Source organism: Acidobacteriota bacterium (assembly GCA_022562055.1).
In the GTDB taxonomy this organism is placed as follows: domain Bacteria; phylum Actinomycetota; class Acidimicrobiia; order Spongiisociales; family UBA5794; genus BMS3BBIN02.
In genome coordinates this window covers 1-57,671 of the sequence record JADFQA010000019.1, presented here as the reverse complement: position 1 = coordinate 57,671, position 57,671 = coordinate 1, and the positions used below count along the sequence as shown (strand labels likewise).

Here is a 57,671-nt window from a genome sequence, read left to right as displayed (position 1 = left end):
GAGCTGCGTCTGGTTATGCTCGACTTGCCGATTCCTTGCGATGATGTCGCGAAACGGGATCACTCCCGACAGTGTTCCGGCGAGGCCGACGACGAGTCCAAAAGCAAGCAGCGGCGAACGCGCCCACCTACGCCGCGGTGCAGGAGCCGGCTCCTCCATATGGTCCTCGACGAGCGTCAGGTCGATAACTTCCATTACCGTCGACCGCCAAACGCATCCCAGCCGGCGTATCTGGCAGAAGCACCGAGTCCTTCCTCAATCCGGAGAAGCTGGTTATATTTTGCTGTGCGTTCGCCGCGCGCTGGGGCGCCGGATTTGATTTGCCCGGCGTTGGTTGCGACGGCGAGGTGCGAAATGAACGTATCCTCGGTCTCTCCTGAACGGTGACTCACCATCAGCGCATACTTGTTCGACTCTGCAAGTTGCATCGTGTGAAGAGTCTCTGAAAGAGTGCCGATCTGGTTCACCTTGATAAGGACCGCATTGGCAACACCGAGATCGAACCCTTTGCGGAGGATTTCCTCGTTGGTGACGAATATATCGTCACCAACCAGCTGGATACGATGGCCGAGGCGCTCAGTGAGTATTTTCCAACCATCCCAGTCATCTTCGGCGAGCCCGTCTTCGATCGAAACCAGCGGGAAGTCGTTCACGAGGACTTCGAGGTAATCCACCATCTCGGTGGATGTCAACTGCTGGCCGTCTAACTCGTAGCGACCGTCGCGGTAGATCTCAGAAGCCGCGACGTCCAACGCAAAAGCAATGTCTTCCCCAACAACGTAGCCGGCAGCGTCGACAGCTTCGGAGAGGAGTTCCAACGCAGCGCGGTCCGCAGGCAAATTCGGAGCGAACCCGCCTTCGTCACCAACGTTCGTCGTAAGACCACGACCACCGAGGACTTTCTTCAACGTCTGGTACACCTCGGTGCCAGCGCGAAGCGCATCGCGGAAGGTTGGGAGGCCCGCAGGCACCAGCATGAACTCCTGAATGTCGACGCTGTTCGCCGCATGGGCACCACCGTTGAGAACATTGAGGCACGGCACCGGTAGCAACCGAGCCGAGGTACCCCCGAGATAGCGATACAGCGGCAGACCAGCGGCAACGGACGCGGCCCGTGCCGCCGCGAGGGATACGGCGAGTATCGCGTTGGCGCCAAGTCGCTCCTTGTTCGGCGTGCCGTCGAGATCGAGCATCGTCTGATCAATGAGTTCTTGGTCGGTCGCATCGAGACCCGTGATGGATTCAGCGATCGTTCCGTTGACAAGATCGACGGCTTTCTGGACGCCCTTCCCGAAATAGCGGTTGTCGCCGTCTCGAAGTTCGCTTGCTTCAAGCGCACCGGTGGACGCACCTGATGGCACGGCGGACCGACCGAACGCTCCTCCGGCGAGCGTGATCTCAGCCTCAACCGTCGGATTGCCGCGAGAATCAAGAATCTCACGTGCCCATACTTTGATGATATTCGTCATGGGGACTGGTTTCCTTGGGTCGCTTCTGTCATGCCGGTTGAAAGCTCTCGCTCGAACGCGGACGCGAGAGTATCAGAGGTCGTGTGTTGTGCTGGTGCATTCCAAAAACGCGGCGAAACCTAACCCACCGCGCCCTTCGCCTGCTGCCAGAGCTCGTCCATCGCATCCAGCGACATGGATTCCAACCCACCACCGGCATCTTGGGCTGCAGACTCCATCCATCGAAAGCGCGCCTCAAACCTGGTGATAGATCCACGAAGCGCCGACTCAGCGTCCACGGACACATGGCGGGCGATATTCGCCACCGCAAAGAGGACGTCGCCTAACTCGGACTCCTGCTGCAACGGTCCAGCTTCAGCAAACTCGTTGAGCTCGCCGCGAAGGGCGTCGAGCGCCGCACCGGCGTCGCCGAAGTCGAAACCGACAGAGCGAGCACGACGCTGCGTTTTGTCAGCTCTCGCCAGACTCGGCAGGGAGAGCGGAATGTCATCCATCAACGACTCTCGTCTTTTTTCGCTCGCCTTGAGAGCCTCCCAGTTTGCAATGACGGCCTCAGCATCGTCGGCTGCGACGTCGCCGAACACGTGGGGGTGGCGGTACACCAATTTGCGACGGATGCCCTCTGCAACCTGGTCAATGGTGAATGCGCCTGCCTCGCTAGCCAGTGTCGCGTGAAACACGACCTGGAGTAACACGTCTCCGAGCTCTTCCTCGACATGGCTGTACGCAACCCAGTCCGGGTCACCTTCCGGCGCTTCAACACTGAGCTGCTCAAGCGCCTCGACCACTTCGTAGGTCTCTTCAATGAGGTGTCGGAGCAGACTTCTGTGAGTCTGCTTTTTGTCCCATGGGCATTGACGACGCAGAATCTCGTTGATCGCGATAAGACCTCGTAGCCCCACCGCTGAAGCGGGGACATACACCGATGTCAGGGGGGTTGTCGTTATGGTCGCAAGATCGCCGAGGGTCACTATTTCGATGCTTGCATCGTCGTTGCCGAGAGCATCGACGATCGTGATCTCAAAGTCGTCCTCCAGAACCTTCGCCAACAATCCCGCGACACGATCGGCAACCTCGCGTCGATCGACCTGCGTGATAACAGTCGGAATCGTGAGATCCGGTGTGGTCTCCAGCGCCCGGCCATCGAGGAGCTGTAGCCCATCGGCAATCGGGTCTAAGCCAACCGTCAGAAAGAGAAGGTCAAGGAAAGACTCTCCCGAAAAGACTTTCACGGAAAGACCTGCCTCGGCAGCAGCGGCCCGCATCATCGGAATCGCCCGTTCGCCCACAGCGACCGACCCTGGAACCGCGTACACGGTCGGCCCACGTTTCGCGGAGTCGATGACCCGCGCAACGATCGCCTGGTAGACATCATCGAAGTCGTCGGCAGCGTCATACAAGTCGTCGCAGACCACAACGTCGCGAGTGGCTGACAGATCCGCAGCACCGGGGTGGTGACCTGTCCTCACAATCACGGTGTTCGCAGTGCAGCGGATGACAGCGAGCGGAGCCGCCGCAAGCCGATCAAGCGGACCGGGACCGAGACCAACGAGGTAGAGGTCGGTCGCCATGTACTACGACTCTGGAGGCGTGATGCCAACGCCAGCAGTGGACCAATTCCCAACTGCGTCGTTGATAGAGATGTCGGCATCGCGAATTTTCCCGTTGTACCAGGGGACGAACACATCTCCGATTTGGCTGGGTGTCACAAAGCTCAACGGGTCGGCTGACCACTCATCAAACGAGGTCGGACCGAAACGGCTGTCGACAAGCAACACGTGCCATCCAGCATCTGTCCTAAAGGGCGCTGTCACTACGCCAACCTCAGCGTTCAATGCCGATTCGGTGAACTCGGGAAGGAATCCAGACAGAGTTCGGGGGCAACGTCCGTTGTCGTCGGGAAGTGGCTGCCCACCAAGATCCACATCGATCGAGACATCCTCGGCAACCGACACGAAATCCTCTCCGGCAACGACTCGGTCGTAGGCAGCCAGTGCCTCGTCTTGCGTCTCAGTACGGAGCTGGCGAACACAGCCAACGTACAACACGGCACGGTTGTTGTTCCAGATGTCATCTAAGAAACTCTGGTCCCCCGCAATCTCAGATTCGGCAACCCGTTGGCGGGCGATGAGCAGCTTGACCTGCCTCTGTACCGCGGCGTCGCTGAATCGAGAATCGGTCTGCACGTTTGCAATTGTGTCGGCGTATGCGAGCGGTGGGTTGTCTATCCATTCGCGAACTTCGTCGTCCACAATCGGTGTGCCCGACAGTGCCTCTGCCTCGGTGATGATCACAGACTGAATGATGAATGTGGCAAGGTCCTGACGGAGCTGCTCTGAGTTGAGAACCGTAGTTTCCTGACCGACGAGCATCGCGTCGAGATCGTCGTAGGTGACGTCGAGGCCGTTCACTGTTGCAAGGACAACGCTGTTGCTGCTGCATGCCGCCGCAGCCAAGGAGAGCGCGGCGGTAAGCATGAACAATCGTCGGAGCATTGTGACGTCCTATGCAGTAGGTGGCAAAGTAGGCCACATTCTACGGACAAACTGGACAACCGTATCAAGAACATCGTCGCGCTTTGGCGGCACCGGCATGAATAGATTCGCGCCTCGCTGCGTGGTCCCGGGAGCGATCCTCTGGAGTCTGATCTGTTGACTCTCTTTGAGGTTGACCGGTCCGATGCGAATTTCGTCGCGCACCTTGACGATTTCGGTTAGCCCTATCCGAATCGCATCGGCCCTCAATGCTGCCAGGTCAACGAGGCGCTGTGCGGCAGGTGGAAGATCGCCAAAACGATCCCTCCACTCCTCAATTACATCGCTGACCCCTTCGGCAGTTACCGCGGCCGCCAACCGCCGATACCCTTCGAGACGGGCATCGGTGTCCACAACGTAAGACGGTGGCAGGCTTGCGTCAACAGGTAAGTCGATCCGTATCTCGGGGAGGGACTCCTCCTCAACGACCGTGCCTTTGAGCTTGTTGACAGCGTGAGACACAAGCTCGACGTACATGTCGAGTCCGACTGCGGAGATGTGGCCGGTCTGGGTCTGTGACAGGATCGATCCTGCCCCTCTGATCTCAAGATCCCTCATTGCCAAACTAAATCCGCTGCCAAGATCCGAGAACTCGCCAATCGCTTCGAGCCTGCGGTACGCCTCCTCGGAAATGATTTTCTCCTCGGGGTGAAAGAGGTAGGCGTAGGCACGTTGACTACCGCGACCGACACGACCTCGAAGCTGATAGAGCTGGGCCAATCCGAGCCGATCGGCACGTTCGACAATGAGCGTATTTACCTGGGGTAGATCGAGGCCGGCCTCGATGATGGTCGTCGCCACGAGAACGTCGTAGTCGCCGTTCCAAAAGTCCAACATCACCTGCTCCAGCTGACCCTCTGACATCTGGCCGTGTGCAACGGCGTAGCGGGCATCGGGAACGAGGTTGCGGAGCCGAGTTACGCAGTGGTCGATCGACTGCACCCGATTGTGAACATAGAACACCTGGCCCTCGCGCAACATCTCACGGCGGATAGCCGCAGATATCGCCTGGTCGTCGAGCGGACCGACATAAGTAAGGATCGGGTGCCGATCAATGGGCGGTGTACGAATGTGGCTTACGTCACGTATACCGACGAGTGCCATCTCGAGGGTGCGAGGAATGGGAGTCGCGGTGAGGGTCATCACATCAACGGATGTCCGAAGCTCCTTCAACCGGTCCTTGGCGCCAACGCCGAACCGTTGCTCCTCGTCGACAATCACCAAGCCAAGATCCTTGAACGCGACGTCCTGGCTCAACACCCGGTGTGTTGCAACAACAATGTCGACATCGCCGCTCGCGAGGTCGCGAATCACAGCTGACTGCTGCTTCGTCGTAAGGAAACGGCTCAGCATCTCGACCCTGACAGGGTACGGTGCCAGGCGTTCCTCCCAGTTGGTGAAATGCTGTTGCGCAAGAAGCGTCGTTGGGACCAGGATGACGACCTGTTTGCCACCCTGCACCGCCTTGAACGCTGCACGCAACGCGACCTCGGTCTTCCCGAAGCCAACATCTCCGAAAATGAGCCGGTCCATGGGGCGCTCGCTTTCCATGTCCGCTTTTACGTCGAGGATTGCTTGGAGCTGGTCCGGGGTTTCCTCATACGGAAATGCGCCCTCGAACTCGGCCTGCCACGGTGTGTCAGCCTCGAATGCGTGTCCGACCGCGGCTTCACGCTTTCGGTGCAGATCGATCACCTCCTCAGCGACTACCGCAACGGCGGTTCGTACCTTCTTGCGGGTCTGCGCCCAGTCAGAGCCACCCATTTTCGAGAGCTTCGGATGCTCGCCCCCCGTGTACCGCCGGATGGCGGCGAGCTGATCGGTAGGCACGTACAGTCGATCCTCACCGCGGAACGCAACGAACAAATAGTCCCTTTCCACGCCCGCAATCTCACGGTGCACAAGACCTTCGAACCGACCGATGCCATGGTGATGGTGGACAACGAAGTCACCAGGTCGCAGGTTCTGGTACGCATCCCCGTCCTCGACAGCTTTACGCTGAGTCGCCTTCCGGTGCGACCGCCGCCGTCCGGCTATCTCCATTTCGCCAACAACGCCAAACCCGAGACCGGGGGCAACGAACCCGCGATGGATGCCGGTCGAGATCACAACCACCCGCTCGCTACCGACCTCATCGACCAACGGGATGTCGAGACCGGCCTCTCCTAGGAGACGTGACACCCTGGTAGCCGCAGCCTCGCCGTCCATTGCCACAACAATCCGCAGACCACGTTCGTTCCACCGCAGTATCGCCGCCGCAATCGATTCGGCATCTCCGGGTACACCATCGAGTCCCCGAAGTTCCAGTTCTTCATCAGCCGGACCCGAGGCGATGCGCGGAGCAATAGTTGGAACGACCGGTGAGAGAACCCGTTCAAGGGACAGGTACAGCGGGGGGTGTTCACCGGCGAGAGGTGCCCCCACTCCCCATGTCGCTGCAAGCGCGGCCGCTAGATCGCCCTCCTCAGCAACAAGCTCGAGCGAGCGAGCCGCAGCTTTTGAGGGATCGAACACGACCACCTCGGTGTCGATAAGGTCGTCGAGAACTCCGCTCTCGTCAGCGAGCCACGGCAACCACGACTCCAGCCCTTGAAAGCTGATCCCATCAGCGATTTTGTCCCACGTTGCCGAAGCCCACGTCTCGGTGCGAAGTAGCTCAGTCGCGCGGTCAAGGACCGTGCCCTCGGGGCGAAGCTCTCGAGCCGGGTAGATGAGGAACTCGTCGACCGCGTCGGTTGAGCGCTGCGAACCGACAGCGAACCTCCTCAAACTCTCAATGTCATCACCGAAAAACTCGACACGCACCGGATAGTCACCCTCAGCCGGAAACACATCGATAATGCCCCCGCGCACCGCAAACTCTCCGCGCCCCTCGACACGGTCAGATCGGGTGTAGCCGATCGCGGCAAGCTCACCAACGAGAGCTTCGAAATCCATCTCATCGCCGGGGCGCAGTACCTGCGGTGCGACAAAGGACGGACTCACGCGCTGAGTTACTGCCCGAACCGACCCGACAACGATGGTTCCTCCAGAGGCCGTAGCGAGCGCATGACGTGCAACGGCCCGCTGCGCCATAGTCAGGACGTTTGGAGAAACATGCTCGAACGGCAACGTCTCCCACGCGGGAAGGTGCACCACCGAAGAGGTAAACAACCTGACGTCGTCAACAAGGTTCTCCGCTTCGCGCTCGCCCGGCAGCACAGCCAACAACGGTGAGTTCGCTTTCTTGGCGGCGATGGCGAGATACACCGCTCGTACCGCGGCCGGCACGACAATGCGGCGGGCGTCATTGGTCGAGATCCCGCGGTGATTAGCAAGAAGAGATTCGAGTGGGGTCGTCACGGCGCACCATCGTACTGCACTGACCCGGTCCCAAACCACCAGTCATGCCGCGATGCGACTCACCGTTTGAGGAGTCCCTCACTCCGGTACCACGCAACGGTCTCGGTCATCGTGTCACGGATGGCGCGGTATTCGAGACCGAGTTCACGAGTGGCTTTCGCACCATCGTAGGCGTGTCCCTTTAGCAGAGTCCTCACCATCTCTGGGCAGAACGATGTGCTGCCAAGCCGGTGCACCAACCAGGCTAAAGGCATCGCGGCGACTTTCACCAATGGTGTCGGTACCACTATCGCTCGCCGCTTCTCCCCGACAACAGACGCCAGCAGGGTCGCGATTTCGCGCGTGTCAATAACAGCGCCACTCAACAGGTATCGCTCCAGATGGAGGCCGCGACTCTCGGCTCGCACGTGTCCTTCGACGCAATCCGCTACGTCGACCAGCGAGATGGTGGTAGCCGGCAACACGGAGCGCCGACTTTTGAGTATCTGCAGCAACAGCTTGGCGCTTCCACCGGTACGCCCAGGTCCTTGAACCGAAACGGGGTTCACCGCAACGACACGCACCGACGATTGACTGGCGGCCGCAAACAGTGCGACCTCCGCCTCGTACTTCGTGCGTTCATAGTGAGACACAAACTGCCTGTCGTGTTCGTCGCGTTCATCGGCGGGACTCCCGTCGGCGCGATGCCCAATCGTTACCGCCGACGACGTGTAGACCATGCACGACACACCGGCGGCGGCCGCAGCTTCGAACACTGCAAGAGTGCCTGTGACGTTTGCGCTCGTCATTGCGTCCGGATTCGTGGCGCACATTTCGTTGACGCCGGCCACGTGGAACACCGTGTCGACACCCTCGACCCCGATCGACAAAACGTCAAGATTTGCGAGGTCGCCAATAACGGTGTCGATGCCTCGGCTTCTTGCGCGCTCAGCGGCCGCGGCCGTCCTGACGAGCGCACGGACCTCGCGCCCGTCGGCGAGGAGCCGACTAATGAGTGCTCCGCCTATGAATCCCGTGGAACCGGTGATAAACACGGTCGAACCTGTATCCATTACGCGGCTCTCAAAACCGAACCTGTGTTGCGGAGGTAGTCCCAACCCGAGATCAGTGTTGCGGCAACCGCGGCGAGCATCACCCATTCATCGAGGAAGAGCGCTCCAAGCTCGGAGCTTCCGCGCACCAACGCAAGCCCAATAGCCCAAAACTGAAGGTTCGTCTTCAGCTTGCCCCAAACGCTTGGCGGCATTTTCGATTGGCTCATCGCAGCCACTCCTCGCAATCCCATGACCATGAACTCACGAGCAATCATGATGAAGGCCGCCCACGACCATGCCCGATCGACTTCGACAAGCACAATCATGATGCCGGTCATCAAGATCTTGTCGGCGACCGTGTCGAGGAACGCCCCGAACGTCGTCGTGATTTGCCAGCGGCGCGCCAAGTAGCCGTCCACGAAATCGGTGAGTGCAGCAATCACGAAGATCGTGGCTGCAATGCCGTATGCATTGTCGAGACGGGACCTGAGCAACACGAACGTCATGACTACTGGTGTCAGACCGATTCGTGTAGTGGCAAGAAGGTTCGGGACGTTCATCGAGAGCGGAGCCTAGTGCGAACCGCGCCGACGCTCAGCCCCCGGCTCTTCTGTCGAACACCGCAAGAAGCAGACTTGAATTACATGGCCCCTGCCGATCGATCCGCGCTGCTCACGCGTCCCGGTACCTACTGATGACGGGGGCGACGTCAACTGTCGGCCAGATCGTCGACCCATGACAGTGATCGGGCGATCGCCTTCTCCCACCCTTGACGCAACTCGGCTCGGCGGCTCGCGGAGATATTTTCCGTGAACCGTTTGGCCTCCACGCTCAGTCCGCGAATCTCATCCGGATTGGCCCAAAAACCAACGGCAAGACCGGCCGCAAACGCGGCTCCCATGGCCGTCGTCTCAAGAGATGCAGGGACAATCACTGGAATGCCCAAGAGGTCGGCTTGGAACTGCATAAGGAGGTTGTTTGCTGCCATCCCCCCATCAACACGCAGCTCCGTCATTTTCGTACCAGTGTCTTGTTCAACGGCATCGAGAACGTCGGCTGTCTGGAACGCGGTCGCCTCAAGAACGGCCCGAGCAAAGTGCGCCCGGGTGGCGTAGTGGGTGAGTCCCGCGATGACACCACGCGCATCGGGCCGCCACCGAGGCGCAAATAGACCAGAGAACGCAGGCACGAAGTAGACGCCGCCGTTGTCTTCGACCTCGTTTGCCAGGCTCTCGATTTCGGATGCCGACTCGATCATCTTCAAGTTGTCACGCATCCACTGCACGGCCGATCCTGCGACCGCAACCGACCCCTCAAGGGCGTAATGGAGCTTGCCGTCGCCGATTTGATACGCAACCGTGGTGAGTAGTCCCGCGTGGGACCGGACCGGACGCAAACCGGTGCTGACGAGCAGGAAGCAGCCGGTCCCGTAGGTATTCTTTGCATCGCCCTGGCCAAGTCCTCCATGTCCGAATAGAGCAGCCTGCTGATCACCGAGTATTCCCGCCACGGGAACTCCCTCGAGATCACCACGGGCATCTGCGACGATGCCAACCGATGGCACTACCTCAGGCAGCATCGACATCGGCACATCAAGCAACGAGCACAACGCGGCGTCCCAGTTGCCGGTTTCGAGGCTGGCAAGCATGGTGCGTGATGCGTTGGTCACGTCGGTCACGTGACGGCCGGTGAGTTTGAACAAGAGCCAGCAGTCCATCGTGCCGAACGCGATCTCACCGGCTTCGGCTCGGACCCGCAGACCCGGCGTGTTGTCGAGCAACCACTGGATCTTTGGGCCTGAGAAATACGTCGCCGGCGGCAAACCGGTGACTGTCTTGAACATGTCTGCATGCTCGGCCAGTGCTGCACAGATTCCCGCGGTTCGCGTGTCCTGCCACACGATTGCGCGGGCAACAGGCTCACCGGTTGATTTGTCCCACAGCACTGTGGTCTCACGCTGGTTGGTTATCCCGATCGCCTTGATGTCTGCCCGGGTAAAGCCTCCGTCCGCAAGCGCTCCCGAAATAACAGCCTCGGTATTCGACCAGATCTCAGCGGCATCGTGCTCAACCCATCCCGGCCGTGGATGATGCTGAGTGTGTTCGACCTGAGAGGATGCAACGATCGCACCGGCATGGTCAACAATGACACAGCGAGTGCTGGTCGTGCCTTGATCAATGGATGCGATATACACCATCGACTGATCCTAGTGAGCCCCTGTGGTCCCCGGCCGACGTGGATCTGCGATGCTCGGAGGATCGCTATTTGTCGGGGCCTAACTCTCCTGCACGTTGGCGGGCGGCATCACCGCCATTTGTAACGAAGAGTTCGGCAAGGTCGGCAGCGTGTTTGATCGTGACCGCGATTGCATCGCGCTCCTTCTTTGCGAAGCGGGCGAGGACATGGTCAGCGGGCCGCACGCCCGGGCGAGGTCGACCGACACCGATCTTCAGACGCCAGAACTCCTTTGTGCCGAGACTTTCGATCATCGACTTGACGCCGTTTTGGCCACCTGCGCTGCCCCCGAAACGGATGCGAAGTTTTGCGAACGGTAGATCGATATCGTCGTAAACAACAAGAACGTTTAACGTCTCGACCTTGTAGTAACGAACAAGTGGACCAATAGCACTGCCCGACTCGTTGACGAAGGTGTTTGGAAGAGCAATTACGGCGCTATGTCCACCGATGGAAGTTTCGACGGTGTCGGCACGCAGACTGCGTCGGCCGCGCCTGAGGTGCAGTCCGTTTTGGAACAGAAGCTGCTCAACGGCGGTGGCGCCGACGTTATGTCGTGTCCTCTCGTACCGTGTTCCAGGATTGCGCAAACCGACGATGAGACATCGGCCAGCGTCCGCCATTACTCGTCGGCCGCGTCTTCGACGGCGAATTCTTCTTCGTCGTCGCCCTCGACCTCGGACTCTTCGGATTCCTCGGCACCACGTTTGGCCAGCACGGTGACCAGGGTGTGGTCGACGGGGTCCGTGTATTCGACACTATCGATCTCTGGCAGTTCCCCAGCCTTGATGGACGAACCCGTCACGAGGTGAGAAATGTCGACTTCGATAACCGTGGGGACATTCCCGGGCAGCGCACGAACGCCGACCGCTGCCATGATCACCTCTACGATCGAGCCGTCCTCCTTGACACCGATCGGAGTCCCGATGTATTCGACGTGGACTTCGGCATCGATCTCGTGATCAAGATCGACCTTGATGAAGTCGAGGTGAGAAATCGTCCCGCGGTAGGGGTGGCGCTGGATTTCACGGGCGACCGCGGTGATTGTGTCACCACCGTCAATGACAAGACTGATTACAGCGTTTCCGCCGGACTCGGTGTGGAGTGTGCGGTACAACTCCCGGCGTTCGACTGCGACAGAAAGTGCTTCGACACCGGCACCGTACACGACCGCGGGCACGAGGCCTTCGCGACGCAGACGGCGCGCAGGGCGACTGCCGCTCTCCTCACGCTTGATGGCGTTCAGCGTGATCAGATCCATGATGATTCTCCTTACAAGTACAAACTTCGCGTTACAAGTACAAACTTCGCGGTTTATGGCGACGCGTAGGCGCTCCGCCTCCATGGCCTTTGGATGGGAGCGAACGGTACGTCACGCAGCGGCCCGTATTATGCGCCAATTCGCCGATGTGGGCAAGGCGAAACTCGTCTGCAGCGTTACGGTGACGACAGAAAGCTCAGTCGCACCTGCCGGTTCGGATTGTCGACGTTCGTATCGACGAGCAACACCGACTGCCAAACGCCGAGGGCGAGTTCACCTCCAATGACCGGAATCGACGCGGTCGGGGCAATGAACGCCGGCAACACATGGTCTGCGCCGTGGCCCTGAGCGCCGTGCTGGTGTCGGTACAGCCCAGCGGTTCGCGGCAACACGCCGTCGATGCGGTCGATGAGATCGTGATCTGATCCGGCACCGCTCTCAATGATCGCAATACCGGCCGTGGCATGGGGCACGAAGACGTTCACAAGTCCGTCACCCTCCCCCGCAACAAACTCGGAAATCTGTGGAGTCAGATCGAAGGTTCCCGCGGCGTGACCGGTGTACACGTCCAGGACAATGGTTTTCATCACGCCATCCTACGAAGAGCGGTGGCCCGAGTGCTCGCACCGAGGCGCGCCGACTTCTCATAGGGGAACACCTCAATGGACTCCCCGGTCGTTGCTCGCTCCTGCGCTCGCCTCCAGAAACGGGGGTCCCAGAGGTCGCCGTGGTGGAACTCGAAGACTTGCCTCAGCTCGCCGCGGACACCAAGGAATCTCTCAAACTCCTCAGGAAACACGTCGTTGTCACCGACCGAGAACCACGGATCCGCCGACATGTCGTCGTCAGCGTTTGTCGACGCGGGTATCTCACGAAACCGGCAGTCCGTGACCTTGCAGAGTTCGTCGTAGTCATAGAGCACCACGCGACCCGTGTGCGTGACGCCAAAGTTCTTGAGCAGCATATCGCCGGGAAAAATATTGGCCGATGCCAGGTTCTTGATAGCCCGGCCGTAGTCGATGATCGCGGCTTCGGCCTTGATGGGGTTAGCTTCGCGGACATAGATATCGAGGGGTACGACCTTGCGCTCGACGTAGACACGTTGCAGCGTGACGAAGTCATCGTCAATGACGACACAGCGCGTCGCATCGGTCCGCAGCTCCTCAAGAAGTTGATCTGAGAACACACCAACCGGTAGCCGCAGATTCGAAAAGTTGTAGGCGTCGATCATCCTCCCGGCTCGGTCGTGGCGATGCACCTGACGATATTTCGCTTCGATGGCACGTCTCGTCGTCCGCTTCGGGTAGGGGAATCGATCGCGTATCACCTTGAACACCACGCCGAGCCCCTCGAGGTCGAACACAATCATCACCAAGCCTCGAACACCGCGCGACTGTGTGAAGCGGTGCTCGGTTGAGTCGACACAACGCATGATGTCCTGAAAGAGTTCTGTTTTGCCGTGTTTGCGGTACCCAATCGCCGAGTACAGCTCGTGCAGGTCTCGATGGGGAAGCAGTTCTCTGAGCCATGAAACCATGGCACCCGGCTTCGTTACGCGAACAAAAAACGCCGCCCGGGTATAGGAGAAGAGCGCGGATAATTGGCTTGATTCGAGGAGGACCGCACCGATGGCGAGACCGGGAACGGTGTGATGGATTGCAAACGCTACCGGGACGCTACCGCGTGTCGTTTGCATCGAGCCGACTATGTACGCTGACCGGCCGCGGTAGAAAACGGGCGCTGCAACAACCAGGGTGAGCAAGTCGCCGAGATCGAGATAGTCCGCTCGCGTGCGAATTTCTTGTGCTGCAAGGGTCACATCCCGCTTTAGGTGACGCCACTTCGGCCCAAGGTCGCGATCAACAAGCATGGCGCGCAACGACGCCTCGAAATCCACAGATATGTCGTATTCAGCAATCGGGACACTCGTATCCACTGCACTGTTGTTGGGTTCTGCAAACTCGATTGTGTCGTCGACACCAACGGTCTGAAAGATACGACGAGTGACTGAATTGAAGAATGTCGTCGCGATATCCAGCGGGGCATCGGTGTGAGCCTCAGCGAAGTTTGCTTTCGCCGAAGTCCATCGTGTGGCAGACGCGGATGACTGGAGCTGTTCAACGAGCGAGGAAACATGGCGCTCGTATAGGTCAAGCCGATCCACGGTGAGGGCGTGGAGTTCGGCCCACTTCCGTTTCTGGAAACAGGCAATACCGCCGTCTGTAAGCGAGGCAAATTCCGCAGAATACTCGCCGAATCCGCGCCAAATTGCACTAGCTATATCTGTTGAGGCCAAGGTTTGCCTGGAGTGGTAGCCGCTCGGAGCCACGATTACATATTCTCGCCCTGGAAGATTTCGCTGACCGACGCGTCGGTGAAGATGGCGTCGATAGCACCTGCCAACAACGGGCCAATGGACAGCACTGTGATCTTGTCAACGTTCCCGATGTATCGTTCGACGGGAAGAGTGTTCGTGAGGACGACCTCGATAATCGATGAAGCCTCAAGACGCTCGATTGCAGGGTCGGAGAGAACACCGTGTGTTGCGACGAGGCGCACCGAAAGAGCTCCACGCTCGATGACCAGCTCTGCAGCTCCGACAGCCGTGCCCGCGGTGTCGATCATGTCGTCCACTATCACACAGTGACGACCATCGACGTCGCCGACGACCTCTAGGGCAGCAACTTCGTTGCGCACGTCCGTCTCGCGACGTTTGTGAACGAACGCAACCGAGGCGTCGAGACGCCTGGCAAACTTCGCGGCAAATTTCACGCGCCCCGTGTCGGGTGAAACAATCGTCGTCGGGCCTTCAACAACTCCCCTGATGTGATCGACGAGCACCGGGAGGGCAGTGAGGTGGTCGAACGGCACGTCGACGAATCCTTGGATTTGGCCGGTATGCAGATCAACAGAGACGATCCGATCGGCCCCTGCCGCAAGAAACAGGTCACCCATGAGCCGCGCCGAGATTGGTTCTCGCGGACGCCCTTTTTTGTCTTGACGCGCATATCCATAGAAAGGCACCACCGCGGTGATCCGCCTCGCAGAAGCACGTTTCAGCGCGTCGATCATGATGAGCTGTTCCATGATGTGAAAGTTGACCGGCGGGCAGTGGCTTTGAATCACAAAACAATCGGCACCACGGACGCTCTGGGTGTAGTGGATGTAGATCTCACCGTTGGCGAACACCGATCGTTCGATGCCTCCAAGACTGGTCCCAAGGAGCTTTGCTAGTTCCTCTGCTAACTCTGGATTCCCAGAACCCGAGAAGACCATGAGCCGCTTGCGGCTCGAGATTTCCATGTTTCGGCTCTCCCTATGCGTAACTTGTCGGTGCAAGCGTAACAAAGCGACCGGCAGACCGACGGATCGGGCCACCTTGTTATCCAGTCGGCGTCTCGGAGGCCTTCCTTAATCGGTGTTGGACTGGCGGCGTCGACTCAGAATCGAGGTCGCGACTTCCAGTTGTCGAACCGAGTTCACCCCAAATCCCTCTTCGGCATCCGTAATGTACGACCGCAGGGTGTGACCCGCCTCGTGCAAAACAGCAATCACGTCAGTGAGGTAGAGCTCGCCCTGGCTGTTCTCGGTATCGAGCCCTTCGAGGGCCTTGAGCAGCGTTTCGCCATGAAAAACGATCACCGAGGTATTGACCTCTTTGATGGTTCGCTGATCTTGAGTGGCGTCTCCCTCTTCGACGATCGCCACCAACTCGCCGTTTGAGTGGATAAGGCGACCGTAGCCGGTGGGATTTTCAGCAAGAACGGACAGCACCGTGGCTGCAGCACCGGACGTGCGATGGGCGTCGAGTAGGGATCGCAGAGTCGCTGGTCGGATGAGGGGCATATCGCCAGGCAGCACAAGGACTGTCTCCGGAACTGCATCGAAAGCCGTCAGACCGACGGACGTAGCGTGTCCGGTGCCGTTTTGATCTCGCTGCAGCGGCGTCTTTACATCATCGGGGAGCACAGCACGGACCTGGTCCGCTTGGTGGCCGACCACGACGGCCACATCGTGAATCTCAGCGTCAGCCAGGGTATTGAGCATCCAGAGAATCAGCGGTCTGCCCGCGGCAAGATGAAGAACTTTTGCAAGATCTGAATTCATGCGGCTGCCTTTGCCTGCGGCAAGCACAATCGCGACTGTTGGCATGATTCCGTTCCGGTGGGTGGACCCAACGAGTTTCCCAGAGGGGTTTGGTACCTAATGGGACTTGGCTTCAGCTCAGGGCTGAGTTTTGCCGGGGCTCGGTTGCTGGGGCTTAGTTGCTGGGGGGACAGGGATCGAACCCGTAATGGCTGGACCAAAACCAGCTGTGTTACCAATTACACCACCCCCCAAAAGGGGCGGTGGAAGTGTACGGGTGTTCTATGGATTCGACAACATCATGCGTCGTCGAGAATCAACCAGCCGATTGCCACCGGTTGTGTAGCTTCGGCGAATCGGGCCCCGACCGGAATTGCGTCGACCATGTCTCGGGCCTCCTCCATATCGAGACAAAAAGCAAACAGCGAGGGACCCGAGCCAGACATCAATACCTCCCTCCCCCACCGCGCCCGCAGCTCTGCTTGCCATTGCCCCACGGCAGGACTCAGCGCTACCGCGGCAGGCACAAGGTCGTTGCGAAATGTCTCATCGCGCATCGCGGTCGGCACCGAACGAACATTGATCGCGGGTCCGAGAGGTTCGCCCAACTCATCCCACTTTTTGTACACCGCGGGTGTCGACAAGTCGACAGGCGGGACGACGACAGCGAGGGCGTAACCCAGTTCCGCTGGTAGCTGCTCGACCTGGTCACCTCGTCCTGATACATGTGCGTAGCCGCCCGTAAGACAGAACGGAACATCGGACCCCAGAGTCGGGGCAAGGGCGGCGATCGTTTCGTCTGAAGCTCCCAGAAGTCGCTGTGAAGCAATGAGTGCGGCGGCACAGTCTGCGCTGCCACCACCCAGGCCCGCAGCAACGGGAATAACCTTATCGAGCAACACTTCCAGTGCTTGGCTTGTCTCGACAGCTCGTCGAACTGCCTCGACTGCGCGCCATGCAAGGTTGTGGTCAGGGTCAGGGACGGGACCACCACGCATCGAACCCAGAACATCGTCATCGGAAAACTGCACGGAGATCTCGTCCGAAACCGCGATCGATTGGAACCTCCCGCTGATCGAATGAAAGCCATCGTCTCGGCGCGAGCCGACTCGGAGTTCAAAATTGAGTTTGGCGTGTGCCTGGATTCGAATCACAACGAGGCTTCCGCCTCGGCGAGCAATAGGTATTCGGCTGCGCCCAAGGTCTCGGCGCGACGGGTCCCGTCGATACCGGCAACATCAAGAAGAACGTCCGGGTCCGCCACGGCCGATCCTAGCGATTTACGGATCATCTTCCTTCGCTGACCGAAGGCGCTTCTCGCAAGCTGTGAGGCTCGATGTGCGAAGGGGCTTGCATTGATCCTATCCACACGAACGACCGCTGATTCAACATCCGGTGCGGGAACGAACACCGATGCCGGGACCTCAAAGCCGAACACCGGATCACCCCACAAGGCCGCGACAACCGACGGCAGACCGTACACGCGCGAACCCGGAGTTGCGACGATTCGATCAGCGACCTCACGCTGCACCATCACCGTGAACGACACGATCTTTGGCACAGTACGCAACGCATCGAGCAAGATCGGAGTACCGACGTTGTACGGCAAGTTGGCTACAAACGTCCAGTCGTCCCCCTCGAGATCGGCGTTGAGATCCACCCGTTGAACGTCGGCGAAACGGACATCGACGTTGCTGAGTGACCCGACTGTCTCTTCTAACACCGGACCCAGACCGAGGTCGATCTCGTATGCCACGACCGTTTCCGCGATCCCGGCAAGGCCGATGGTGAGTGCACCGGTCCCGGCCCCCACTTCGATCACCTTGCTGTCAGCGCCGACGCCGGCAAAACGGATGATCCGGTCGACGAGGTTCGGGTCTGCAAGAAAATTCTGCCCGAAGCGCTTTTGGGGCCGAAGACCTCGATCGGCGAGCAGCCGCTGTATGACACCACGGCCTTGGCTAGTCATAGACCAGGCGTTCCGAAAATCCGCGCGGCTGTCGCCGATGTCAGATCGGCGACAGCGTCCACCGACATTCCCCACACCGATGCAAGCGCCTCGCCGATGCGCGGTACGTTCGCGGGTTCGTTGGGGTCGCTGCGCGTCGGCGGTGGTGTCAGATAGGGCGTGTCCGTTTCAACAATCGTTGACTCCGGCGGCGCCTCCGCAGCACCGAGCCGAACGGTCTCAGCCTTCTCGTACGTAACGGGTCCGGCAAAGGAAAACGTAGGGCCAAGTTCTCGAAAGCGCTTCGTCCACTTCGGGCCGCCGGTCCAGCAATGCAACACGGCGTTCGCCCCAAGGTCAGCAGCCGAAATGAGTTCGTAGACGTCGGCGAAAGCGTCTCGCGTGTGAATGATGATTGGTTTGTCGGCGCCCTTAGCCAGATCGAGCTGTGCACGGAACGCATCAAGCTGGGCATTGCGGGGTGCGAGATTTCTATAGAAGTCGAGACCGCACTCCCCCACGGCATCGGCGTCTGACACCAAGGATTCGATCCTGGCAGCTTGTTCCGGCCAACGTTCGGCTTCATGCGGATGGAGTCCGACGGACCATAGAACACGATCGGGATGTTTCGCTGCCAGCGCGGATGCTTTGAGCGACGTCTCGAGGTCTACACCCGGGCACATCACCCAGGCAACACCCACGTCGGTGGCACGGGCGAGCAGCGCTTCGGGTTCGTCCGCGCTCATATAGAGGTGGCAGTGAGTGTCAACCCACATTTGGCCTAGGCCTCGCCTTCGAGTTCGACCTTTGAAAATAGCGGCACGGCATCGGACAATGTCGTCCCCGCAACAACATGGGGTCGGCCCCACGGATGTCCGCGGTCGGGGGTCTCGATGCCAAGCGTTGCAAGGACCTTTGGAGAGGTGAAAGGCAGATATGGCGAGAGAGCGACCGCGATGCCTGCAATAGCCTGGAGTGCGACGTTGAGTGTCGTACCGGTTCTCATAGTGTCGGTTTTTGCGGTCTTCCAGGGCTCACGGTGGCTCAGATATCCGTTGGTCTCTTGAGCCGCGGCCATCACTTGTGACAATCCAGACCGCAATCGAACCCTGGCGAGATCGTCGTGTGCGGCCTGGATCAGCTCGTCGACGCGCGCAAGCAATTGTTCGTCGCGCTCATCGTTCGCCGGTTCGGGAACCACTCCATCAAAATACCGGTGTGTCATGGACACGACGCGGTGAACAAGGTTCCCCCAGGTTGCCACCAATTCGTCGTTGATTCGACGCCACATGTCGGATTCGGAGAGGTCTGAGTCAGAGTTCTCGGGCAGGTTGGCTGCCAACGTGTATCGCAGCGCATCGGGTTCAAGTCTGTCAAGGTACCAGCGAAGCGGTTTGCCGACTCCGCGGCTCTTCGATGCTTTTTCGCCGTCGAAGGTGATGTTTTGGTTTGCCGGGACATCCGTTGGAAGGTTCAGCCCGCCGTGACCCATCAGCATTGCGGGCCAGAAGATGGCATGGAACGCAATGTTGTCCTTCCCGATAAAGTAGTACGTCTCAGCCTCAGGATTCTCCCACCACGACCGCCACGCCTCGGGATCACCCTTGGAGGACGCCCACTCTTTGGTGGCCGACAAGTACCCCATCACCGCTTCCCACCACACGTAAATGACTTTGCCTTTGCCAAAATCGTCGACCGGAACCGGGATGCCCCAATCCATGTCGCGGGTGAACGCTCGGTCCTTGAGACCCTCTTGAACGAAGCCAACGGAGAAGTTCTTGACATGGGGTCGCCAACCCTCACGAGATGCCAACCACTCGCTCATTTGATCTTGCAGCGCCGAAAATTTCAGGTAATAGTGCTCGGTCGATCGCATCACGGGAGTGCCACCAGTGAACTTGCTCCGCGGATCGATGAGATCTGTCGGATCTAGCGGGCGTCCGCAGTTGTCACACTGGTCGCCTCGGGCATCCACAAACCCACAGTGCGGACAGGTGCCTTCGACATACCGGTCGGGTAGAAACCGCTTTGCTTCGGCATCGAAAAACTGCTCGGATGTCTTGAGATACAGGTACCCATTTTCAAGCAGCTTCAAGAAGAAATCCTGAGCGACCTCCTGATGGTTCTGCGTATCAGTCTTTGTAAACAGGTCGAACGAGATCCCAAGATCACGCCAGTATCCAAGAAACTCCGGATGGTATCTCGCCACGATCTCTTGCGACGTGACACCCTCTTGCTCGGCGCGCACGGTGACTGGTGTGCCGTGCGTGTCCGACCCTGAGACCATCAGCACGTCGTTGCCGATCGAGCGCTGGAAGCGTGCAAAGATATCGCTCGGCAGATATGCGCCGCCGATGTGACCGAGGTGCAACGAGCCTTGGGCATAGGGCCATGCAACGGCAACAAGAACCTTCTTGGCGACAGAATCTGATGACGTTTCCATCGAGGGATCGTACCACCTGAGCCGTAGACCAAACAGAGATAGGTCGTTGCACGCGGATTCCGATTTGCGGGTTACACTTCGCTCGAGTCGGCCCTGTACGGGGATACCGGGGACGCACAGTCGGCAGAAATCGCCCAAAGCAACCTGGAGGTACTCCGTTGGACACCGGTATGGTCCGTAAGATTGACGACTTGGGACGAGTCGTCATACCCGCCGAAACCCGTCGCTTGTTCAAGATTCGCGAAGGCGATGAACTCGCTTTCTCGGTCGAGAACAACGCCATTGTGATCCGCAAACTCACGGCGACCTGCCTGTTTTGCGGATCGATGGAGAAGGTGTCGGCGTTTAAGGAACGCGGTATCTGCGCTCGCTGCAGGACCGAGCTCGCTTCAGACTAACGTTCAACGGTCGCGACGATCAATCGCAGCGTCGTAAACGTCGTTGCGGCGTACACCGGTGACCGCGGACGCCTCGCGAACGGCTTCGGCGAACCGTACCCCACCGTCCATCATGGTCGCTACCACGTCGAGCGCCTCGTCAAGAGACGGTGGCTGTGGTGGCCGACCCTCGATGACAATCGTGCATTCGCCCTTGACGTTGGCTGCCAACCAGTGATCGCGGGCGCTGCCCAGGTCTCCTCGCCAAAATTCCTCGTAGATCTTGGTGATTTCGCGAGCGATCACGACACGGCGGTCGTCACCGAGCACCGCAGCTAGATCGCCGAGATCCTTTGCAAGCCGCTTCGGGGAGGCGAATAGCACAACTGTTCGTTCGTCGGTGGCAATGCCTGCAATGCGTGTGGTTCTTTCGCGCCCCTTGCGTGGGAGGAACCCTTCGAACACGAACCGATCGCCCGTGAATCCGCTGGCAGCGAGCGCGGCACTCACGGCACTGGGCCCTGGTATCACCGTGACGATGGCTCCCGCAGCCTCGGCCGCTACAACTGCCGACGCGCCTGGATCGGATACAACAGGCATCCCGGCATCCGTCACGACTACAACGAATTCTCCAAGAGACAGTCGTTTACGAATCTCTTCCGCCCTTAGCTTTTCATTCCCAACGAACATGGAACGAAGCGGCGTTGAGATCCCGAGATGCCCAAGCAAGATGCTGGTACGCCTGGTGTCCTCGGCATACACGATGTCGGCCGTGCGCAACGTGTCGGCGAGCCGTTTCGAGACGTCGCCTAAGTTTCCGATCGGCGTGCCACATAGTGCGAGGGTTCCCTGCATAAGAGCAAGGATACGAGATTTCAGCAGCGGCCTGCGGTGCGGCCTTCGCCATCGTGGCCTTTGCAGACCTTGTTCGCCTCGATGTCCGTTCTGTCGACCCGTTTGGTTTCGGCAACGAGCTGAGCCCCGAGTTTGGGGAGGCGAGAGCACCACGGGACCTCGAGTATCAGAGATGCCTTTGCGAACAGCACAAGACGGTTCGGATACAGACACGTTGTCCCGACGACCCTGCCCGTTCTGTCGATCGCGATTACCCCGATTCGCGCATGCATGCCGACACTGTGGACGGAACGGCCTGAAAAGATCATGGACCGCCCCGTCGGGTGGGGTCGAAGCCCACGGCGTCGGGTGCGCCGAGAGGTGGCGAGTATTGGTGTCCACTCGCTGCCCAGAGCGTCGACCACTCGCACGCGGATTCGTGGGTTCATAAGAATTGCTGGTACCGTATTGGCACTATGGCTAAGGCAAAACGTCGCAAACTGCGCGCAAGACGCAGCAAAGCAAACCACGGTCGACGACCCAACGCCGGGCGCGGATAACCCGAAACCGGCATTCTTGGCTGGTGTTCCACTCTCTCACTCACTCCACCGAGGGTCGCAAACGCGCCGTGAGCAGCCGCGTCGAACGCAGGGCAACTTCTTCGAGCGCGAGTCAGCTCCTTAAACATAGGCCATGTCCCGCGGCGGCGGAAGACCTTCCTAACGGCGTACCGACAAGCGGTCGGTTACGGAGCCGAGACCTGTGAACGGATCGATCGACCTGCGTCTATGTCGGTCGACAGGATGTACACGAGCCCGTCTCCAGCACGGTCGATGAACGCGTACCGACCATCGACTTCCCACAACTGCCCACCGCCATCGGAGACGCCTTCGCCGAGAGCGAGAGTGTTGCGGGTGTGGTCGATGAGAGCCTGGGTGACCTCGGACGCGTCGTCCTCCGAATCACCAACGTAGCTGAACACGAATGCGATCTGATCATCGGTGTAATACACCGAGTATGAGTCGCCGCCCCAACCGTTTGTGACAACGACACGGTTGCCACGCGAAATCGAACCGAGTAGCAGCAGATTCAGACCCCACTCACCGAGCGTGTCAGTGATTTGGAGTTCCCATCCGTCGAGGGTGACCTGTGCGTCTTCAACAATGCTCGCACCTTCGCCGGTCCGATAGCGTTCGGGATGGATAATCTGTTCTGTGGTCGCCGGCACTGCGCCATACGCGGTATCCAGGGCCACAGAGCCGCCGAGGTCGATGAGATTCTGGACGAAGATCATGCCGGTGGTATATGGAAACCCGAGGCTCTCAGAGAGAAACTCGGGTGCCGCGTCGAGAACGTCTGTCGGCACTTCTTGGGCCTCGGCGAGCATCGCAACCTGCTCAAGCACGGACAGTTGTTGCAGATAGAGGAACTGGAAGTAGGTGGCATCGCCTTCGACGAGCGCCTGTAGTGCGGCGACGTCCTCGCTGCGGCCATCTGCATCGGAAAGTTCGACCATCTGGTCATGGAAGCCGAAATACTGGTCGGTGAGCGCATGTATGAGTTCGTGGACTACCACGCTTTTCGTCAGCGGGCTGAGTTCGTCACTGTCGCCGGCAATGACGAGTTCTTGGGTGTCGCCATCGTAGAAGCCGGCAACCTGCTCGGCATACAGTTCTGGATAAATCTCAGCAAGCGCATCGTCGGGTCCCATCATGCCGAGCAAGCGAAACATGCGATCGTCGACAGCGAGACTCACCGGGTCGAGCTCTTCCTCGATGTCTTCACGGACCCGCGCTGCTGTTTGCTCAACCGTTAGTACCACGACCTCGGGCCGCCGGATGAACTCGAGACCCCGGAGGTCTTCGGTGATGTCGATGAGCTCTTCGATTTGGGCCTTGAGGGCGGCGACCACGGCAGGATCGGGGCCGTCGTCGCCTGGAACGGTGGTGTCAGCGACCTGCGTTGTCGTCGTTGACGCCGCTTGGGTCGTAGTGGGGCCGGGTACCGGATCCGTAGTTGTGACCTGTGTCGAGGACGTGCAGGATGCAGCAACAAGCGCGATTGATACCGATAGGAGAAGCAGTTTTTCAATTTTCACACCCGCAGGTTAACGATGCCACGGTCGTACGTGGGGTGTTTCGGTCTGCCCGCAGGTCATAGCTACGCGCCGAGGGCGTCGGCCACCCCAGCGATAGATGCCACGACAATGTCGGGCTGTCGGTCGGGCAGAGTCCACACCACACCGGGACGTGTCACGAACGCTCCGCCGATACCGACGTTGCGCGCCCCAACGATGTCCCAGTCGTGCGCTGCGACCATCAGCGCCTGTGATCCAACAATCCCCAGTCTGGACAGCGCTGCCTCGTACACCGCTCGGTGTGGTTTGAATCTTTGGACTTCGTCGACAGAAAGGACATGGTCGAACCTGTCAAGGATGCCAGCGCTTTCTAGCTGCTGTGGGATGCCCTCGCTCGACCCGTTGGATAGGGCAACGATCCGGCACCCGGCGCTACGGAGCCGGTCGAGGGCGTCGGGCACATCGGGGTGGACGGGCAGCGACCTGAACGCAGCAACGATCAGCTCGGATGTGTCGGCAGAAACGTCTATGTCGGCGCGGAGTCCGATGGCCGCCAACGCTTCGACGGCGATGGTCTCAAACGAACGGAACCGGTCGGTTTCGTTGGCGACGAGACTGCCGTGCAGCAGCCTGAAGAACCACTCCGCGAGGCTCTCAGAGCTGCCGAGCGCGTCTATAAGCACCGAACGAAGACCATCCAGATCGAGAAGAGTTTCGTTGACATCGAAGATGATCGTCTCGGGGTTTTGCATCAGCTAAGTGTTGCGTACGGACGCGCCCGCCGCAAGGATTTTCAATTCGAACGGCAGCAGGACCGGTCTATTGTGCGGTTTATGAGCAATCCCGGCTGTACGTTCACTGACGACCACGGAAACCCCGTCCCGTCCGTCGGTGAAGCCGAGATGCGCGAGATCGACAGGATCGCGATCGAGGAGACGGGTCCCAACCTGTTCCAAATGATGGAAAACGCTGGCAGGAACGTCGCCCTCACGGCAATCGACATGTTGGGTGGCGACTGGCCGGATGTGCCCATCGTTGTGCTGGCCGGCACCGGCGGCAACGGCGGTGGTGGGATCACCGCGGCCCGGCACTTGAGAAACCACGGAGGCAACGTCACGGTGATCATCACCTCGGTCGACGGTATGGGGGAGATCCCTGCTGCACAGCTACACGTCTATCGAAATAGCGGCGGTGCTGTACACGAAGATCCAACGGGAGAGCCGAGTTTGATCATCGACGCCCTCATCGGATACAGCCTCACGGGTGCTCTAAGGGGTCGATCGCTCGAACTGATCGAATGGGCCAATGATTCTGCCAGTGCCGTATTGTCGGTCGACCTTCCTTCAGGTGTCGACGCAACCACTGGTGCAGCGGCCGGTGCCGCTATCGAAGCAGACACAACACTCACGCTGGCGTTGCCGAAATCCGGCCTGTGCTCAAGTGACGCCGGAAAACTTATCCTCGGCGACATAGGGATTCCGGCAGCGGTGTACGCACAGATAGGGATACACGCCGCAGGCCGTGTCTTCGGTGGCCACTACCGCCTGCCGCTTACCCGGGTCAAGAACGAACGGCGGTAACAGTCAGGCTAGTCCGCTCTCGTCCTCTTCATCATCGCGAACGCCCCGCATCCCAATATACGCGATAAACGCACCTAAAACACCACTAGAAACAAGGTTCGTACGCAGCGTGCGTACAGCTGATCGCATTGTGGCCCCAAGGTCAGTCATGGGGCGGAGCGAGTAGTCGGCGTGTGCTAGGCCGACGGGTTGTGGGGTCGGGGCGGAGAACATCGTGACGAGACCATCTTTTTCAACGTACCGTGGAATAACCGAAAGGTCTGGTGTTGGTCCTAGCGGTCTCGTGGGAATCGGCGCGGGATCTACATCCTCGATGTCTTGGGTTCTTGGATGCAGCGTCGTGGTCGGCACCGATGCCGGCACGGTGGTAGTAGTGCTAGTGACGATGGGGGGCGCAATGGTCGTCGACGTTGTTGTGGTCGACGTCGATGACCCGGGGATCGTGGTTGTTGTCGTGGTCGTGGATGTGGTGGTTGTTGTTGGAGAGCCCGGGTAGACGGCCTCGATGGAGACGTTGTCGATCACGAGGTCGACTGTGTCACCACCGACCCTCCCTAGGAATCGGACGGATGTGCCAGCCGATATCCAGCCCGTGATCGACACGTTGACCCATTGGGTGCTTGCATCAACATCTTTGAGCAAGATGTTCAGCAAGGGCTTCCAGGAAGCTCCAAGCGCCGACACTGCAACCTCTAGCTTCCCGTTGCCCTGCGGAGCGGATGAAGAGACCCGCCGGTACGAAAAAGTGAAGGTCGCACTCGTCGCTCCCTCAAGGTCAGCGGTCCGAACCACCGACCTGTTTTGCAGGTCTGGCCCACCGTCCACCCAGAGACACGGTCCAGAGCAAGCAGCGTGCGAGAGGACTTGAAAATACCCGCCCGAGGGAGAACCGTCGTCCCCCTGCTCTATCCAAGGCGTAGCCCACGGCGCCGAACCGCTTGAGCCGTTGTAACCGCTAGAAGAAAAGTTGTCAGCGACCGTCACCGTCTGCTCGGCTCGGGCTGCCGTTGCGACCAGAGCTACCCCGAGAACCCAGAGCGCAATCAGTCGTATGGATTTCATAGTTCCCTAGGCGCCCATCGCGATTTGTCCCGGAGGAGCCGTTCCGCTTTCGGGCGACGGAGCAGGTGCAAACGGATCACTCGGCATTGCGATACTCTTGACAGCGGCGTCCGAACCGTCGGCCTGAAGTGTCGCGGTGAAAACAGTCCACCCATCGATCCGGGAATACTGGATCGTGCCTCCCATAACCTCGATAAGCAGGCGGGCGACAGCAAGGCCAAGTCCGACACTGCCGACGAGCAGCACCTCAGACCCGTCGTGGACTAACGGGGCGAACAAAGTGTCGACGGTGGCGGGGTCGACACCGGGTCCGTCGTCAGCAACCGTGATGCGGACAGTCGAGGCGCGCTCCTTGATCTTCACCAGGACCTCTCCCCCGCCGTACGTGGAGGCGTTCGACAACAGGTTGCGTGCGACATGGGTGAGGAAGCGGTGTTCGGCATGAGCCGACGCGGTCCCTTCCACACTGACAGTGACGCCCGACCGCCTCAGTGAACCGGCAACACCGTCGAACACCGCCCGGACGTCGACGGACGCGAGGTCCACCTTGAACAGGCCATCGTCAAGACGGGCAGCCATCAGAAGATCCTCGACCATCCTGAACAACTCTGCAGAATCGCGATGGATGAGCGCAATGAGCTCTTCGGCCTCACCGATATCGCCCAGTCCGTGCTCAACGAGATGTTCAGAGAGCCCGTAGATGGCAGTAAGGGGCGTTCTGAGTTCGTGCGATATGCCGTCAAAGAACTCGTCCTTAGACCTGGAGTACCTTTTTTCGGCGGACAATCGCGCTTCGAAGATAATTTTTCGCTCTCGCTGCTGTCGTGCCACAACTCTTCGATATGCCAACACTGCACCCACAGGAATCAGCAACGTTATCAGCAACTGCGTCACCGACTCAAAACGTGCAGCGACCCCGTCTGCATCCAGAACCGCGGTGGCGAAAGCAGCCTGTTGTACGAACAGGGCTGCGGATGTATCCTGATAGGCCTGTGCAAAGACCTCACTGTGGAGCCGGTCCGCCTCGAAAAGGTTGGCGCGTTCGAGGGCTTCGATCGTGTCTGCGGCGGCTACCTGAAGATCTCGAACCGCTATTAATACCGATTCTTGCTGTGCACCGCCCGGAGGCGAGGCAGCGGCTGATTCCAGGGCAGCAAGGCTGCTCCTTGCCTCGGTTAGGGCAACGCTCCTAGCCTGCGGCGAGGCTACACCGAGGTCGAAGTCGACTGCGAACACCAGCGCTTGTGAGTTTGCGGCGCGTGTCGCAGCCGAGGCCGCCGACACCGCGTTTGACCACTCAAGGGCCTGTGAGGTGACCGCAACCGTCCTTGCTCCTGATGTCACAACAAGGAGGGCGCCTAGGGACACAGCGGCCACGACCGCGGCCACGACCGAGACAGCCGTCGCCCCGCGGTGTTTTACCACACTCTTGCCTGCAACTTCGGACATACAATGAAAGTCGGCACAACGGCCTGGGATATTAAGAGACTTCTCAACTCGAGCAGCGCGACGGAACCGAGTCAAGAGATCTCGTCCACGCCGACCGCAACGTTACGATGTCGAATCGGCGCGCCGTCAATCGTGGAGGCCATGAGACCGGTAGCCACCAAGGATTGGAGTCTGATGTTCAACGGTTTCGGCGCTGAAGGCCTAGATTTCCTGGGGCGGATGTCGTCGATGACAACGACAGATTTTCAGGCGCACAAGAAGGACTATCTAACCCTGATTGCGGAACCGGCGAAGGCGTTTATATCCGCGATCGTACCGCTTCTCCCGGAGGCCATTTCTCCGGGTATTGAAGGGATTCCGAGGACAAACGGCTCGATTGCACCGATCAACAACGACCGACGCTTCTCGCCTGACAAACCACCATACAAGGATCACCTGTTGTTTCGGTTTTGGGAGGGACCGGATAAGAAAACGGCACCCACGCTGTTTGTACGGATTGCGCCCGAATCAGCAGGATTCGCATCCGGAGTCGTGTTCGCCGACGTCGCCAGGTGGCGTACAAGAATTGCCGCCGATGGCGACGGCCTGGTACTAGCGATTGCGTCGCTCCGCACGAATCGATCCGCCGAAGTCGTCGGAGAATCTCTCAAACGAACCCCCGCACCGTACGCAGACGATCATCGTCATGCAGCGCTACTGCGGCACAAGATGTTCCAAGTACGTTGGCTTGCTACCGGTATCGACATCGCGGCGGACGGACTCGTCGAACAGGCGGCGGCCGAGTTGTCCGTCGCTTTTGCGGTGCATCTGTGGCTCGGAGCACTCTGATATGCCGAGTCCGATGATTGACCAATTCTAGGGACTGGCAGAACCGTTGCTCGCCGACCACCACACCGAATTGGGAACGATGATGGGCCACGCCTGTTTGCGCGTCAGAGGCGAATTCTTTGCCCTCGTCAACCGAGAAGGCAAGCTGATCATCAAGACGACAAAGAGCCATGTGACCGGCCTCATTGAAGAAGGTATCGGCGAACCGTTCTCTAAGGGAGGCAGAGTTTTTGAGGTGTGGGTCTCGATCGTCGGCGACGATCCGATCGTGTGGGCCGACACGCTCGCGGCGGCACACGCTGAAGCGCTGAGCCGATAGGCGATTATCGTTCGGGGACGATCTTGTAGACCGAGCCATCGAAAGTGCCGATCCACATTTCGCCGTCAGGATCAGTGCCCCATGTGTTGATTTGGAGGCCCTGGAACGCCGAGCTCCAATCCTGCTCGTCAACAGCAACACCGTCGACAACTCTGAAGCTCCGCACCAATCCAGTGCACCAATCCGCGTAGAGATAGTGACCGAACAACTCGGGGATCGCCGAACCACGGTATAGGACGCCTCCTGTGATCGAGCAACCCTCCTCGTGGCCGTAGGTGACCAGAGGCGCAACGTAGGACGACTGATCACATCCCTGTTTCCTGAAACACTTCGTCCCTTCGACCTCATCCCAGCCAAAGTTGTAGCCACCACCGTCAAGAGACACGACATTGACCTCTTCCATTGCGGATTGCCCAACGTCGGCTATGTATATGAGGTTGTCCACGGGATCGATATCAAATCGCCATGGGTTGCGTAGGCCGTACGCCCAAACCTCGGGCGCTCCTCCGCCGTCGACAAAGGGGTTGTCCGGCGGAATACCGTACGGGTCGCCGCCGTCGACGTCGAGACGGAGAATCGTCCCGAAGATAGTGTTCGGGTTTTGACCGTTGTCTCGCGACTTGGCGCCATCGCCGATAGAAACGTACAGATAGCCGTCCGGACCGAACTCGAGGAAACCACCGTAGTGACGAGGCTCCACCCCCTCGGCCTGCTGCCGCTTGAACATCACCTTTTCGCTAGACGGGTCCGTAATCGGTGGATTATGGCTCTCAACAGTGAACTCTGAGAGGGTGCGGGAACCGCCTGAATCGACGTAGTACAAGTAGAAACGCCCGTTTTGTGCGTAGTTGGGATGAAATGCCATCCCGAGGAGCCCTTGCTCGATCCCGCCCGACGCCACCTGGTCGCGAATGTTGATCATGCGGTCGGGAAGCTTGTTGAGGTCTGCGTCGAACACCCTGATTGTGCCGCGTTTGTCGACCATATAGAGGTAGTCGTCGCCCGGAGCTGAAAGGATCATCGACGGAAGCGGGATGTCATCGTTGACAAATTCGGGCCTGATGCCCAACAAGGGGTCGAATCCTTCGCTGCTCGGGGGCGCCGGCGGGACGACATCCGGAGCCGGGGCGCTTGTTTCCTCCGGAACATCAGACGAGGTGGTGCCTGTTGCATCACCGGAGTCGCTCGTCGTCGTTGTCGTCACGGCCCCACCCGTCGATGAACACGCTGACGCAACCAAAATCATCAGTACAACGCCAACCCGCCATCTCTTTGCCGTCACAATTATGCCCTCCGTTGATGTCAGCACTGAGAAACGCACCGCCTACGTCTTCAGCGATGCGTCGTCTCGCGTACCCTGCTGATTGTAACCAACGCCGTGATGCGCGTCCTTTGCAGCCGGGCTTAGATCTGCTTGTCGTCCGTCATGAGCTCCCAAAACTCGATGTGTGACTCGCTGGCGATCTCTCGGAACTCCGATCGCACGTCGTCAAGACCTTCAACCGGCGCTCTGCCGTCTCGATACGGCGTGCGCAACGTTTCGTCGGTCCACTCCATTACGACCGTGTTGCGCTCACCAGGGGTGGTCCCACTGTTGAAATACACTCGGCTCTCAGAACGGGTCCCTGCCTTTTGATATGCCTTCCCCATCTCATGAACCAGCGAAGCAGCTTTGCGAGCCTGTCCAGGTTTGATTGTGTAAACGCGACGAACCAGATACATGTCATCCTCTAGGTGGTAACTCGATTTCCAGACCGACGCTAGCCGAAACCGGGCTGGGACAATGACGCTGGCGGCGCAAAGACGCAACTTGGAATACGTGCCCCCATTCATAGACCCCTGTCAAGGACTAAACTCAAAAAGAATCGTCTGTCTTATGCAGGAGGTGCGTTGTGACAGAAGTTATCCCAAAGTATCCGGGTATTCGGATCACAACGAACGGCAACCAACTGGTCGCCTACCACACCGAGGCCCGCATCACTCAGGGGGGTGTGTTCTATCCGATCACGCCTTCGACGGAGATGGGCGAAAACTACCAGCTTGCGTATGCCGAGGGTGTGCTCGACGTTTTCGGAAATGCCAAGATCGCGATCGAAACAGAGGGCGAACATGCGGCCCAAGGTGGAGCGATTGCATACTCGATGACAGGCCACCGCACCGTCAACTTCACCTCGGGGCAGGGCATCGTGTACGGCCTCGAGCAGTACTACCACGCTCCTGGCAAGCTATCCACAATGGTGCTTGAGGTCGCCGCGAGAGCATTGACAAAGCATGCCCTCAACGTCCACTGCGGCCACGATGACATCTACGCCGCCCTCGATACCGGTTGGATCATGCTGTTCGCAAAGGACAGCCAGCAGGCCGCAGACCAGGCGCTCATCATCCGCAAGGTCACCGAATTGTCGCTGAACCCAGGCATCAACATCCAGGATGGCTTCCTCACGTCGCATCTCGAACGCACGTTTTACAAACACGAGGCCGACCTGATCCGCGAGTTCCTCGGCGCACATGACGACATCATTGAGACCCCGACCGCTGCTCAACGCGAGCTGTTCGGACCGACTCGACGGCGGGTTCCGCTGATGATGGACCTGACAAATCCGATGCTTCTCGGACCGGTGCAGAACCAGGAGCACTACATGAATGGGGTCGTTGCGCGGCGGAACAACTTCTCCGAGGACATCCTCCCGATGCTTGAAGCTGCGTACGACGAGTTCGAGACACTGACCGGGCGCAGTTATGGATTAGTGAGCAAGTACAAAACCGACGACGCCGATGTCGTGTTCGTCTCTCTGGGTTCGGCCGCGGAAAACATAGAAGCGGCGATCGACTACCTACGCGACAACGACAACGCCAAGGTCGGGTCGGTGCACCTCAATGTGCTGCGGCCATTCCCCGAGGCGGCGATCGCGGCTGCCCTTGCGGGTAAGAAGCACGTGATCATCCTCGAACGGGCCGACGACGCCCTCTCGGGCGACAACCAGCTAACCAGGGAGATCCGCGCAGTTCTCTCCAAAGCGCACGAAGTACACACCGCAGGGTACGAATCTGACATTGCTGGAATCGCTTCAAGCGACATGCCAGTCGTGCTGTCCGGTTCCTACGGCCTGGGGTCACGAGATTTTCGACCCGAAGCGATCATCGGAGCGTACGAGTACGCCACCGGGTCTATCTCACGCCAGGACGGCAAAACCGCCGCCGAAGGAGCGCTGTATTTCACGCTTGGTATAGATCACCCCTACGCCGTCGTCGCTGACAGGAAGCCATCGCTACTACCCGAGGGCTCGGTTGCGGTTCGGTTCCACTCAATCGGTGGATGGGGAATGATCACCACCGGCAAAAACCTTTCCGAGGTGATCGGTGCGATCGGCGAAGACCTGATCGCGAAGCACACCGAAACCGACGAATTTGGGCGACCCAAGGAAGTCATCCACGTATCGGCTAATCCAAAATACGGGTCTGAGAAAAAGGGTGCACCGACTTCGTACTTCCTCGTCGCGGCGCCTGAGCGCGTCCGAGTCAACTGCGACCTTCACCACGTTGACGTGGTGCTGTGCCCCGATCCGAAGATCTTCACCCACACCAATCCACTGCTCGGTATCAAGCCCGGCGGTACCTTCGTGTGGGAGTCCGACGAGGATCCAGAAATCGTCTGGCAGCGAATCCCCGCCAAATACCGACAAGAGATCATCGACAAGAAAGTCCGCATCGTCACCCTGCCCGGGTTCAAGATTGCCCGCGAGGCGACGGACCGCCCCGAACTCCAGCTGCGGATGCAGGGCAACGCGTTCCTTGGCGCGTTCTTTGCGGTGTCAGGGATGCTCGAAACCTACGGTGTGACACGAGAGCGTTACCGAGAGATCGTACGGGCCCAGTACGTTAAGAAGTTTGGGCGTTTCGGCGATGCCGTCGTCGAATCGAACATGGAGGTTATGACAAGGGGGGGCGAACTCATCACCGAGATTCCGTACGGACCGGTCGACGCTCCCGACGGTTCAAGCATGCGCTTGGGTGCGCTCGAGACTTGTGGATCCTGCACGGTGGATGTCCCCCTTGCGCAACCCGCGGCGGGCCAAGAGGTACGTATCCCCCTCTTGAGGCTGTCGACGTTCGACAAAGAGTTCAAGGCCGGGCTCGGCTACGACCAGCCTGCAACGCCACTGTCGTCCGTATCAATGATGGCAGCCGGTTCTGGCCGCACCGCCTCTAAGTACGTTGCTAGACGCGAGACCCCGGTGTGGATCGCGGAGAATTGCACAGCCTGCATGGATTGCATCGTTGCTTGCCCCGACACGGCGCTTCCCAACGTCGCGCAAGATTTCGATGTGGTCTTTGAGCGCGCCGCCAACGGGTACATCCTCGACAGAGGTGAGCGGGCCAAGATGGTTGCTGCGCTCCCTGACCTTGAAGATCGTGTTCGCGGTGCAATGAAGGAAATCGTGCTCGAAAAAGGGAAAGTCCCCTTCGTCGACATCATGCGCGACGAGGTCGCACAGATCGACACGGTCTCAGAGACATCCCGGTCCGAATTCATGGAGTTGTTCGAGCGGGTTCCGTTCGCATACACAAAGACGTCCCACTTATTTCGATCAAAGGAACGGTCCGAGCCGGGCTCCGGCGGATTGTTTTCAATCATGGTGTCGGACCTGTGCAAGGGCTGCGGCGAGTGTGTGTTCGAATGCCCTTGGGAGGCTCTCGAGATGGCCGCCGAAACCCCGCGCCTCAACGCCGACCATGTCTCGGGAACGAACTTCCTCGATCTGCTGCCCGATACGCCAAAGAAATATCTTGGCCGGTTCGATCCGAATGACGCCGCAGCCTCCAGCGCGGCGCATCTCAAGAATCACCTCATGGTGCGCACAAACTACGAGGCGTTGGTGTCAGGCGACGGAGCCTGCGCGGGATGTGGCGAGAAAAGCGTGCTGCGTGCAATAGCATCGCTCACCGAGGCATACATGCGTCCGTTGTATCACGCCAAGGCCGACAGGCTAGACGCGAAGGCTGACGAACTCACGAGCGACGGAAGGACGATGCTCGATGCCATCCGGACAGCAGACGAACCCAACTATCTCAGACTTAAACGACTGATCGCACACTCGTTGATGGGACTTGGTGGCGAGACCGAGGAGGACACCGACCAGCGGCTCTCGGATCGGGGCCCGCTCACGGACGAGGAGGTCCTCGATGCGCTGACAACCGCAATGCGCCAGGATGCATTCAACCATCGCGACCTCCAGGCGCTCGACGGAACCATTCCCAACGGCATGTCGGTGATGGCGATGGGAGCTCACACCGGATGCAACACCGTGTACGGCTCGACCCCTCCGAACAACCCCCACCCCTACCCGTGGATGAACTCGCTGTTCCAGGACGGCGCCACCGTGACCTGGTTGCTCGGCGAGAGCTTCATTGCCGACCACGCACGAAGGTCTGTAGTCCCCGAACGCATCGCGGACCTCATCAGCAGCTGCAAGGGTGTCACAGAGGGAGAGTTCTTCGTCATGACCCACATGACCGACACCTTGATGACCGACCGAGAGGTGCGCGAGCTACCGAAGGCGTGGGCGATCGGCGGAGATGGCGGCATGGGCGACATTGGATACCAGAACGTCTCCAAGGTGGTCCTCCAGAACCGGCCAAACGTCAAGATGCTCCTCCTCGACACCCAAGTGTATTCGAACACCGGCGGTCAAAACTCTGACTCGTCACCGATGCCCGGTGGTGGTGACATGAACTCGTTTGGGGCTGCCACCGAGGGCAAGCTGACCGAGAAGAAGGGTGTTGCCGAGTCTTTCATTTCTGGCCATGGGTCGGCGTACGTTGCGCAGATCTCTCTCGCTAACACGGCACAGTTCTACAAGGCGCTGATCGAGGCCCTCGACTATCGGGGAACCGCATTCATCCAGTCATACACCTCGTGTCAGCCCGAGCACGGTGTCGCCGACGACGTCTCAACGTTCCAGGCCGGCCTTGTCCGTGACGCCCGCTCGATGCCTCAATTCGTGTTGAATCCTCAGCTTGGCGAAACCTACCAGGAAACGCTCAACATCTCCGGCAACCCGAATCGAGACCGCGATTGGGCCGAGATCACCTCAAAGCAGACGAAACGTACCTTCAAATACACGGTGGCGCATTTCGCTGCGACCGAGGCTCGGTTCCGTCGTCATCTGCGACCCGTGAAAGACGTCGAGGGCCTTGTACACATCGACGACATGCTGCTTTTGATCCGTCAGAACGATGTCGTCCAGCGCAGTGTGTTCGACCCGACACATCGCTCGTACGTGCCAGACTTCGGTGTCTACATCGAGACAGAGGACACCGCGGGGAACGTCAAGACGCTCGCGATTTCACGTCAGCTTGTGCTGTTTGCGGTTGAACGCCGCAAGTCGTGGAGGATGCTCCAGTCAAAGGCCGGCGTCACCAACATCGACTATCTGGCCCAAAAGCAAGCGCTGGCATCATTCGAAGAAGACGATGTCGCAATGGAGAACCGCTTCGAAGAAATCCGCGACCGCGTAGAAAAAGCACTCGTCGACCTCGCGTGATGCCGACGCCTCGCCCTCGCCGGATCACCGACGCGTCGGGACACGAACCACCTAGTACTAAGCCAACAGCGGCTGTCGCTCGCGCATCGTCGGTTAGCCGGCCGGCGGGACGAGGATGAAACCGGCCTGCGTCATGACGTCGAGTCGATCGAAATAGGCGTGTGCTGCAACGAGCTCGCCATTTTGAACCTTGAAACTGGCGGCAAGCTGAACGCGAGTGCGCCATCCGTGCGGCGGGCGCCGTGTCGCTGGGTGAGGTTGGATCAACGTCTACCGAGGAGGCCAGGCCGCAACGGGTGCGTCTGGCCCCCTCGATTTAGATAGTTAACGGTCTAGACAGAGACCAGCTCAGACTCCGACTCGACCTCGGTTGGGAGCGGATCGGGTGTGCCCTCGATGGCGACGTTCGGAATCCACTCCAACCACGACGGGAGGTACCAGTTCTTGTCACCGAGGAGCCTCATCGCCGCCGGTACGAGAATCGTCCTCACCACCGTGGCGTCCATGAGAACCGCGACAGCTAGGCCGAAGCCCATCTGCTGGAGGCCTGCAAGACGACCGGCAGCGAAGCCACCGAACACGCCAAGCATGATCAACGCTGCGCCGGTAATCAGCGAACCTGTCGTTCTTAACCCGTAGGCAACTGATTCAGCGTTGTCACCGGTAACGTCGAAGTGCTCCTTGATCCGAGATAGCAAGAACACGTGGTAATCCATCGACAGACCGAACAGAATCGAGAACATGAACAGCGGTATGAACGCCTCGATGACCTCAACTTGTTGGAACCCAAACGATGACGAAATGCTCTTGATCCACGCTGGGCCAACCCCAGCCTGGAAGAACAACACCACCATGCCGTAGGCGGCACCCACACTCAGCAGGTTCATCACGATGGCCTTTGCGGGGATGACGAGCGACCGGAAGGCCACCGTCAACAGTATGAAACTCAATCCCAACACGAAGACAAACACGATCGGCGTGTAGGTCGCGGTCTGAATCAAGAAGTCGACAGAGAACGCGGTCCGTCCGCCGACAAACACCTCGGTACCGGACGCCAGAGCTGCGGGTACGACATCGCTACGAATTTCGCGAACCAGGTCGAGCGAAGCGTTTGAGTTGATATCGCCAAGCAGCGGCACCGACAGAATGGATAGATTGTCCGTTGCAGCCGGATCGATGAACGAAGGACCAAATCGACCGTCAGCCGAGAGGTCCGCCTGAATAGCCGCGATGGTCGCGTCAACTCCCGAGCCGCGGACAACGATCTCAACTGGAGACGTGAGACCCGCACTGAATTCGCGGTCGAGAATCTCAAACGCCTGCTTAGAGGGGATATCGTCTGGCATGGTGCTCACACCTGAGAACCCGGTGTCCATGGAGAAAAACGCCGCTCCAGCGATCAACAAGATGCCCACGGAGCTGACGAGTGCAACGATCGGCCGGCCCATGACGAAGCGGGTAATCCGATTCCAGAACCTGCCCTCATCGGCACCGACAAAACGACGAACGCGCAGCAAGTTGATGCGGTCACCCAAAAGCGAAAGCACGGCCGGCAGCAACGTCATTGAAGCGCCAACAGCAACGAGTACGACAAGGATCGCACCGAGCCCAATCGAACGGAACACCGAGTTTGGCAGCAGCACCATGCCAAACAGGGCGAGCACCACCGTGAGACCGGAGAAGAACACCGCTCGTGTTGCTGTCCCACCGGCCCGCGCGATTGCATCGACTTTTGCGAGTCCCCTCGCCCGCTCCTCCCGGTAACGCGAGACGATAAACAGCGAGTAGTCGATGCCGACTGCGAGACCGATCATCGTGATGATGTTCACGATAAAGAAACTCAGCTCGAGAAACTGACCGAGCAGGGCGGAAAGGCCGACGGCGATCGCAATCGCAACGATGCCAAGAATCAGAGGGATAACCCCAGAGACAACGGTACCAAATACGATTACGAGGACGACCAACGCAACCCCGATGCCGATCGATTCACCCTTCGCGAGATCCTCTTCAGCCATCGTGGTGAAGTCATTGTCGAGAGTCAACTGCCCGGCCATGAGCGTCGTGAATCCGGCGGGGTTGGCGATTTCCGCGACAACATCTTTAACGAACTCGGCACTCTCACCGGCTTCTGCGCGCCCGTCACCTGCAACGAAGACTGGCAGCAGGGCCGTGCGGCCCGACTCCGAAACGGGTCCATCTTCGGTGACGAACGAGCCGACCCCGCTAACCACTTCGGGACCCAGTGCGATCACTGCATTCTGCACCGTGGTCACGTGGGCAACGTAGTCGGGGTCACCCGCTGAGGCGGTGTCGCTGGTGATAACAATGAACTCGACAAAAGCGGACTCTCCCCGCAGTTCCTCTACCAAGTCTTTCGCCTGCTCAGACTCGGGGTTGTCGGTGAGTCTGAAGTCTGTTGTCAACGCGTCAGCGAGAAGCTGCGAGGAAAGGAACCCGGCGAGCAGCAGCATGCCTATCCAGATTCCCACTGTCTTCCACGGTTTGAGTGCACTCGCTCTTGCGAGTTTTTCGGGTCCCAATGCCATGCGGTTTTTCTCCTTGAAAAAATACACCCGTACGTGTACGATGTAAGTGTACGGTGTATGTTAACACGTACACCGTAAGTCTTGTCAAGCCCCTGATCAAGGTTTTTCATGAAACATGATGAAGATATAGACGCTGGACGCGCCCCCCTATCGCGTCAACTCATCATCGACGCGGCCGTGTCCTTTGCCGACACCAGCGGTCTTGAAGTGCTCTCAATGCGCAAACTCGGTGCCGAACTCGGCGTGGAGGCAATGTCCCTCTACAACCACATTGAGAACAAGGAGGACATTCTCAATGGCATGGTTGACTACGTTTTTCGATCGATCTCTCTACCGGTGGGCGACCTCGAATGGAAAGAGGAGCTTCGCCAGTTGGCCACGTCATTGATGGATTGTTTTACGGCGCACTCTTGGATGCTTTCACTCAAGTCCGCCCACACCCACATGGGGCCCGGGATGTTGGTTTTTCTCGAACGATTGCTGACGATTCTCGACGACGCCGGTTTCAACGACGAAGACGCTCATCACGCGCTACAGATGCTCGGGTCGCACGCTTCGGGATACGCCTTCCAGCAAGCTTCTTCTCTAGAGACGTCAGAAACACAGGAAGTAGATGTTGAATCTATGTTGGCTCAACTAGGCGACGAATTCCCGAATGTGACTCGCATGGCACCGTACCTGGCAGAATGCGACTTCAACACCGAATATGCATTCGGGTTAGACATCATCATCGACGGACTCGCGGCCCGATTGGATGCAAGCCGAGCCGGATGACACAGCGGCCCGAACGTCCCATAGCAGTGTCGGTTACGACCGCCGAATTCGCCTACCGAAGATAGCAATGACTGAAAGGCAGGGCGCGGAAATGACGACAGTAATAAGAGCGGAAAACAGTATGCCAAGGCAGACAGTTAGAACCACCTGATCACCCGGCCCGACGGAAGGGTCGCGAGACGAGATAGCCCGCCGAGTTCGGATGTCGTCAGCCCGATGATGCACTGGTTGACGATATACGGCTACCAGCGTACCATTCCAGCAATGCGTTAGGGCAACGTACCTCATTCGTAGCCATCACTGTCGACACTTCTTCTTCGCTGGCGGAGCGCGCGAAAGGCTGAGCTGCCACGACGCGAGAATGAGCGGTGACTACGAAAAACATGCGGACCCGATCCCATGAGTGGCTCGAACCCACAGGACTCGCTGATCGGACGAGATTGCTGTCAGGCCAGGAGTACCTGAAAGCGTGGTCCAACGGTGAACTGGTACCACCCATAGCGGCGACGCTCGGTTTCACTCTTCAAGACTTCGGGGAAGGACATGTCGAGATCAGCTTGACGCCGGAAGAGTTTCACTACAATCCCTATGGGACGGTGCACGGCGGGTTAGCAGCGACCTACTGGATACAGCGACCGGTTGCGCCGTCCAATCGACACTGCCTGCGGGGACGGGATACGCAACGCTGAGTCTCGCAATCAACTACATACGACCGCTGACGATTACAACTGGCGCGGTTCGTTGTATCGGAAAGATCGTCTCGGTTGGGAGACGTGTCGCGGTATCCGAGGCCGACATTGTTGACGATTCGGGACGCGTAATGGCTCATGCTGTAGCAACTTGCATTCTCATCAACCCAGACTGAAGTTCGGACGCGCATCCAGACCCTTCGCGGGCAGTCGAGAGAGGCAAGGGAGGCACAAGGTACCGTGCCTGGTGGTGATTTACGGATCCCGGGAACTCTGCCTGGCCGTTTGTTGGACGTGACGCTCGCTGCGATTCGCCATTGCTCGTCTATGGAACCGTCGACGGCGTCCCCCGTATCCTCACGCATTCGCGTATGTCGGCAACAGTAGATACGGATGAGAGAACGACGCGCCGTACGATTCACCAAAGCCGCGTCGTTTCTCACCTTTCGCTCTAAGCTTCCGGACTCTCTTCGTGTCTATCCGAACTGTCCGACGCGTCATGCGGTACATCGCCCGACCTTCGAGGTATCCGCCGTTTCAGAGTCCTAATAATTGCCTGAAAACCGCTCAGGGGAACGGCCGCGAAGCCCGCACCAACAATCCTCGCAATGGCATACACGACAAGGACCTTTGCGACTCTGGCGGTCTTGATGATTGCTGTCCCCGTCACTGGTAGCTGGGCTCTCTTGGATATATGCGCACCGGGATCACAAGAGGTCGCGCCCATCCGCTTAGTGTCCACGCGACCACAACAAAGTTCTTCCCAAGAAGTACTTTCTGTCCGCTGGACAAGCGGTTCCATCCCGAGCCACGCTCCGACACCCGCAACTCGATGAACGCCGCGAACGAGTTGTACCAAGTTCTGCGCTGTGCTCGCGCCGGGCGTGCGTGAGGCAGGGCCGCATCACAGGTTCTCGGATGGCAACGTGCCGGTGTTCGAGGCGTTCGATCAGCTGCACATCACGAGGGTCCAAAACAGGTTGATATTGGGGTGGAAAATGTGCGCACCCGCGTGCGGCTTGTGGCCTCGAGGCATGGCTCGGTGGATTGCAGCGTTTCTGACGGTGGCCGCCATTTCGTTATTTGAACTCCATTCTGGAGCGCAGAACCGTTGAGCTAGAAGAGAAAACAGGCGACCTAGAAAAGCCATTGGTCGCACAATATGAGTGGATTCGATTCTTCAACCACGCTTGGAAGCCTCAGAAGGTGATGGAATGGGGATCATCCTGTTGGTGGATGTCATCGTCTGCAACAACGAACCACTTACGGAACATACTCCGGAATAGCCACGGAGCCAGAGTGCCGACGGCCCAAAGCGTCGCGAATGTCAGTCTTTGCTTGTTGGACTTCTTCATAGGAGTAGTCGAGGAAGAGTGGGAGGTAGTCAAGCGGGCGAACCGCAAGCAAATGGGTTCAAGCGGTGAAGCTTCTGCACGTACCGAGCAGTGTCTCCATTCCGCTGCCAATTCCAGAAGACCACATCCTCAGTAACAATTCCACGCTGCAGTGCGAGCATCCGTGTCGCATAGACTCCTCGACCGCTAGCTCCTGTGTATTGCCAAATCTCAACGGCGAGCGACTCTTGGACCAACTCCAGATCGAAATAGGTAGAAGCAACATCAACCAAAGCTTTAGCTGTGGCGAACCATGACCCTGCATGCGACACGGTCAGGGAAAGAAACTCGCTTATCGTCGCCGGTGCCGTATTGCAAACCAACATGAGGTTTCCGGCGTACAACTCAGTGGTTGTGGTTCCCGTACCACCGTCGCCTGTCGCATCGAAAGTTGCCTCAACCACCCCGGCCGGAATGAGGACCGGAAGCTTCGTTTCAAAGTGCCCGAACGGATCGGTGTTGCCAAGAAAGATGGGTCCTTCGAGGTATTCGCCAGTCATCACAACTGGCACGCCCGCAACGCTCTCCGGGTTGCCGCTAACCGTCACAACGACGTTCACAAAGGCCTCTGATGCCGGATCGTCATCGAGAAGAGGCCCACTTGAAAAAGCTTTCACTTCGAAACGAGTGCAAGGCCCCTCGACGTCTATTGACAAAACGTCGACATTGTTGGCGCTGTTCAGATCATCAGCCGCCACTACAGAAGCCCCAAAGTTGAACCGCGTGTTCGAATCGAAGCAAGGCAAGGTAATCCCAAATGCTGCCCCAACAAAAGCACCTTCGACAATTTCCCCGAGCAGGCAGTCAACAAGATTGCCGATCACCGAGCAGCTGCCCTGCGTGGCTGACGGCTGATTAGTGATCTCGAACGCCGCAGGCACTAGAACGAGGAGGCGCGCCGTGACGAGGCTACCTTGGCCCACATTCGTGACGTCAACTGCGAAGTCTGCCGACTCAGTTTCAAAAAGTGAATCTGGAGCAATGCTCCTGTCGAACTCGACGGCGAGATCCTGGAAGCAACCCGCGTCGTCCACCGGTAGCCCGACACCCGTGCCCGGACAATCATCGGCCGTATCCGAAACGCCGTCGGCGTCGCTATCTGCAGTCGAGACGGCGGGGAACCATTCGAAAAATTAGATTCTGCCTGCATCAGCGCCAACCACACGCCGCGAGGCCCGCGAAGAGATCTCGTACGCCCAGAGCTCACCGCCTCGCCAATGTGCGATCTCTGCCCCGTCGGGAGACCACGAAGGAAACTGGAAATCTGAACCAGTGTCGTTCGTCAGGGGCGCTCTCTTATCGGTTCCATCCGGATTCATTGTGAATAATGATCCGGCTGAATCATCCGCACGGCTCATGTACACGATCCTCGAACCGTTAGGTGACCAATCAGGCTGAACCTCCAGGGCGGGATCATCTGTCAGTTGAATCGCTGATCCACTCTGAACGTCAAGCAAGAATATATCGCCAAACTGATTGAACGAAGTCGAGTAGATAATGCTCAAGCCATCAGGAGACCAGGAGAGGTATCTCGCTCTCCGAGGAGCGTCGTGGATTTCCCGCAAATTGGAACCGTCCGTCCCCACCAGCCAAATATCGAAGTCATTGCTAAAGATCGCAATGCTGGACCCATCGGGCGACCATTGCGGAAACCAACCCCCGAAACTACCAGTCGTCAGGTAACGCCCATTTGACCCGTCTACGTCCATCACCCATAAGTCGCAAGTGGACAAGCTGCTGCAACCATTAAGAGCGATCCGAAGCCCGTCCGATGACATGCTCGCCGTGATTGGTTGTACCACGGATCCGTCGGATTTAGCCGTCGCCGATTCGCACCATCGGAACTTACGAGATCCAAGTAATACTGCGCCCCAATTTGGACAGAAACCGCGATTGGCCCATTCGAACCCGGGAAGGAAGCCTGGACGGACAGTGAGCCGATCGTGCCGGTCAAGTCGAAGGTGGCCGGGCTAGGGTCGAAATCTGCAGTCTGGGAAGACCGGCCAGTCGTGTAGACGTTTCCAGAAGTATCAACCGCCACTCCCGCTCCCTCGTCAACGTTGGAACCACCCGTGCGGGCCGCCCATGCCAATTGAGGTAACTCTTGGACGATCACAGTAGTCACGGGAGTGTTTGCAGCCAGCAAGACCACCACTACAGAAAGGAGAATCCCTCCATCGCGTACCGCGGACTGTCTCCGCAAAGCGATGTCCTCCCGTCTCGGTCTCTTGTATCTCTAAACCCTCGTCAGCGGATTTATGATGACAACCGATGTCATGTTTGCGATTAGGTCATCATAATGCCGTCTCAGGCGGTTTCATTGGGTGACGAGGAGGTTCGACGACATGGCTGGCTCGGTGCGTGACCGAAACGCGATATTGGGGTTTGATTCGTGTCATCACCCAGGCGTTCTATTTGGTTTACTTGTTGTGAGAGATCGGGTGGGCTTTGGCCGCTTCGGAGTTTGAGGTGTTCGTGCGCGATGCGGAGCAACGGCTGTCTTTCGCCTTCGCTGCCGCGTATGGACCGGAGCTCGGTCGGGAAGCAACAGCCGAGTCCGTCGCGTACGCGTGGGAGCACTGGGATCGGTTGTCCGCTATGTCGAATCCTGTGGGATACCTCTATCGGGTCGGTCAGTCTCGGGTGCGTCTGCATCGCCGACATAGAACCCGGGTCGCCCCGGACGCACCAATCGACCGGGAACCGTGGGTCGAGCCCGGGCTCCCCGCCGCCTTGGCAGCCTTGTCGCAGCGTCAGCGGTTGGCGGTCGTGCTGGTTGAGGGTTTCGAATGGACGCAAGACGAAGTCGCGCAGTTGACCGGGATTTCACGGTCGTCGATTCAGAAGCATCTCAGTCGGGGACTGGCGAGTTTACGACAAGAGTTGGGAGTCGAGTCTGATGTCTGATCTTGGATTCCAGATCCGCAGCTACTACGAGGACGTGGTCGAGCGCGTCGATCCAATGACGCCACCAAGTCCGTCCGTATCGGAGCCGACGTATCGTCCACTGTTGGTTCTTGCCGCTACCGCGCTCTTCGTTCTGGTTGGAATCGGCCTGGCACCGTTCCTCGCTCGGTGGGTAGGAATAGAGCCTGCCGTGGAAAAAACAACAACAACAACAACGATCGCGCCACCATCGACGACGATCGCGGCTGAAGAAATCTCTCCCGCGACCACGGTGGTGGTCGAGGATGTGCCGCGCGCTGTGTTCAAGAATCCGCTGCTGGTTCCGTTCTTTGAACTGCCCGCGTGTGGTGCCCACGATCTCCTTGCAGAATGGGCGGTCGCGCGGATGAGCGCGTTCGCCGACCTCGGGGCGTGGACTTCGGTGACGGTCGAAGATGTCGCGTTGGTGATCCCGGTCTACCGCGACGACGCGATTGCATGTCTCGATGCGGTTCAGTTCCCGAGCGGAGCGATGGCATGGGCGGGCCTCAACGCTACGGGGAATCTCGTCGCCAGGGCCGTTACCCGCAACGCAGACGGCGGCATTCTAGACTACGTGGACTACGACGCCCTCCAAGCATCCGGTGGCGAATATCACCAGGACACGATCGGTTCAGGTCAGAACCTCACAGGCTGGGTGATCGATGGAGGGATCGAAGCGAGCGTGAGAACCGGCGGACGGCGCCGCCACTTCATCATGGAACTGCCCGGGTATGAACTCCCCGCGCCTGACCCGCAATACCTGCAGGCTGCCGCACCCATGCTCCAAAAACTGACCGTGAACCGCATAGAGACCCGTGCCGGTGCGATCTACCTTGGGATGACGATCCCCGAGGGATTCGTTCAATGTGTCGTGTCTCTTGCTGTGGCCGTTGTTCCAGGCTTCGATGCCCTCGAGCAGCCGGTTCGCGGTTCCGCTGCGACCTTCTGCAACCTCGAAGGAGACACCTTCAGGATCGTCGGCTGGAACACACAGGACGACCATCCCGAACCGCCGCCAGAAGTCATGCCCCCTGACATGCCACCTGTACTGCCAGCAGGCCAAGACGTGTCGCTCGGTGGCGGCTTGACCTACCGTGCATGGGGAGATTCCGACCGCGGAGTGACACGTTGGTATGCCGCCGTTGAGGTTCCGTACATTGCCTTATGGATGCTCATAGAAGCGGCACCGAACATGACGCTCGATGATGTCACGGCCCTGCTGGCATCCTCTCCCTGGCTCGACCCGACTCTCGTTAGCCCCGCAGATGGCAACAACGAGCTGCGCGACGTGTACAGCGTCGAATGGATCACGAATATCCTCGAAGCGATCGGAGCCACGAACATTGTCGAGGAACCTCAGCGTCGTTCACCTTCGAGCACGCAGGATTCAGGGCCTCCACCAATCGATGTCACGTTTGACCACGAAAGTATGGAACCGTGGCACGGAACCATCTACGCATGGGTTTATGAGGGCGACAGTCCTAGCCCCGTCTTCGCAACCGTCGGCTCTGGACTCGACCACGACTCAGTCGAAGTCGACGGCGTCACGTTGAGTTATGGAATCGGACCAGACGGATGGGCGATGCTGGCAACAGCCAACTGCGGCGGAATCAGCATCACTATGAACATCCAAGGCGACCGTTCGAACACTCAGGCACCACTGCCACAGTTCGACCACGACCCCGTCAGAGAACTCGCCGCCCGATTCATCCGGATCGCGAACTGCTAGATACGATCAACGACGGCCGTGATTGCGCCTGGATGTGCAACGTCTGCAAGAGCTAGCGCCGCAGCGATGCCATGGGGTCGTCGTCCTCGACAATGGTGAGCGTCTCTTCCAGAGATTCAAGATCGTCGGGACTCACAAGAACAAACGCAGGACGCCCGTTGCGAGTTACCAAGATCCGTTCGTGCTGTCGCTCCACCCGGTCTGCAAATTCCGATAGATGCGCCTCAACTTCGGAGAATGGAATTGTGTCGTCCATCCAGAAAGTATGGTCAAGAGATCGACCTAGGCAAGCGTCGCCCGACGTTTTCGTCGTCAGGGCGGACTCCTTTGTCCACAATCGGACGGGACGGGGAGACAGGCTGGCGGAGATGTGGAGACCCAGCAGCGACTCGGCGATTCCCTCAAGGCAGAAAACCCTTGGCGGCAGCGCAGAATACGTTCCGCGGCTGCTGGGTCGCAAGTGTGGCCCGCCTTTGCCTACCCCGAGGCTGAGGGCGGATCACTCCTACGACCTGTGCTCGATGTCGATGCGGGCGACTCTGTCGCCGTTTGCGTCAAACGCTTCTACGACCCACGAAGATGTGTCTGGTCGCGGAACGATCAACCATATCCCGTCGACGGGTTGATCCGTGAGGGTATGCCCGAAAACGTCGGTCGCGGTGACTCGAGTGATCGTCGGATCAGAGCTACCCGTCAAGAGAACCCTCATTGTTTCACCATCTCGGACCCCTCCGGAACCCCCGCCGAAGAACGGCCCCACGGGACGCTCGCCACAATCACCGATCGAGCCTTCGAAGACTCCCCGAATCGTCAGTTCGAAGTCGACGCAGCTATAACCGTCGGTCGTTCCGTATCCAATCACGGTCCACGTCGCACCGTCGACTGTGATGCTACGTCCCAAGCTCTCGGTACCCTGCTCAAGCTCTCGGCCCTCGGACTGAAGAATCACCGAACGGTCTAGATAAGACACCGTCGCGATCGCAATACCAGTCAATACAAGGAGCGCGCCTCCCACGATGACAGCGAGACGAACCAGTCTTCGCCCACGCCCTTCGCCAGCTCCCGCGGCGATTCGACGGCGAATTCTCCGCGCGGATGCACTGCTCGAGCCAGGAGGCTCACTGCCAAGAGCCGGATCGAGTTCGCGCAACAAATCGAAAACATCGGGATCAGACATTGGGGATACCTCCTTCTGGGGCGGTGCGCAACCTCGTCGGCGACTCCTTCTGGACGAGCCGATCCTGCAACCGCTGTCTTGCCCGGTACACGCGGGATTTGGTCGTCTTGACTGGGATATCGAGCACGACGGCGATCTCGGCGTGCGATAGCTGATCGAGCGCGGCAAGGACGAGCAGTTCTTGGTCAGCGTCGGAAAACTGTGTCATCGCCGTAAACACCTTGTCGAGCTCGAGCACGTGTATGGCATCGTCTGCCGGGCCGTCGAGCCGTATCGGCAGAGCAAGAGCACCGGCACGTTCCGCGGTGTTCTCGTTACGCCTCGACCGTTTTCGCTTGTTGGCCAACACGCGCCGCGCAACCGAGTACAGCCATGCGGTCGGATAATCTGCCGCCAACACCACATCAAATCGACGCCAGGCGACCAAGACGGAACCGGGCCAACGTGGCATGATCCGGCTGCTGGTTCGCGGCAATCACCCGGAACGCGACATCGTCACAGAGACGTTGCTCAATACGGCGGCTCGATCGTTCCCCCACACAGTACGCATACAACAAGATGCCAAGCATGACTTCCGGGTCGTACGAAGCACCGCCCCGACCGTCGATCCGCAGCGACCAATAGAACCCCGACAGATCCAACTCGGCGACCACATCAACAATGAACCACGCCAAATGATCCGAAGGCAACCAGTCAGACAACGACGGTGGCATCAACAACAACTGATCCCGCTCAACAGTACGTAAATTCACCATGACACCATGGTCCCGCGCGGCACACCAAAACGCGAGAACCACGCACATTCATGCGACAGCCCCGAGTGCAAGGGTTTCCGTGGCACGCCCGGAGGGACTCGAACCCCCAACCTTCTGATCCGTAATCAGACTCCGAAATCGCCGACGCGGAGCACAGAATCGATGCTCAACCAAGAACGCCACTCAAACCGGGTATGGCGTCTGTTCGGCGGATAGAGCCTGACACACCGAAACCACAGCTATTGCTGAGGTTTCTTCGCCTCTCTCTTCGTGGACCTGACGGGACACTATTTGAACTCCATTCTCGACCGAAGAACCGTTGACCTACAAGAGAAAACGGTCGAACTCGAAGCGCTGTGTGTCGCACAACATGAGTAGATCACGCCACAGTCGGGCCTGTGGCGCAAGGCCTTCCGATCACCCACTCGACCCAATCCCCCGAGCTGGCGAGGGTCGCAAAACCAACGCTGATGGGCTAGTCCGCCTCCCTCACGATGACAGCGTGCCGTTGCATGAAATCTTGGTTCTAGTAAGGCCCGTCAGATCACCCGATTCGTAAGATCAGCATCTAGATTTGAGCGTTGTCATCATCCGTGCGTGTTCGATGGTTTACTTGTTGTGAGACCCGGGTGGTATATGACGGTTAGCGAGTTCGAGACGTTTGTAGTGGGCGCCGAGCGCCGTCTGTCTTTCGCCTTTGCTGCTGCATACGGACCAGAGCTTGGTCGGGAAGCTACTGCAGAAGCAGTTGCGTATGCGTGGGAACATTGGGAACGCATTTCTGACATGTCGAACCCCGTTGGATATCTGTTTCGTGTTGGGCAATCGAAGGTGCGTCGCTATCGACGTCAAAGACCTCCAATTGCTCCAGAGGTCTCGACAGCAAGCGAGCACTGGGTCGAGCCGAAACTTCCGGCGGCATTGGCGTCGTTGTCGCGGAACCAACGGGTGGCTGTGGTGTTGGTTGAAGGGTTTGGCTGGACCCAGAGTGAGGTTGCGGAATTGACTGGTGTGTCGCGTTCTTCGGTGCAGAAACATGTACAGCGCGGTCTCGTAAAGCTGCGTGATGGTTTGGGGGTGGTCTCAGATGTCTGATCTCGGTATACAGCTTCGTGTCTACTACGAAGATGTTGTAGAGCGTGTCGATCCAACCGTTCGACCTGCCGTTGCGGTCGATGGTCGTTCATATCCTGCAGCACTAGTTCTCGCGGTGGCGCTCGTCTTCGTGGCTGTCGCGATCGGGTTCGTACCGTTCCTGGTGCGGTGGGTGGCTGACGATCCGGTGGTGGATGAGCCGACGACGGTGACAACGTTGCCGGTCGGACCGATCGTCTCGACAACGATCGGGGTTCTGCCACCACCTGATGGCACGGCGTTTGGTGCCCTTCCGGGGTTGAGTGTCGATTTGACTCAGATCGTTGCCGCGTCGTGGGGCTATGTGGCGGTTGGGTTTGATCCAGAATCCGGCCGCGCATCGACGTGGTTTTCTACCGATGCCGCGTTGTGGGTTCCAACAGCTATCACCGCTGAGACAGGGACCGTTTGGAATATCTCGTCGATGACGAGCTGGAATGGCCAGATACTCGCAATCGGTGTGATCCGTGAGGAAGATTCCGAGGAGCCCACAGTCATGGTGTTCACGACTTCGAATGGACTGGACTGGGATTCGATATCTTTCGACGTGGTCGAGGTATCGGAGGTCATGGCTGCCGTCGACGGTGAGCTCGTCCTGATCGGTTTCTCGCAGCAGGGTCACGGGATCCCGACCAGCACACGGATCCACCGATCCACTGATGGTGTTACGTGGTCGACCATCGAGATTCCCCCCGACCTAATTCGCGACGGTCAACGCTTCCTATACGCGTTCGACGCTTCTGATGGCGCGATCGGTCTCACAGGTATGGACAACCGAAACGCGCTCATCACGCTGGTGCTCGATACCGACGGCGAGTGGGCTCGAATCGAGCAGGATCTTGGATGGGACTTCGACCTCCGTGACATTGCTGAGGGACCTGACGGGGTGGTCGCAACGGGAACACAATCGGTCGACCGCATCGACCCCGGCATCTCAAGGGAGGGCGCCATATTGCTGTGGACGCCTGACGGATGGGAGGAGACCGTGACTCTCGGGACTCTCCAACTCTCGGGCATCACGTACGACGGACACCGATACGTAGCGGTCGGTACAGACGGGGATCGCCTACCAGGCATCTGGGAATCATCCGACGGGGTCAGCGACTGGGCAAGGATCGTAGGTGGACCTGACACCCTCACCGAAACGATGCCTGACCTCATCGGCAAGCCATGGCGATCCATCGAGGCGGTGTGGCGCCTTCGCGGCTCATATCAGGTCGACTTCGTCGAACGACCAGCGACACAGGGTGACGGGGGCACGATCGTCTCCACCGATCCTAAACCGGGAGACCCGTTGACGTTCGAACAGCACGTAGAGGTTGTCGTGACACACGTCGAAATAGCCAGTTCAGGAGCGGCACCGTGGTCCAATCCGCCGCTCGACAAGGGCCTGGTTCCCAGAGAACTGGTTCTCGGCTGGTCTGATCCCGAACACCAGGTGTGTCCTGCCCTAGGACTTGTCGATCAAGACGATGACGCGGTGCCGCGCCTCGGCGGATTCGGAAGCACCGTGTCATATGACAACCCGGACGGCCCAGGGTCCCGAGGCGACAGCAGTCCCTGCACGGACTGCGGGCGTTCGGCGTACGGCGTCCCGCTCGGAAGCATATTCTCGATCGACCAGGGCTTCCCTGACTGGGCACAATGGCCTGCATACCGATTCGACTGGGATGACGGGAGCTTTGCGATCATCCCCAGACCCTCGACCACCGGCCCGTACAACGACATCGACCCAGAGACAGGCGAAAGCACTCTGCCACAATCCACCGCTCAGGTGTGGCTCAACAACGACTGCAGCTACCGAGTGTGGTCCTGGCTGGGCCTCGATCACCTTATCAGTCTCGTTGAAGACCTCCGGTTCGTTGAGGGATTGGCTCCTCCGTGATCCGTGCGACGCGATCGTCGACGATCAGGTCCCGACTGTCACGCGTCGTGGAGCGCCTTCGGGAGAGGTTCCGGTGATGAGATGACCAAGGGCGACTCTCTAGTTGGCAAATTGCAGCCAGCCAGCAAGCTGGCTGGAGTCGTCGTCGCGGTTGGGGTCGCTGTAGCCGTCACACTCTTAGTCCTCTCAGATCGAGCCGGGCCATCCACTGTCGATGTTCCAAGCGTGAGTCCCGAATTCACCGCTGAACGCTTCCTAACGGCATGGGAAGGCTCTGACTGGGCGACGATCTCGGGTCTCGTATCGGCTTCAGAGTCGCAGGTTGACGACACGCTTAGGGAATGGTGGAAGGAGCTCCATGTCATGGGTGTCCGTTTCACCCTTGGTGCTCCTCAGATCAACGGAGCAAACGCCCAGGTGCCCTTCCACGCTGTCGTCGAGATCGAAGACGTCGGCACGTGGGAGTATGACTCCAGGGTCAGCCTTACCTTGAGCGACGACAATGACTGGGCCGTTGTCTGGGATGAGCAGGTCATGCACCCAGCCCTCGGCGCTGGAGATCGGCTCGATCTCATCAGTACATGGCCGCAGCGCGGCCTGATCACTGACACCGATGGTCGGCCACTGACCAGATCGATTCCGCGGGTCACGATTGGGCTGGTCCCGGAACGGATCGTTTCTCGAGAGGATGTTGTCAACGCGTTCGAGGAGCTGCTCGATGTGTCGGGCGATGTCATCGACGGTGTCCTTGACAGGCCCGGCGTTCAACCCGACTGGTTCCTGCCGGTGACCACCATTGGCCGTGAGGACTATGTAGAGGTTCGGCCCGGTCTGTTTCCGGTCCCGGGAGTGACATTCCGACTGGAGCCGACACGGGTACCTGTTCAGCCGGGAGGGGCTGCCCTACTGCTCGGCACGACCGGTGAAGTTACCGCTGAGTCATTGGCCGCCCTTGGAAGCCCGTATGCGCCAGGTTCAGTAGTGGGCGTATCTGGTCTCGAATCCTCCTTCGAACGTGAACTCGCTGGAACACCCACGAGACGGATCGTTCGACGTGGCGCTGACGGTTCAATCGAAACGATCAAGGCATTCCAAGGAACACCTGCGTCCGACGTGAGAACAACGTTGTCGTTTGACGTACAACGGGCAGCTGAGAAAGCACTTAACGGCATCGCTCTTCCGGCATCGATCGTTGCCATCGACATCAACACAGGAGAGATCCGCGCAGCAGCGAGTACCCCCGCGGACGGATTCAGGCGGACAACAAACGGGCTATACCCGCCGGCATCCACGTTCAAGATCATCGTGGCAGCCGCCCTTCTCGAGGACGGCCTGGAGCCTGACACGCTCGTTTCCTGCCCACGTTCGGTCAACGTCTCGGGAAAGGAATTCGGCAACGCCGCATCGCTGCCGTCGTCGATGACATTCGAAGATGCGTTCGCCCAGTCATGCAACACCGCATTCATCCAACTAGCGGCAGATCTCGGACCCGAAGCCATCGCCCAGATGGCTTACAAGTTCGGCTTCGGCGACCACATCGAAATAGGGATACGGGCTGCAGACTCCTTCTTCGAGGTTTCCACCGACCCCGTTGAGAACGCGGCATCGTCCATTGGACAGGGAAAGGTCCTCGCAAGTCCGCTCAACCTTGCAATCGTCGCGGCAACCGCTGCGTCCGGAGTGCGGCACCCACCGACACTGGTTTCGGGGTCCGATACCGAACCCACCGAGGTTCTCGACCCAGATGTGGTCGAAAGCTTGCGAATGATGATGAAAGCCGTCGTCGATCACGGCACCGGTCAAGCCGCCAGGGTTGGCGGGCTGGATGTTGCAGGCAAGACCGGAACTGCACAGATAGCGACGGCGGATGGCCTGGGGACGGTGGCGTGGTTCGTTGGGTTCTCCGGCGATCTCGCGTTCGCAATCAATGTTGAAGGCGGCGCCTCCGGCGGCGCCACGTCGGGCCCCATCGCAGCCGCGTTCCTCACGGCCCTCACCGAACCCGATCGTTCGCTGGTTACCGAATGTGTAGCTGCTGGCTCAGACTGGACCACGTTTCAAGGTGATATGACCCGATCTGGATGTTCACGAGCTGATCCGATCCTCACGCCAACCATATTGTGGCGAGCCAATGTCGGCATATCGGGATGGTTGAACAGTCCGATCATCACAAACGGTCTCGTCGTCGTCGGAAGCGCAGGTGACCGGCGCGGTATTGGTGATGCCGCAGATGGCGTGTACGCGCTAGATCTGAGAACCGGCCAAGTACGGTGGCACTTTGGTGCTTCCAACGATGTGAATGGTGTCGCCGCGAGCGGTGACTTGATCGTTGCGACAGGTGACGAAGGGACCGTGTGGGGTATCGATCTCACAACCGGCCGACAGATCTGGAGCTTCCGCGTCGGTTCGCCGGTATTCACAAACCCACTCATCGTCGAGAACCTTGTGATCGTCGGAGACGGATCCGGTGTCCTGTGGGGTCTCAACGTCGACGGGACGGAACGATGGCATGCACAATTCGATGGAGCGATAAGAGGCGGTGCCGCATCGGACGGGACGATGGTGTACGCGGTCAGTGACCATGGCGACGCCGCTGCCTTCACTCTTGACGGGTTCCCGATGTGGCGAACACAGATCGAACTCACACGCAGAGATCCGACCCGCCCCGAAGGCGACATCACGGATCCCGTCACCGTGTACGCGACACCCACCGTTGCAGATGACAAACTGATCGTTTCATACGCCATCGACGGAGGCTCAGGGAATCCATCGCTCATCGCACTCGATCGATACGTCGGCACGATCGACTGGTGGGGCTCGGATTCCAACCAACCAAGTGACTTCGCCAACCTGCGAAATTCACCCGCCAGATACAGAGACACACTCATCATCGCGAGCTCGCTCTCACACGGCGTCCAAGGAATCAACACGACCACCGGTAGGGCAACCTGGGCAACTCAGACCGGAGTCTCATGCGAGAAACAATGGGCATCAGCCATCGTCGTGGGTGACCTCGTCATACTCCCCCGCCCAGACGGATCCGTACAAGCCTTCGATGCCATCAACGGCCAAACCAGGTGGCGAATCGTCCCGGCAGGATCAAGCGAGATCGCACCGAAAGCCAACTGTACCGGCAACGGAAAACAGATCCACGACGCCTTCGAGCTACACGCATCCATAGCAGTCGCCCCCAATGGCACCCTCATCGTCGCATCCACCTCCCACCAGATCTACGCCATTGGCGACAGACGATGACAACGACCCAATCAGCAGCTCAGGCGGATTGTCTGATCCCAGCATCATCGAAGCTCTGCCAATAGTCCTTCGGCCTCAGGCCGAAGGACTATTTCGGTTGTTCTAGTAAGAACCGTCAAGACCACCTGACGGGACGCTATTCGAATTTTGTGGAGCTGAGGGGATTTGAACCCCTGACCCCTTGCATGCCATGCAAGTGCTCTGCCGGCCTGAGCTACAGCAGTTCTCACATGCGACACTATCACGCCGATCCGGGAGTTCAATGAGTGCCCAATCTGATACGAAGAAGTTCGATGGGGCTTGCTGAGGCTGACTACGACCGCATGGCCTGTGAGTTGGCAGTTAGGTTCGGAGCGCCACCAACCGCGAACGATGTTTGCTGGTCGCTTGCCAATGAGCGCGGGATTCAGCTTGGTGATCCGCGATCCAGTGGCTACGAGATCGAGCAGGTCTACCGGCCGATGGCTCAGCAGCTCCACGAAGAAGACAGGTCGCACGATGACTTACTGCGGCGAGCACACCAAGCGCGACTGACGTATGAATGGGCGAAGATCGAGAGCATTGAGGGGCGGTATGCATCGGAGTGGCGGGCTGAGGTCATGGGCAACGCTTGCTGCGATGCGGCTATCGCCGGAGGGGTGTGAGCGTGGCTGGTGCAATTGCGGTTGGATGAACGCACCTCCAGCCTGAGCGCCGCTCTCAGTTGATGATGCTCCGTTTCACGAGGGGTCGCTTCTGAGATCAGGGCAAAAGACGATGATCACGTAGGATCGGGTCACGGAGGTTGAGATGGGCGATGGTCACGAGCAAACAGCACTAGAGCGATTCCTGCTGAGGGAGGATCACGAGTTCCCGTGGACTGAGGCGTTGGCAAGGTCTCGGTGGAAGCCGCGGGTGTGGTGGTCGTTGCAGGTGGTGAGGGTCGTGCTTGTGGTCATCGTCTTAGTGTTGATCGGATGGGGGATCAAGGCTTTAGCTAACCGGCAGGAAGCAGCGGAGGCTTCTGAAGTCATTGCTCTGACTGCAGTGCTGGTGACAGGTGTAGGTGCTGTGTTCACGGTGGCAGCAAATGCATGGCTTGGCAGGAATCGACTTGATCACGAGGAGCGGATGCAGCAGGTAGATCTGGCGGAGGATCGCCGGAGAGAGGGCCTCGATGCTGCGGTGAGGGCCTACACGCTTGCGGCAGAGGTCAAGCAGAAATCCGACTTCCGCAGCATCAAGCGCTGGGCAGACGCTGGAATGCAGTCGATGGACTCGGAAGCGGATCGTGCGGTACATGAGTCGAAGGCTGCTCTGGAGATGGTGCGAGTCTTGGGGTGGGAGGAGGTTCGGAACCCTAGGCGACCCTCCTCCATTGATCGGATCGGGCGGCGTTGAGAGAGAAGCGGTGTCTGTCCTCGTTGAGGTTCGGAGGCATGGGAAGGGGCATGCCTACGGAACAAGTGTCGACGCCCGCATTGAGGTGTTCATCCCACGCGGGGCTTCGACGACAGTGGTCGACGGTCGCTACCTCGTCTCCCTTGCTGGTGCCGGCCGGGATCCCGACTCGGCGTTCGTAGCGCACCTCGCATCAACTCGACTGCCCGGTTCCTAGAAACTACTGAAGGCGGCCAAAGAGCCGCCTTCAGGGTTAGACAGGCCCATACGTCCTGTGCTGATCTACATCAATAGCAACTCACGCCAGGGGTACATATGTCAAGTTCCTTTTGATCCTCCCACGCGTCGACGAGTCGACCTCCAGCATGCGCATTGGTCCAGAGTGGCTGCTGACCTGAGATCCGTCTTCTGCGTCATTGATATTGTTGTCGGCGATGGTGGTTCAGTCGGACGCTCAATCAGACGGCGGTCCGTATCGATTCCACGATAAGGTCGAGAACGAGGTCGATTCCGGACCAATCCTGCCCACCGACTGCTCCCGCGTTCCTCTCGGCGAGTTTCACTTTCGCGCGAAACGCGTCTTGGATGGCAGATTTCTCGGCCACCTCACCCTGATACGCCCCCACGCCCCGCAAGTAGCCGCGCCACTCGATCGGCCGAAGTGCGCCGTTCTTGATCAGAACGTCGGTGCCAAGGAAGAGTTCGATCGACGCCGCGAGCCCATTTACATCCATATGGTGCTCCCCCTGTGGCCCCAGCGTGGGGTAGTCCGCTGCAAGCGGGAGGAACGGAAGGTGGCGAACCACGAGATTTGGCGGCAGAGACTCCACGTCAAGGGAACGAACAACATCGCGAGCAGCAGAGTCGTTGTCAAAAAGAGCGACAACACGATTCGGAATCCCTGCAGAGGCAAAGGCCCGAACTGTCTGTCGAAGGGCCGCTGCACCGCCCTCGGGTCGAAAGCCGAAGTCGGGGAAGCGGATGAAGTCGGCAAGGTGCGGTCGCCGGACTCTCAGGGCGGACGTCAGAACTTCGACGTCGAACGATCCTTCGGCGAGGACGATCGGAAGAAGACCACCTCGGCTTGCGTAGGCGACGAAGTCGTTGGCGACGGACCGAGGGTCGACTGAGGGATCGAGCCAACCGCCTTCGATCAAGTCGTCCAGGTCGAGCGTGATCTGTTCGTCGCCGGGAAGCGCCTCGAGGAGGGCTCGGAGTCGGTACCGGGGGTCGTGGCCATCCCATAGGGACATCAGCCAGCTTGCTGAACCAGGCTCGTCCCGGGCACTGATGAATCGGGCTGCGACTTGGCCGGCCTGCAAACCAGAGCGAAGTTGTGCAACCCAGGTCGGCCAGTCGAGTGCCTTCAGCGCGACGAGTTCGCGTTGCCTCGCCGCTTCGGTTTCCCCCGAGTCGTCTACGAATCGCGCTGCAAATCTGTCAAGCAATTCGATGCGGTCCGCGGCTAATCGCTCCAGCTCGCGTGCGACGGTGTCGGTGTCAACGCCCGTAACATCCAAGCGGTCGCGCAGAACTCCGGCACTGGCCCGAAATCCTGTAACCAAGGCCTCGTCTGGCGATCCGTCGGGGTCGTTGTGTCGCGTGAGGTCGTACGCCGCGTCGCCCTCGAGTTCGATCCAGTCATCTCTCGTGAAGATGATGAAGAAAAGCCCGTCAACGCCATCCCCGAACGAGCAGACGGGACGTCCGTCGCTCAGATAGGCGGTCGCGTAGCTGCTCATTCCCACAGTCCTGTCGATGTCTGTCAGGGAGAGGCTAGGGCAAAGAACTCGTTGGGGCTCATCGACGGTGTAGGAAACCGGCGTTCCGTCTCTTGATGAGCGTGGTGTACATGAACATGGTCGCGAATGCGGCGGTGAGAGACCTCCAGGATCAGGAGAACGACGCTGAGGAGGTCAAGAGCGATGTAAAGAAGGTGCATCGTCAGCTCCCCAAATCGTTGCGCACATATCGGGAAGCAATCAACAAGTAGCGGTTCACGAGATGACGACTTTTCAAATGGAAATGATCACGAAGCTCATCACGGCGGTCATACAGACGAACCATTGACAATACGGGGGACAGCTTCACGGGCGAACACGCCTCCAAGGCGTTGACGGAGAAGACATACTTCAGATGTGCATGTGTCCCACTCATGGAGAGCGGTAGTCAGGTATCAGGGAGAGGAATCGCGGTGGCTGGTCACGAGAACCCGTCTCTCAGACACCATAGACACCGTACGGGGCGCTCTTGACACCACGCAAGGCAGAAAAGGGGGGAGGGCAGACAGAGCGCCGGATCACGAGAACCGCTCTTGACAGATGACTTGACTACCGTCAAGGAACCCAAGGGGCGCAAGGGGCTTGTCGCTCACGCAAACCTCGGTATGTCAAACACAAGGCGTCACGGCTGTCGTCGGGTGAACTCCGGCCAGATCTAGGTGCGATCGCGGTAGGTTCCGACAATATCTGACACCAAAAGAAGTAGTCGCCCGAAGCCTGCATCATGCTGAGCCTCCCACCCATGCGAAGGATCGTGTCGTTCACGCTGTTGGGGAACGAGAAAGGTCCGCACCTTCAAGTCGACACGGAGTTGCCTCGTT

At 59.0% G+C, this 57,671-nt stretch carries 52 protein-coding genes and 2 tRNA genes (1 of these 54 running past the window's edge); 16 read left to right on the top strand and 38 right to left on the bottom strand.

The genetic code is table 11. The features are described 5' to 3' along the window. The 19 genes from IIC71_08290 to metG all read right to left on the bottom strand — a co-directional run. Window positions 1-195 carry the 5' end (the start) of a septum formation initiator family protein gene (locus IIC71_08290; GenBank protein MCH7669183.1) on the bottom strand. It extends 255 nt beyond the left edge of the window, so only the first 195 of its 450 coding nucleotides appear in the window; it begins with the start codon at window positions 193-195; its stop codon lies off the left edge, out of view. Beyond that, complete coding sequence (gene eno, locus IIC71_08285; protein ID MCH7669182.1) at window positions 195-1,469, bottom strand: phosphopyruvate hydratase; 1,275 nt, start codon at window positions 1,467-1,469, stop codon at window positions 195-197. Before eno ends, IIC71_08290 begins: the two co-directional genes overlap by 1 nt. 119 nt (window positions 1,470-1,588) lie before the next feature. Continuing rightward, window positions 1,589-3,040, bottom strand: coding sequence for a nucleoside triphosphate pyrophosphohydrolase (gene mazG / locus IIC71_08280; GenBank protein ID MCH7669181.1), 1,452 nt, complete (start codon window positions 3,038-3,040; stop codon window positions 1,589-1,591). A 3-nt stretch (window positions 3,041-3,043) separates the two neighbouring features. After that, window positions 3,044-3,964: a peptidylprolyl isomerase gene (locus IIC71_08275; GenBank protein MCH7669180.1), complete on the bottom strand. Its 921-nt coding sequence runs from the start codon at window positions 3,962-3,964 to the stop codon at window positions 3,044-3,046. Between the two features lie 9 nt (window positions 3,965-3,973). Further along, on the bottom strand, window positions 3,974-7,345 hold the full coding sequence (mfd, locus tag IIC71_08270; protein ID MCH7669179.1) for a transcription-repair coupling factor: 3,372 nt from the start codon (window positions 7,343-7,345) through the stop codon (window positions 3,974-3,976). A 59-nt stretch (window positions 7,346-7,404) separates the two neighbouring features. Continuing rightward, complete coding sequence (locus tag IIC71_08265) at window positions 7,405-8,397, bottom strand: NAD-dependent epimerase/dehydratase family protein (protein ID MCH7669178.1); 993 nt, start codon at window positions 8,395-8,397, stop codon at window positions 7,405-7,407. Next, window positions 8,397-8,939, bottom strand: a complete 543-nt coding sequence (gene pgsA / locus IIC71_08260) for a CDP-diacylglycerol--glycerol-3-phosphate 3-phosphatidyltransferase (protein ID MCH7669177.1) — start codon at window positions 8,937-8,939, stop codon at window positions 8,397-8,399. Before pgsA ends, IIC71_08265 begins: the two co-directional genes overlap by 1 nt. 149 nt (window positions 8,940-9,088) lie before the next feature. Further along, window positions 9,089-10,576 (bottom strand): glycerol kinase GlpK, encoded by a 1,488-nt coding sequence (glpK, locus tag IIC71_08255; GenBank protein ID MCH7669176.1) that lies wholly within the window; start codon window positions 10,574-10,576, stop codon window positions 9,089-9,091. Between the two features lie 64 nt (window positions 10,577-10,640). Further along, window positions 10,641-11,237, bottom strand: coding sequence for an aminoacyl-tRNA hydrolase (locus IIC71_08250; protein MCH7669175.1), 597 nt, complete (start codon window positions 11,235-11,237; stop codon window positions 10,641-10,643). Further along, window positions 11,237-11,875, bottom strand: a complete 639-nt coding sequence (locus IIC71_08245; protein ID MCH7669174.1) for a 50S ribosomal protein L25 — start codon at window positions 11,873-11,875, stop codon at window positions 11,237-11,239. The genes IIC71_08250 and IIC71_08245 overlap by 1 nt, the downstream gene beginning before the upstream one ends. Window positions 11,876-12,051: 176 nt before the next feature. Further along, the gene (locus tag IIC71_08240) at window positions 12,052-12,462 is read right to left on the bottom strand and encodes a YjbQ family protein (protein MCH7669173.1); all 411 of its coding nucleotides are present in this window, start codon (window positions 12,460-12,462) and stop codon (window positions 12,052-12,054) included. Next, window positions 12,462-14,204 carry a bifunctional isocitrate dehydrogenase kinase/phosphatase gene (gene aceK, locus IIC71_08235; protein ID MCH7669172.1) on the bottom strand — a complete coding sequence of 581 codons (1,743 nt, stop codon included), beginning with the start codon at window positions 14,202-14,204 and terminating at the stop codon, window positions 12,462-12,464. Before aceK ends, IIC71_08240 begins: the two co-directional genes overlap by 1 nt. Before the next feature lie 2 nt (window positions 14,205-14,206). Next, window positions 14,207-15,178 carry a ribose-phosphate diphosphokinase gene (locus tag IIC71_08230; GenBank protein MCH7669171.1) on the bottom strand — a complete coding sequence of 324 codons (972 nt, stop codon included), beginning with the start codon at window positions 15,176-15,178 and terminating at the stop codon, window positions 14,207-14,209. Window positions 15,179-15,286: 108 nt separating this feature from the next. Then, complete coding sequence (locus tag IIC71_08225) at window positions 15,287-16,027, bottom strand: NTP transferase domain-containing protein (protein MCH7669170.1); 741 nt, start codon at window positions 16,025-16,027, stop codon at window positions 15,287-15,289. Between the two features lie 116 nt (window positions 16,028-16,143). Beyond that, window positions 16,144-16,215 (bottom strand) — tRNA-Gln (locus tag IIC71_08220). Between the two features lie 45 nt (window positions 16,216-16,260). After that, entirely contained in the window at window positions 16,261-17,115 is an 855-nt protein-coding gene (gene ispE / locus IIC71_08215; GenBank protein MCH7669169.1) for a 4-(cytidine 5'-diphospho)-2-C-methyl-D-erythritol kinase, read from the bottom strand. Next, window positions 17,112-17,930, bottom strand: coding sequence for a 16S rRNA (adenine(1518)-N(6)/adenine(1519)-N(6))-dimethyltransferase RsmA (gene rsmA / locus IIC71_08210; protein MCH7669168.1), 819 nt, complete (start codon window positions 17,928-17,930; stop codon window positions 17,112-17,114). The genes ispE and rsmA overlap by 4 nt, the downstream gene beginning before the upstream one ends. After that, on the bottom strand, window positions 17,927-18,655 hold the full coding sequence (locus tag IIC71_08205) for a TatD family hydrolase (GenBank protein MCH7669167.1): 729 nt from the start codon (window positions 18,653-18,655) through the stop codon (window positions 17,927-17,929). Before IIC71_08205 ends, rsmA begins: the two co-directional genes overlap by 4 nt. A gap of 35 nt (window positions 18,656-18,690) precedes the next feature. Next, window positions 18,691-20,352 carry a methionine--tRNA ligase gene (metG, locus tag IIC71_08200; protein ID MCH7669166.1) on the bottom strand — a complete coding sequence of 554 codons (1,662 nt, stop codon included), beginning with the start codon at window positions 20,350-20,352 and terminating at the stop codon, window positions 18,691-18,693. A gap of 170 nt (window positions 20,353-20,522) precedes the next feature. On the opposite strand from metG, the gene IIC71_08195 reads away from it, so the two are divergent. Continuing rightward, entirely contained in the window at window positions 20,523-20,750 is a 228-nt protein-coding gene (locus IIC71_08195; protein ID MCH7669165.1) for an AbrB/MazE/SpoVT family DNA-binding domain-containing protein, read from the top strand. 3 nt (window positions 20,751-20,753) lie between these two features. On the opposite strand, the gene rsmI is transcribed toward IIC71_08195, so the two are convergent. The 4 genes from rsmI to IIC71_08175 form a co-directional block, all read right to left on the bottom strand. Further along, window positions 20,754-21,584: a 16S rRNA (cytidine(1402)-2'-O)-methyltransferase gene (rsmI, locus tag IIC71_08190; GenBank protein ID MCH7669164.1), complete on the bottom strand. Its 831-nt coding sequence runs from the start codon at window positions 21,582-21,584 to the stop codon at window positions 20,754-20,756. A 20-nt stretch (window positions 21,585-21,604) separates the two neighbouring features. Then, window positions 21,605-21,856 carry a hypothetical protein gene (locus IIC71_08185; GenBank protein ID MCH7669163.1) on the bottom strand — a complete coding sequence of 84 codons (252 nt, stop codon included), beginning with the start codon at window positions 21,854-21,856 and terminating at the stop codon, window positions 21,605-21,607. A gap of 452 nt (window positions 21,857-22,308) precedes the next feature. After that, on the bottom strand, window positions 22,309-23,661 hold the full coding sequence (locus IIC71_08180; GenBank protein ID MCH7669162.1) for a hypothetical protein: 1,353 nt from the start codon (window positions 23,659-23,661) through the stop codon (window positions 22,309-22,311). A gap of 62 nt (window positions 23,662-23,723) precedes the next feature. Then, a complete protein-coding gene (locus tag IIC71_08175) occupies window positions 23,724-24,392 on the bottom strand; it encodes a haloacid dehalogenase type II (protein ID MCH7669161.1) in 669 nt (222 codons plus the stop codon). Between the two features lie 81 nt (window positions 24,393-24,473). On the opposite strand from IIC71_08175, the gene IIC71_08170 reads away from it, so the two are divergent. Further along, the gene (locus IIC71_08170) at window positions 24,474-25,220 is read left to right on the top strand and encodes an NAD(P)H-hydrate epimerase (GenBank protein ID MCH7669160.1); all 747 of its coding nucleotides are present in this window, start codon (window positions 24,474-24,476) and stop codon (window positions 25,218-25,220) included. Window positions 25,221-25,223: 3 nt separating this feature from the next. Here IIC71_08170 and IIC71_08165 read toward each other — a convergent pair whose 3' ends face one another. Both IIC71_08165 and IIC71_08160 read right to left on the bottom strand, forming a co-directional pair. After that, window positions 25,224-26,282, bottom strand: coding sequence for a hypothetical protein (locus IIC71_08165; GenBank protein ID MCH7669159.1), 1,059 nt, complete (start codon window positions 26,280-26,282; stop codon window positions 25,224-25,226). 6 nt (window positions 26,283-26,288) lie between these two features. Further along, complete coding sequence (locus IIC71_08160; protein MCH7669158.1) at window positions 26,289-27,731, bottom strand: HAMP domain-containing histidine kinase; 1,443 nt, start codon at window positions 27,729-27,731, stop codon at window positions 26,289-26,291. Window positions 27,732-27,872: 141 nt separating this feature from the next. Here IIC71_08160 and IIC71_08155 point away from each other — a divergent pair, with 141 nt between their 5' ends. Continuing rightward, window positions 27,873-28,559 (top strand): DUF2461 family protein, encoded by a 687-nt coding sequence (locus tag IIC71_08155; GenBank protein ID MCH7669157.1) that lies wholly within the window; start codon window positions 27,873-27,875, stop codon window positions 28,557-28,559. Between the two features lie 46 nt (window positions 28,560-28,605). Then, window positions 28,606-28,878, top strand: coding sequence for a hypothetical protein (locus IIC71_08150; protein ID MCH7669156.1), 273 nt, complete (start codon window positions 28,606-28,608; stop codon window positions 28,876-28,878). A 4-nt stretch (window positions 28,879-28,882) separates the two neighbouring features. Here the strand turns inward: IIC71_08150 and IIC71_08145 are convergent, their stop codons facing one another. Then, window positions 28,883-30,187, bottom strand: a complete 1,305-nt coding sequence (locus tag IIC71_08145) for a PQQ-dependent sugar dehydrogenase (protein ID MCH7669155.1) — start codon at window positions 30,185-30,187, stop codon at window positions 28,883-28,885. Between the two features lie 95 nt (window positions 30,188-30,282). After that, entirely contained in the window at window positions 30,283-30,600 is a 318-nt protein-coding gene (locus IIC71_08140) for a hypothetical protein (GenBank protein ID MCH7669154.1), read from the bottom strand. A 170-nt stretch (window positions 30,601-30,770) separates the two neighbouring features. Here IIC71_08140 and IIC71_08135 point away from each other — a divergent pair, with 170 nt between their 5' ends. Further along, window positions 30,771-35,423, top strand: a complete 4,653-nt coding sequence (locus IIC71_08135) for a 2-oxoacid:acceptor oxidoreductase family protein (GenBank protein MCH7669153.1) — start codon at window positions 30,771-30,773, stop codon at window positions 35,421-35,423. A 332-nt stretch (window positions 35,424-35,755) separates the two neighbouring features. Here the strand turns inward: IIC71_08135 and IIC71_08130 are convergent, their stop codons facing one another. Then, window positions 35,756-37,969, bottom strand: a complete 2,214-nt coding sequence (locus IIC71_08130; protein ID MCH7669152.1) for an MMPL family transporter — start codon at window positions 37,967-37,969, stop codon at window positions 35,756-35,758. Between the two features lie 108 nt (window positions 37,970-38,077). Here IIC71_08130 and IIC71_08125 point away from each other — a divergent pair, with 108 nt between their 5' ends. Both IIC71_08125 and IIC71_08120 read left to right on the top strand, forming a co-directional pair. Further along, a complete protein-coding gene (locus tag IIC71_08125) occupies window positions 38,078-38,743 on the top strand; it encodes a TetR/AcrR family transcriptional regulator C-terminal domain-containing protein (GenBank protein MCH7669151.1) in 666 nt (221 codons plus the stop codon). A 622-nt stretch (window positions 38,744-39,365) separates the two neighbouring features. After that, complete coding sequence (locus IIC71_08120) at window positions 39,366-39,608, top strand: PaaI family thioesterase (GenBank protein MCH7669150.1); 243 nt, start codon at window positions 39,366-39,368, stop codon at window positions 39,606-39,608. Window positions 39,609-39,883: 275 nt separating this feature from the next. On the opposite strand, the gene IIC71_08115 is transcribed toward IIC71_08120, so the two are convergent. The 4 genes from IIC71_08115 to IIC71_08100 all read right to left on the bottom strand — a co-directional run bounded on the left by IIC71_08115 (window position 39,884) and on the right by IIC71_08100 (window position 42,951). Next, entirely contained in the window at window positions 39,884-40,159 is a 276-nt protein-coding gene (locus IIC71_08115) for a hypothetical protein (GenBank protein ID MCH7669149.1), read from the bottom strand. Between the two features lie 657 nt (window positions 40,160-40,816). Continuing rightward, window positions 40,817-41,860, bottom strand: a complete 1,044-nt coding sequence (locus IIC71_08110; protein MCH7669148.1) for a hypothetical protein — start codon at window positions 41,858-41,860, stop codon at window positions 40,817-40,819. 99 nt (window positions 41,861-41,959) lie between these two features. Then, window positions 41,960-42,331, bottom strand: a complete 372-nt coding sequence (locus IIC71_08105) for a PD40 domain-containing protein (protein MCH7669147.1) — start codon at window positions 42,329-42,331, stop codon at window positions 41,960-41,962. 203 nt (window positions 42,332-42,534) lie between these two features. Next, a complete protein-coding gene (locus IIC71_08100) occupies window positions 42,535-42,951 on the bottom strand; it encodes an SBBP repeat-containing protein (GenBank protein ID MCH7669146.1) in 417 nt (138 codons plus the stop codon). A 344-nt stretch (window positions 42,952-43,295) separates the two neighbouring features. Here IIC71_08100 and IIC71_08095 point away from each other — a divergent pair, with 344 nt between their 5' ends. Both IIC71_08095 and IIC71_08090 read left to right on the top strand, forming a co-directional pair. After that, the gene (locus IIC71_08095) at window positions 43,296-43,733 is read left to right on the top strand and encodes a sigma-70 family RNA polymerase sigma factor (protein ID MCH7669145.1); all 438 of its coding nucleotides are present in this window, start codon (window positions 43,296-43,298) and stop codon (window positions 43,731-43,733) included. Continuing rightward, the gene (locus IIC71_08090; protein MCH7669144.1) at window positions 43,726-45,483 is read left to right on the top strand and encodes a hypothetical protein; all 1,758 of its coding nucleotides are present in this window, start codon (window positions 43,726-43,728) and stop codon (window positions 45,481-45,483) included. Before IIC71_08095 ends, IIC71_08090 begins: the two co-directional genes overlap by 8 nt. Before the next feature lie 52 nt (window positions 45,484-45,535). On the opposite strand, the gene IIC71_08085 is transcribed toward IIC71_08090, so the two are convergent. The 4 genes from IIC71_08085 to IIC71_08070 all read right to left on the bottom strand — a co-directional run bounded on the left by IIC71_08085 (window position 45,536) and on the right by IIC71_08070 (window position 47,415). Further along, window positions 45,536-45,739, bottom strand: a complete 204-nt coding sequence (locus tag IIC71_08085) for a type II toxin-antitoxin system Phd/YefM family antitoxin (GenBank protein MCH7669143.1) — start codon at window positions 45,737-45,739, stop codon at window positions 45,536-45,538. Between the two features lie 249 nt (window positions 45,740-45,988). Further along, the gene (locus IIC71_08080; protein MCH7669142.1) at window positions 45,989-46,660 is read right to left on the bottom strand and encodes a hypothetical protein; all 672 of its coding nucleotides are present in this window, start codon (window positions 46,658-46,660) and stop codon (window positions 45,989-45,991) included. Continuing rightward, window positions 46,653-47,111 (bottom strand): sigma-70 family RNA polymerase sigma factor, encoded by a 459-nt coding sequence (locus tag IIC71_08075; protein MCH7669141.1) that lies wholly within the window; start codon window positions 47,109-47,111, stop codon window positions 46,653-46,655. The genes IIC71_08080 and IIC71_08075 overlap by 8 nt, the downstream gene beginning before the upstream one ends. Continuing rightward, window positions 47,065-47,415, bottom strand: a complete 351-nt coding sequence (locus tag IIC71_08070; protein ID MCH7669140.1) for a transposase — start codon at window positions 47,413-47,415, stop codon at window positions 47,065-47,067. The genes IIC71_08075 and IIC71_08070 overlap by 47 nt, the downstream gene beginning before the upstream one ends. A gap of 597 nt (window positions 47,416-48,012) precedes the next feature. Between IIC71_08070 and IIC71_08065 the strand changes: the two genes are divergently transcribed. From IIC71_08065 to IIC71_08055, 3 genes are all read left to right on the top strand, one after another. Next, window positions 48,013-48,510 carry a sigma-70 family RNA polymerase sigma factor gene (locus tag IIC71_08065; protein ID MCH7669139.1) on the top strand — a complete coding sequence of 166 codons (498 nt, stop codon included), beginning with the start codon at window positions 48,013-48,015 and terminating at the stop codon, window positions 48,508-48,510. Further along, the gene (locus IIC71_08060; GenBank protein MCH7669138.1) at window positions 48,503-50,434 is read left to right on the top strand and encodes a PASTA domain-containing protein; all 1,932 of its coding nucleotides are present in this window, start codon (window positions 48,503-48,505) and stop codon (window positions 50,432-50,434) included. The genes IIC71_08065 and IIC71_08060 overlap by 8 nt, the downstream gene beginning before the upstream one ends. A gap of 81 nt (window positions 50,435-50,515) precedes the next feature. Further along, window positions 50,516-53,689: a PQQ-binding-like beta-propeller repeat protein gene (locus IIC71_08055; protein ID MCH7669137.1), complete on the top strand. Its 3,174-nt coding sequence runs from the start codon at window positions 50,516-50,518 to the stop codon at window positions 53,687-53,689. A 150-nt stretch (window positions 53,690-53,839) separates the two neighbouring features. Here IIC71_08055 and IIC71_08050 read toward each other — a convergent pair. Beyond that, a tRNA-Ala gene (locus IIC71_08050) sits at window positions 53,840-53,910 on the bottom strand. A gap of 72 nt (window positions 53,911-53,982) precedes the next feature. Here IIC71_08050 and IIC71_08045 point away from each other — a divergent pair. The 3 genes from IIC71_08045 (at window position 53,983) to IIC71_08035 (ending at window position 55,286) form a co-directional block, all read left to right on the top strand. Next, window positions 53,983-54,333 carry a hypothetical protein gene (locus IIC71_08045; GenBank protein ID MCH7669136.1) on the top strand — a complete coding sequence of 117 codons (351 nt, stop codon included), beginning with the start codon at window positions 53,983-53,985 and terminating at the stop codon, window positions 54,331-54,333. A 145-nt stretch (window positions 54,334-54,478) separates the two neighbouring features. Next, window positions 54,479-55,069, top strand: a complete 591-nt coding sequence (locus IIC71_08040) for a hypothetical protein (protein MCH7669135.1) — start codon at window positions 54,479-54,481, stop codon at window positions 55,067-55,069. Window positions 55,070-55,079: 10 nt separating this feature from the next. Beyond that, window positions 55,080-55,286, top strand: coding sequence for a hypothetical protein (locus IIC71_08035; GenBank protein MCH7669134.1), 207 nt, complete (start codon window positions 55,080-55,082; stop codon window positions 55,284-55,286). Between the two features lie 241 nt (window positions 55,287-55,527). Here IIC71_08035 and IIC71_08030 read toward each other — a convergent pair whose 3' ends face one another. Next, window positions 55,528-56,811 carry a hypothetical protein gene (locus tag IIC71_08030; protein MCH7669133.1) on the bottom strand — a complete coding sequence of 428 codons (1,284 nt, stop codon included), beginning with the start codon at window positions 56,809-56,811 and terminating at the stop codon, window positions 55,528-55,530. 95 nt (window positions 56,812-56,906) lie between these two features. Between IIC71_08030 and IIC71_08025 the strand changes: the two genes are divergently transcribed. Beyond that, window positions 56,907-57,062 (top strand): hypothetical protein, encoded by a 156-nt coding sequence (locus tag IIC71_08025; protein ID MCH7669132.1) that lies wholly within the window; start codon window positions 56,907-56,909, stop codon window positions 57,060-57,062. Window positions 57,063-57,671 lie beyond the last annotated feature (609 nt).

Bases quoted from the DNA above. Each gene is read 5' to 3' on its own strand.
- mazG (MCH7669181.1), bottom strand. From the start codon at position 3,040: ATGGCGACCGACCTCTACCTCGTTGGTCTCGGTCCCGGTCCGCTTGAT.
- IIC71_08060 (MCH7669138.1), top strand. From the start codon at position 48,503: ATGTCTGATCTCGGTATACAGCTTCGTGTCTACTACGAAGATGTTGTA.
- pgsA (MCH7669177.1), bottom strand. From the start codon at position 8,939: ATGAACGTCCCGAACCTTCTTGCCACTACACGAATCGGTCTGACACCA.
- IIC71_08030 (MCH7669133.1), bottom strand. From the start codon at position 56,811: ATGAGCAGCTACGCGACCGCCTATCTGAGCGACGGACGTCCCGTCTGC.
- IIC71_08080 (MCH7669142.1), bottom strand. From the start codon at position 46,660: ATGTCTGATCCCGATGTTTTCGATTTGTTGCGCGAACTCGATCCGGCT.
- IIC71_08055 (MCH7669137.1), top strand. From the start codon at position 50,516: ATGACCAAGGGCGACTCTCTAGTTGGCAAATTGCAGCCAGCCAGCAAG.
- IIC71_08165 (MCH7669159.1), bottom strand. From the start codon at position 26,282: ATGAAATCCATACGACTGATTGCGCTCTGGGTTCTCGGGGTAGCTCTG.
- IIC71_08225 (MCH7669170.1), bottom strand. From the start codon at position 16,027: ATGCCAACAGTCGCGATTGTGCTTGCCGCAGGCAAAGGCAGCCGCATG.
- IIC71_08175 (MCH7669161.1), bottom strand. From the start codon at position 24,392: ATGCAAAACCCCGAGACGATCATCTTCGATGTCAACGAAACTCTTCTC.
- rsmA (MCH7669168.1), bottom strand. From the start codon at position 17,930: ATGACTAGCCAAGGCCGTGGTGTCATACAGCGGCTGCTCGCCGATCGA.
- metG (MCH7669166.1), bottom strand. From the start codon at position 20,352: ATGGAAACGTCATCAGATTCTGTCGCCAAGAAGGTTCTTGTTGCCGTT.
- IIC71_08240 (MCH7669173.1), bottom strand. From the start codon at position 12,462: ATGAAAACCATTGTCCTGGACGTGTACACCGGTCACGCCGCGGGAACC.
- IIC71_08160 (MCH7669158.1), bottom strand. From the start codon at position 27,731: ATGTCCGAAGTTGCAGGCAAGAGTGTGGTAAAACACCGCGGGGCGACG.
- IIC71_08040 (MCH7669135.1), top strand. From the start codon at position 54,479: ATGGGCGATGGTCACGAGCAAACAGCACTAGAGCGATTCCTGCTGAGG.
- IIC71_08275 (MCH7669180.1), bottom strand. From the start codon at position 3,964: ATGCTCCGACGATTGTTCATGCTTACCGCCGCGCTCTCCTTGGCTGCG.
- IIC71_08130 (MCH7669152.1), bottom strand. From the start codon at position 37,969: ATGGCATTGGGACCCGAAAAACTCGCAAGAGCGAGTGCACTCAAACCG.
- IIC71_08170 (MCH7669160.1), top strand. From the start codon at position 24,474: ATGAGCAATCCCGGCTGTACGTTCACTGACGACCACGGAAACCCCGTC.
- IIC71_08070 (MCH7669140.1), bottom strand. From the start codon at position 47,415: ATGGTGAATTTACGTACTGTTGAGCGGGATCAGTTGTTGTTGATGCCA.
- IIC71_08250 (MCH7669175.1), bottom strand. From the start codon at position 11,237: ATGGCGGACGCTGGCCGATGTCTCATCGTCGGTTTGCGCAATCCTGGA.
- IIC71_08245 (MCH7669174.1), bottom strand. From the start codon at position 11,875: ATGGATCTGATCACGCTGAACGCCATCAAGCGTGAGGAGAGCGGCAGT.
- IIC71_08230 (MCH7669171.1), bottom strand. From the start codon at position 15,178: ATGGAAATCTCGAGCCGCAAGCGGCTCATGGTCTTCTCGGGTTCTGGG.
- IIC71_08265 (MCH7669178.1), bottom strand. From the start codon at position 8,397: ATGGATACAGGTTCGACCGTGTTTATCACCGGTTCCACGGGATTCATA.
- IIC71_08045 (MCH7669136.1), top strand. From the start codon at position 53,983: ATGGGGCTTGCTGAGGCTGACTACGACCGCATGGCCTGTGAGTTGGCA.
- IIC71_08185 (MCH7669163.1), bottom strand. From the start codon at position 21,856: ATGCATGCGCGAATCGGGGTAATCGCGATCGACAGAACGGGCAGGGTC.
- IIC71_08125 (MCH7669151.1), top strand. From the start codon at position 38,078: ATGAAACATGATGAAGATATAGACGCTGGACGCGCCCCCCTATCGCGT.
- IIC71_08075 (MCH7669141.1), bottom strand. From the start codon at position 47,111: ATGCCACGTTGGCCCGGTTCCGTCTTGGTCGCCTGGCGTCGATTTGAT.
- rsmI (MCH7669164.1), bottom strand. From the start codon at position 21,584: ATGCAGGGAACCCTCGCACTATGTGGCACGCCGATCGGAAACTTAGGC.
- IIC71_08025 (MCH7669132.1), top strand. From the start codon at position 56,907: ATGAGCGTGGTGTACATGAACATGGTCGCGAATGCGGCGGTGAGAGAC.
- IIC71_08090 (MCH7669144.1), top strand. From the start codon at position 43,726: ATGTCTGATCTTGGATTCCAGATCCGCAGCTACTACGAGGACGTGGTC.
- IIC71_08140 (MCH7669154.1), bottom strand. From the start codon at position 30,600: ATGTATCTGGTTCGTCGCGTTTACACAATCAAACCTGGACAGGCTCGC.
- IIC71_08085 (MCH7669143.1), bottom strand. From the start codon at position 45,739: ATGGACGACACAATTCCATTCTCCGAAGTTGAGGCGCATCTATCGGAA.
- IIC71_08205 (MCH7669167.1), bottom strand. From the start codon at position 18,655: ATGAGCGCGGACGAACCCGAAGCGCTGCTCGCCCGTGCCACCGACGTG.
- IIC71_08155 (MCH7669157.1), top strand. From the start codon at position 27,873: ATGAGACCGGTAGCCACCAAGGATTGGAGTCTGATGTTCAACGGTTTC.
- IIC71_08195 (MCH7669165.1), top strand. From the start codon at position 20,523: ATGGTCCGTAAGATTGACGACTTGGGACGAGTCGTCATACCCGCCGAA.
- eno (MCH7669182.1), bottom strand. From the start codon at position 1,469: ATGACGAATATCATCAAAGTATGGGCACGTGAGATTCTTGATTCTCGC.
- glpK (MCH7669176.1), bottom strand. From the start codon at position 10,576: ATGGTGTATATCGCATCCATTGATCAAGGCACGACCAGCACTCGCTGT.
- IIC71_08115 (MCH7669149.1), bottom strand. From the start codon at position 40,159: ATGGGCGCGACCTCTTGTGATCCCGGTGCGCATATATCCAAGAGAGCC.